This window comes from Streptomyces sp. NBC_00433 (genome assembly GCA_036015235.1).
Lineage (GTDB): Bacteria > Actinomycetota > Actinomycetes > Streptomycetales > Streptomycetaceae > Actinacidiphila.
Genome location: CP107926.1, coordinates 6366254 through 6423924 on the forward strand (window position 1 = coordinate 6366254; position 57671 = coordinate 6423924).

Annotated in this window: 45 protein-coding genes and 1 tRNA gene (2 of these 46 running past the window's edge); 23 read left to right on the top strand and 23 right to left on the bottom strand. The window is 72.7% G+C overall.

The window, feature by feature from the left end; translation table 11 throughout:
• On the bottom strand, positions 1 to 1003 hold the 5' portion of the coding sequence (locus OG900_27145; GenBank protein WUH93424.1) for a methylcrotonoyl-CoA carboxylase. The gene continues 626 nt to the left of window position 1, outside the view; 1003 of the gene's 1629 nt are visible here — the first part of the coding sequence; its start codon is at positions 1001 to 1003; its stop codon lies beyond the left edge, outside the window.
• A gap of 97 nt (positions 1004 to 1100) precedes the next feature.
• Between OG900_27145 and OG900_27150 the strand changes: the two genes are divergently transcribed.
• From OG900_27150 to tesB, 3 genes are read left to right on the top strand one after another with little or no spacing between them, the layout of a single operon-like run.
• Complete coding sequence (locus tag OG900_27150) at positions 1101 to 1712, top strand: TetR/AcrR family transcriptional regulator (protein ID WUH93425.1); 612 nt, start codon at positions 1101 to 1103, stop codon at positions 1710 to 1712.
• 59 nt (positions 1713 to 1771) lie between these two features.
• Positions 1772 to 2929 (top strand): acyl-CoA dehydrogenase family protein, encoded by a 1158-nt coding sequence (locus OG900_27155; GenBank protein ID WUH93426.1) that lies wholly within the window; start codon positions 1772 to 1774, stop codon positions 2927 to 2929.
• A 5-nt stretch (positions 2930 to 2934) separates the two neighbouring features.
• Positions 2935 to 3810 carry an acyl-CoA thioesterase II gene (tesB, locus tag OG900_27160; GenBank protein WUH95945.1) on the top strand — a complete coding sequence of 292 codons (876 nt, stop codon included), beginning with the start codon at positions 2935 to 2937 and terminating at the stop codon, positions 3808 to 3810.
• A 61-nt stretch (positions 3811 to 3871) separates the two neighbouring features.
• Here the strand turns inward: tesB and OG900_27165 are convergent, their stop codons facing one another.
• Both OG900_27165 and OG900_27170 read right to left on the bottom strand, forming a co-directional pair.
• Positions 3872 to 4504 carry a histidine kinase gene (locus tag OG900_27165; GenBank protein WUH93427.1) on the bottom strand — a complete coding sequence of 211 codons (633 nt, stop codon included), beginning with the start codon at positions 4502 to 4504 and terminating at the stop codon, positions 3872 to 3874.
• A gap of 86 nt (positions 4505 to 4590) precedes the next feature.
• Positions 4591 to 5394 (bottom strand): phosphatase, encoded by an 804-nt coding sequence (locus tag OG900_27170; GenBank protein WUH93428.1) that lies wholly within the window; start codon positions 5392 to 5394, stop codon positions 4591 to 4593.
• 242 nt (positions 5395 to 5636) lie between these two features.
• On the opposite strand from OG900_27170, the gene speB reads away from it, so the two are divergent.
• The gene (gene speB / locus OG900_27175; GenBank protein WUH93429.1) at positions 5637 to 6596 is read left to right on the top strand and encodes an agmatinase; all 960 of its coding nucleotides are present in this window, start codon (positions 5637 to 5639) and stop codon (positions 6594 to 6596) included.
• 204 nt (positions 6597 to 6800) lie between these two features.
• Positions 6801 to 10634 (top strand): ABC transporter ATP-binding protein/permease, encoded by a 3834-nt coding sequence (locus OG900_27180; protein WUH93430.1) that lies wholly within the window; start codon positions 6801 to 6803, stop codon positions 10632 to 10634.
• Positions 10635 to 10668: 34 nt separating this feature from the next.
• Here the strand turns inward: OG900_27180 and OG900_27185 are convergent, their stop codons facing one another.
• From OG900_27185 to OG900_27210, 6 genes are all read right to left on the bottom strand, one after another.
• Complete coding sequence (locus OG900_27185) at positions 10669 to 12495, bottom strand: glycoside hydrolase family 3 protein (GenBank protein WUH93431.1); 1827 nt, start codon at positions 12493 to 12495, stop codon at positions 10669 to 10671.
• A gap of 167 nt (positions 12496 to 12662) precedes the next feature.
• Positions 12663 to 13328 (bottom strand): hypothetical protein, encoded by a 666-nt coding sequence (locus tag OG900_27190; GenBank protein WUH93432.1) that lies wholly within the window; start codon positions 13326 to 13328, stop codon positions 12663 to 12665.
• Between the two features lie 28 nt (positions 13329 to 13356).
• A complete protein-coding gene (locus OG900_27195; protein ID WUH93433.1) occupies positions 13357 to 14259 on the bottom strand; it encodes a LysR family transcriptional regulator in 903 nt (300 codons plus the stop codon).
• An 80-nt stretch (positions 14260 to 14339) separates the two neighbouring features.
• Positions 14340 to 15137, bottom strand: coding sequence for a sugar phosphate isomerase/epimerase (locus OG900_27200; GenBank protein WUH93434.1), 798 nt, complete (start codon positions 15135 to 15137; stop codon positions 14340 to 14342).
• 90 nt (positions 15138 to 15227) lie between these two features.
• Positions 15228 to 16151, bottom strand: a complete 924-nt coding sequence (locus tag OG900_27205; GenBank protein ID WUH93435.1) for a bifunctional helix-turn-helix transcriptional regulator/GNAT family N-acetyltransferase — start codon at positions 16149 to 16151, stop codon at positions 15228 to 15230.
• A 101-nt stretch (positions 16152 to 16252) separates the two neighbouring features.
• Positions 16253 to 17338 carry a LacI family transcriptional regulator gene (locus tag OG900_27210; GenBank protein WUH93436.1) on the bottom strand — a complete coding sequence of 362 codons (1086 nt, stop codon included), beginning with the start codon at positions 17336 to 17338 and terminating at the stop codon, positions 16253 to 16255.
• 272 nt (positions 17339 to 17610) lie between these two features.
• On the opposite strand from OG900_27210, the gene OG900_27215 reads away from it, so the two are divergent.
• The 7 genes from OG900_27215 (at position 17611) to OG900_27245 (ending at position 26907) form a co-directional block, all read left to right on the top strand.
• The gene (locus tag OG900_27215; protein ID WUH93437.1) at positions 17611 to 18762 is read left to right on the top strand and encodes a Gfo/Idh/MocA family oxidoreductase; all 1152 of its coding nucleotides are present in this window, start codon (positions 17611 to 17613) and stop codon (positions 18760 to 18762) included.
• Positions 18759 to 19913, top strand: a complete 1155-nt coding sequence (locus tag OG900_27220; protein WUH93438.1) for a dihydrodipicolinate synthase family protein — start codon at positions 18759 to 18761, stop codon at positions 19911 to 19913. Before OG900_27215 ends, OG900_27220 begins: the two co-directional genes overlap by 4 nt.
• Positions 19910 to 20755 (top strand): sugar phosphate isomerase/epimerase, encoded by an 846-nt coding sequence (locus tag OG900_27225; GenBank protein ID WUH93439.1) that lies wholly within the window; start codon positions 19910 to 19912, stop codon positions 20753 to 20755. Before OG900_27220 ends, OG900_27225 begins: the two co-directional genes overlap by 4 nt.
• A 313-nt stretch (positions 20756 to 21068) precedes the next feature.
• The gene (locus OG900_27230) at positions 21069 to 23288 is read left to right on the top strand and encodes an ATP-dependent RecD-like DNA helicase (protein WUH93440.1); all 2220 of its coding nucleotides are present in this window, start codon (positions 21069 to 21071) and stop codon (positions 23286 to 23288) included.
• 124 nt (positions 23289 to 23412) lie between these two features.
• Positions 23413 to 24702: a citrate synthase gene (locus OG900_27235; protein ID WUH93441.1), complete on the top strand. Its 1290-nt coding sequence runs from the start codon at positions 23413 to 23415 to the stop codon at positions 24700 to 24702.
• 445 nt (positions 24703 to 25147) lie between these two features.
• Positions 25148 to 25897 carry an SDR family oxidoreductase gene (locus OG900_27240; GenBank protein ID WUH93442.1) on the top strand — a complete coding sequence of 250 codons (750 nt, stop codon included), beginning with the start codon at positions 25148 to 25150 and terminating at the stop codon, positions 25895 to 25897.
• Between the two features lie 203 nt (positions 25898 to 26100).
• The gene (locus OG900_27245) at positions 26101 to 26907 is read left to right on the top strand and encodes a VTT domain-containing protein (protein WUH93443.1); all 807 of its coding nucleotides are present in this window, start codon (positions 26101 to 26103) and stop codon (positions 26905 to 26907) included.
• A gap of 1 nt (position 26908) precedes the next feature.
• Here OG900_27245 and OG900_27250 read toward each other — a convergent pair whose 3' ends face one another.
• On the bottom strand, positions 26909 to 27571 hold the full coding sequence (locus tag OG900_27250) for a TetR/AcrR family transcriptional regulator (GenBank protein ID WUH93444.1): 663 nt from the start codon (positions 27569 to 27571) through the stop codon (positions 26909 to 26911).
• A 114-nt stretch (positions 27572 to 27685) separates the two neighbouring features.
• Here OG900_27250 and OG900_27255 point away from each other — a divergent pair, with 114 nt between their 5' ends.
• Positions 27686 to 29926 carry an MMPL family transporter gene (locus OG900_27255; GenBank protein WUH93445.1) on the top strand — a complete coding sequence of 747 codons (2241 nt, stop codon included), beginning with the start codon at positions 27686 to 27688 and terminating at the stop codon, positions 29924 to 29926.
• Between the two features lie 3 nt (positions 29927 to 29929).
• Here the strand turns inward: OG900_27255 and OG900_27260 are convergent, their stop codons facing one another.
• The 3 genes from OG900_27260 to OG900_27270 form a co-directional block, all read right to left on the bottom strand.
• Entirely contained in the window at positions 29930 to 30133 is a 204-nt protein-coding gene (locus OG900_27260; GenBank protein WUH93446.1) for a MarR family transcriptional regulator, read from the bottom strand.
• Positions 30134 to 30280: 147 nt separating this feature from the next.
• Positions 30281 to 31132, bottom strand: coding sequence for a class II fructose-bisphosphate aldolase (locus tag OG900_27265; protein ID WUH93447.1), 852 nt, complete (start codon positions 31130 to 31132; stop codon positions 30281 to 30283).
• Positions 31133 to 31169: 37 nt separating this feature from the next.
• Positions 31170 to 32060, bottom strand: a complete 891-nt coding sequence (locus tag OG900_27270; GenBank protein ID WUH93448.1) for an SIS domain-containing protein — start codon at positions 32058 to 32060, stop codon at positions 31170 to 31172.
• Between the two features lie 321 nt (positions 32061 to 32381).
• Here OG900_27270 and OG900_27275 point away from each other — a divergent pair, with 321 nt between their 5' ends.
• Complete coding sequence (locus OG900_27275; GenBank protein WUH93449.1) at positions 32382 to 33197, top strand: dienelactone hydrolase family protein; 816 nt, start codon at positions 32382 to 32384, stop codon at positions 33195 to 33197.
• Between the two features lie 25 nt (positions 33198 to 33222).
• On the opposite strand, the gene OG900_27280 is transcribed toward OG900_27275, so the two are convergent.
• From OG900_27280 to OG900_27295, 4 genes are all read right to left on the bottom strand, one after another.
• Positions 33223 to 34200 carry a nuclear transport factor 2 family protein gene (locus OG900_27280; GenBank protein ID WUH93450.1) on the bottom strand — a complete coding sequence of 326 codons (978 nt, stop codon included), beginning with the start codon at positions 34198 to 34200 and terminating at the stop codon, positions 33223 to 33225.
• A gap of 88 nt (positions 34201 to 34288) precedes the next feature.
• A complete protein-coding gene (locus OG900_27285) occupies positions 34289 to 34789 on the bottom strand; it encodes a MarR family transcriptional regulator (protein ID WUH93451.1) in 501 nt (166 codons plus the stop codon).
• 248 nt (positions 34790 to 35037) lie between these two features.
• Entirely contained in the window at positions 35038 to 36213 is a 1176-nt protein-coding gene (locus OG900_27290; protein WUH93452.1) for a lactonase family protein, read from the bottom strand.
• A 415-nt stretch (positions 36214 to 36628) separates the two neighbouring features.
• Positions 36629 to 36701 (bottom strand) — tRNA-Arg (locus OG900_27295).
• A gap of 453 nt (positions 36702 to 37154) precedes the next feature.
• Here OG900_27295 and OG900_27300 point away from each other — a divergent pair.
• The 5 genes from OG900_27300 to OG900_27320 all read left to right on the top strand — a co-directional run bounded on the left by OG900_27300 (position 37155) and on the right by OG900_27320 (position 44248).
• On the top strand, positions 37155 to 38771 hold the full coding sequence (locus OG900_27300) for a dynamin family protein (protein ID WUH95946.1): 1617 nt from the start codon (positions 37155 to 37157) through the stop codon (positions 38769 to 38771).
• 5 nt (positions 38772 to 38776) lie between these two features.
• Positions 38777 to 40858, top strand: a complete 2082-nt coding sequence (locus OG900_27305; protein WUH93453.1) for a 50S ribosome-binding GTPase — start codon at positions 38777 to 38779, stop codon at positions 40856 to 40858.
• A 126-nt stretch (positions 40859 to 40984) separates the two neighbouring features.
• Positions 40985 to 41407, top strand: coding sequence for a single-stranded DNA-binding protein (gene ssb, locus OG900_27310; protein ID WUH93454.1), 423 nt, complete (start codon positions 40985 to 40987; stop codon positions 41405 to 41407).
• A 244-nt stretch (positions 41408 to 41651) separates the two neighbouring features.
• Positions 41652 to 43049, top strand: a complete 1398-nt coding sequence (locus OG900_27315) for a Cys-Gln thioester bond-forming surface protein (GenBank protein WUH93455.1) — start codon at positions 41652 to 41654, stop codon at positions 43047 to 43049.
• A gap of 134 nt (positions 43050 to 43183) precedes the next feature.
• Positions 43184 to 44248 (top strand): site-specific DNA-methyltransferase, encoded by a 1065-nt coding sequence (locus OG900_27320; GenBank protein ID WUH93456.1) that lies wholly within the window; start codon positions 43184 to 43186, stop codon positions 44246 to 44248.
• 49 nt (positions 44249 to 44297) lie between these two features.
• On the opposite strand, the gene OG900_27325 is transcribed toward OG900_27320, so the two are convergent.
• Positions 44298 to 44999, bottom strand: a complete 702-nt coding sequence (locus tag OG900_27325; protein WUH93457.1) for a hypothetical protein — start codon at positions 44997 to 44999, stop codon at positions 44298 to 44300.
• A 129-nt stretch (positions 45000 to 45128) separates the two neighbouring features.
• Positions 45129 to 46097 (bottom strand): hypothetical protein, encoded by a 969-nt coding sequence (locus tag OG900_27330; protein WUH93458.1) that lies wholly within the window; start codon positions 46095 to 46097, stop codon positions 45129 to 45131.
• A gap of 269 nt (positions 46098 to 46366) precedes the next feature.
• Here OG900_27330 and ettA point away from each other — a divergent pair, with 269 nt between their 5' ends.
• The 3 genes from ettA to OG900_27345 are packed head-to-tail and all read left to right on the top strand — an operon-like array spanning position 46367 to position 49145.
• Positions 46367 to 48031, top strand: coding sequence for an energy-dependent translational throttle protein EttA (gene ettA / locus OG900_27335; protein WUH93459.1), 1665 nt, complete (start codon positions 46367 to 46369; stop codon positions 48029 to 48031).
• Positions 48031 to 48456 (top strand): acyl-CoA thioesterase, encoded by a 426-nt coding sequence (locus OG900_27340; GenBank protein WUH93460.1) that lies wholly within the window; start codon positions 48031 to 48033, stop codon positions 48454 to 48456. The genes ettA and OG900_27340 overlap by 1 nt, the downstream gene beginning before the upstream one ends.
• Positions 48453 to 49145, top strand: a complete 693-nt coding sequence (locus tag OG900_27345; GenBank protein WUH93461.1) for a hypothetical protein — start codon at positions 48453 to 48455, stop codon at positions 49143 to 49145. The genes OG900_27340 and OG900_27345 overlap by 4 nt, the downstream gene beginning before the upstream one ends.
• Positions 49146 to 49203: 58 nt before the next feature.
• Here OG900_27345 and OG900_27350 read toward each other — a convergent pair whose 3' ends face one another.
• From OG900_27350 to OG900_27365, 4 genes are all read right to left on the bottom strand, one after another.
• Positions 49204 to 50250, bottom strand: a complete 1047-nt coding sequence (locus tag OG900_27350) for an ABC transporter ATP-binding protein (GenBank protein ID WUH93462.1) — start codon at positions 50248 to 50250, stop codon at positions 49204 to 49206.
• On the bottom strand, positions 50247 to 53030 hold the full coding sequence (locus OG900_27355; protein WUH93463.1) for a hypothetical protein: 2784 nt from the start codon (positions 53028 to 53030) through the stop codon (positions 50247 to 50249). The genes OG900_27350 and OG900_27355 overlap by 4 nt, the downstream gene beginning before the upstream one ends.
• Position 53031: 1 nt before the next feature.
• A complete protein-coding gene (locus OG900_27360; protein ID WUH93464.1) occupies positions 53032 to 56331 on the bottom strand; it encodes an ABC transporter permease in 3300 nt (1099 codons plus the stop codon).
• Positions 56332 to 56443: 112 nt separating this feature from the next.
• Positions 56444 to 56848, bottom strand: coding sequence for a globin (locus OG900_27365; GenBank protein ID WUH93465.1), 405 nt, complete (start codon positions 56846 to 56848; stop codon positions 56444 to 56446).
• A 73-nt stretch (positions 56849 to 56921) separates the two neighbouring features.
• Between OG900_27365 and OG900_27370 the strand changes: the two genes are divergently transcribed.
• Positions 56922 to 57671, top strand: the 5' portion of a protein-coding gene (locus OG900_27370) for a methyltransferase domain-containing protein (protein ID WUH93466.1). Its footprint extends 171 nt past the window's final position; the window shows 750 of its 921 coding nt (coding positions 1–750); its start codon is at positions 56922 to 56924; its stop codon lies beyond the right edge, outside the window.

The following is a 57671-nucleotide window of genomic DNA, read 5'->3' on the forward strand; positions in this document are numbered from 1 at the left end:
GGGCGAACCCGGTGACCAGGGTCGTGCCGTACTCCGCCTTGAACTCGGCGAACCGGCTGCCGTCGACCAGCCGGGCGATCACCTCGCGCACGTCGTAGGGGGTGCGGGAGTCGACCGGCACCGCTCCGTACAGCCCCGCGGGGTCCACCGCGGGCTCTTCCGCCGGCCGCAGCGTCCAGGGCGGGGCGCCGCGGGCGGGCAGCGTCGCGACGATGTCCCGGACGATGCTCAGGGCGTGCGCGTCGTCCTCGGCGAGATGGTCGGTGACCCCGGAGATCCGGGAGTGCACCTCGCCGCCGCCCAGCTCCTCGGCGGTGACCACCTCTCCGGTGGCGGCCTTCACCAGCGGCGGCCCGCCGAGGAAGATCGTGCCCTGGTTGCGCACGATGACCGCCTCGTCGCTCATCGCCGGGACGTAGGCGCCGCCCGCGGTGCACGAGCCGAGCACGGCGGCGATCTGCGGGATGCCGCGGGCCGACATCGTCGCCTGGTTGTAGAAGATCCGCCCGAAGTGGTCGCGGTCGGGGAAGACCTCGTCCTGCCGGGGGAGGAAGGCGCCGCCGGAATCCACCAGGTAGACGCACGGCAGCCGGTTGTCGAGGGCGACCTCCTGCGCGCGCAGATGCTTTTTCACCGTGATGGGGTAATAGGTGCCGCCCTTGACGGTGGCGTCGTTGGCGACCACGACGACCTCGCGCCCGGCGACCCGGCCGATCCCGGCGATGACCCCGGCGGCCGGCGCCTGCCCGTCGTACATCCCGTCCGCGGCCAGCGGCGCCAGCTCCAGGAAGGGGGAGCCGGGGTCGAGCAGCCCGTCCACCCGGTCCCTGGGCAGCAGCTTCCCGCGTGCGGTGTGGCGGGCTCTGGCCTTCTCGCCGCCGCCTAGGCGTGCGGCGGCCAGCTTGTCGCGCAGGCCCGCGCTGAGCGCGGTGTGTGCCTGCGTGTTGACGCGAAACGCCTCCGACGCCGGATCCGCGGCGCTGGACAGGGCGGGTGCTGCCATGGTTCGGCCCCCCGGTGGTGCGAATGAGGATGTTAGCGAGCGTTAACTGATGACACCACGTTAACGCTCGCTAACAGGATTGTCTAGACTCGATCCCATGAACTCGACGAACACGGCGGTCAGCCGCCGCGACCAGATCCTCAGGGAGGCCGCGCGGCTGTTCGCCGAGCGCGGCTTCCACGGTGTGGGGGTGGACGAGATAGGTGCCGCGGTCGGCATCAGCGGCCCGGGGCTCTACCGGCACTTCGCGGGCAAGGACGCCATGCTCGCCGAGTTGCTGGTCGGGATCAGCGGCCGGCTGCTGACCGCGGGCAAGCGGCGGGTGGCGGAGGCGGCGGATCCCGAGGCGGCGCTCGACGCGCTGATCCGCGGCCACATCGAGTTCGCGATCGACGACCGCCCGCTGATCACCCTGCACGACCGGGAGCTCGACCGGCTGCGCGAGTCCGACCGCAAGCTGGTCCGCCAGCTCCAGCGCCAGTATGTGGAGGAGTGGGTGGCCGTGGTCGCCCGCGTCCATCCCGGCGCGACGGAGCGCGAGGCGCGGGCCGCCGTCCACGCGGTCTTCGGCCTGCTGAATTCGACGCCCCACCTGGGGGCCCAGTCCAGCCTCCCGGGCCGCAGGGAGATGTCGGAGCTGCTGCGCAGGCTGGCGCTGGGCGCCCTGGGTGCCCTGGACAGCACCGCGGACTGGCGGGTAACTTACTGAGCGCTTGCTTATCACCAGAGAGCAGCGGTCAGTCACCACTCGCCGACGGGAGGCGCGCTGTGCGTCGTACGGTGTTCAACGAGGACCACGAAGCATTCCGCGGGACGATACGCGCCTTCATCGAGGCCGAGGTCGTCCCCGTGTACGACGAGTGGCTGGCCGCGGGGCAGGCTCCGCGTGACTTCTACTACAAGCTCGGTGAGCTGGGCGTCTTCGGTATCGAGGTGCCCGAGGAATTCGGCGGCGCCGGCGAGGAGAGCTTCAAGTTCCAGGCCGTCCTCAGCGAGGAGTGCGCCCGCGCCGGAGTCAGCTTCGGCGGCAGCAGCGTGCACACCGGGCTGTGCCTGCCGTATGTGACGGCCTACGCCACCGACGAGCAGAAGAAGCGCTGGTTGCCCGGCTTCGCCACCGGCGAGACGATGTTCGCCATCGCGATGACCGAGCCGGGCACCGGCTCGGACCTGGCAGGGATGAAGACCACCGCCAAGCTCTCCGCCGACGGCACCCACTACGTGCTCAACGGCGCCAAGACCTTCATCACCGGCGGTGTCCACGCCGACCGCGTCATCGTCTGCGCCCGCACCGCGCCGGCCACCGCGGAGGACCGCAGGGCGGGCATCTCCCTCTTCGTGGTCGACACGAAGTCCGCGGGCTACGTGATCGGCCGCAAACTCGACAAGCTCGGCCTGAAGGCCTCCGACACCGCGGAGCTGTCCTTCTCCGACGTCAAGGTGCCGCTGGACGACCTGCTCGGCGAGGAGGGCAAGGGCTTCTCCTACCTCGGCCAGAACCTCCCCCAGGAGCGGCTGGCCATCGCGGTCGGCGCCTACGCGCAGGCCGCCGCGGCGATCCGCTTCGCCCAGGCTTACGTCCAGGACCGGACCGTCTTCGGCAAGACCGTCGCGTCCTTCCAGAACACCAAGTTCGAGCTGGCCGCATGCAAGGCCGAGGTGGACGCCGCCGAGGCCGTCGTCGACCGCGCGCTGGACGCCCACGACCGGCGCGAGCTGACGGCCGCGGACGCCGCGTCCGCGAAGCTGTTCTGCACCGAGGTCGCCGCCCGGGTGATCGACCGCTGCCTGCAGCTGCACGGTGGGTACGGTTACATGAACGAGTACCCGATCGCGCGCCTGTACGCCGACAACCGCGTGAACCGCATCTACGGCGGCACCAGCGAGGTCATGAAGTCGATCATCGCCAAGTCGATGGGCCTGTGAGCGAACTGAACGAGCCTCTTGAAGCCCTGCTCGACCTGCTCGACCTGGAGCGGATCGAGCAGGACATCTTCCGCGGGGTCAGCCGCACGGCTGTCGTGCCGCGGGTCTTCGGCGGCCAGGTGGCCGCGCAGGCCCTGGTCGCGGCCGGCCGCACCGTCCCCGAGGAGCGCGGCGCGCACTCGCTGCACGCGTATTTCCTGCGCCCGGGCGATCCAGGGGCGCCGATCGTCTACCAGGTCGACCGCATCCGCGACGGCCGCTCCTTCACCACCCGGCGGGTGGTGGCGGTCCAGCACGGCCAGCCGATCTTCCACCTCTCCGCCTCCTTCCAGACCGCCGAGGAGGGTCTGGAGCACCAGGAGCCGATGCCGCAAGCGCCCGACCCCGAGACGCTGCCCGAGGCGGCTGAGCTGCTGCCGGCCCACGCCGACAAATTCCCCGACCCCAGCGTGATCGACCGGCTGCTCGAAGCCCGCGCCGCCGTCGACCTCCGCTATGTCGAGGACCCGCCGTTCCTGACCGCGGGCACCGCCCGCGAACCGCGCTCGCAGGTCTGGTTCCGCACCCGCGGCAAGCTGGCCGACGACCCGCTGCTGCACGTCTGCCTGGCCACGTATGTCTCGGACATGACGCTGCTGGACTCGGTGCTGCTCGCCCACGGCCGCGGCGGTTGGGCGGTCGGCGACGTGGTCGGCGCCAGCCTGGACCATGCCATGTGGTTCCACCGGCCCTTCCGCGCCGACGAGTGGCTGCTCTACGACCAGCAGAGCCCGTCCGCCTCCGGCGGGCGGGGCCTGGCCTCGGCCCGTATCTACACCCAGGACGGCAGGCTGGCCGTCTCGGTGATCCAGGAGGGCCTGGTCCGCATTCCGCGCGCCTGAGGGCGCGGATCGAGGCGCGGGCGGATGCGATCGCGGGGGCGGAGCCGGCGGGGCGCCCGGGTCAGGCCGCCTCGGCGGCCGGGCCGACCGGCAGCGCGGCGAAGTCCCCGCCGAGCTGGACCGCACACTCGCGCAGCCCCTCCAACCCGTGGCCGCCCGACGGCAGCGCGCACGGCGGCGCCTGCGCGCCGGGGCCGTTGCGCACCTCGACCAGCAGGTCCCCGTCGGCCCGCCGGACCAGCACCCGGGTCCTGGCGCCGGGTGCGTGCTTGCGCACATTGGTGAGCGCTTCCTGCACGATGCGGTAGGCGGCGTGCTGCACCTCGGCGGGCGGCGCGCCGCCGTCGTCGTCCGTGCCGTCCGCCACCCCGTCCAGCTCGCCGTGCGTCCGCGGCCCCGCCGCGGCGACCAGCGCCGGGATACCTGCCAGCTCAGGGCCTGCGGCCAGTTCCCGCCCCGACGTCGCCGACAGCCGCAGCAGGCCGACCATCCGCCGCAGCTCCTCCAGCGCGTCCCGGCTCAGCTCCCTCACGGCCCCGGCCGCGGCGCGCGCCTGCGGGCCCTCGGCCGTCACTTCGAGCGCGCCGGACTGCACGGCGATCAGGCTGAGGCGGTGGGCCACCGTGTCGTGCATCCGGCGGGCCAGCCTGGTCCGCTCCCTGACGACCGCCTGCTCCGCCGCCAGCTGAACCACGGCTCCGCCTGCCTTCCTCGACCTCCTTCACTGATCGTAACGAGGGATCGGGGGCACGTCAGGTCCGCGCGGACCTCGACGCAGCGTCAGGCGGGCTGCGGGAGGCCCGCCGCGGCCAGCAGGTAGGCGGTCATCGGCGCGTAGTGGTGCGGCGGCACGTTGTCGTCCAGCGGTACCGTCACCAGCAGGCTGCCCTCGGCCTCGCCGACGAAGAGCGCCGGGTCGTTGCAGTCGGCGAAGCCGACCGTGTCGATGCCGCGGCCGCCGGCGCAGCCGGCCCAGCCGTGGTCGGCGACCACCAGGTCGGGCGGCGCCTGGCCGTCCCGCTCCAGCGCCGCGAGGATCTCCCGCATCGGGTCGGGCGAGTGGGTGTGCACCAGCCCGCCGGCCCGGTGCAGCATGGAGACCGCGGCAAGGTGCCGGATCTCGCCGCCGTCCGCGTAGAGGTGCTCGGCCGGCGTGACCAGGGTGCAGCCCGCCGCCCGCAGCGCGGCGGCCAGCTCGTGGTGCACCGCGTAGAGGCCCGCCGGGTGCCCGGTGGCCAGCAGCACCCGGGAGCGGTTCTCCACCGCCTTGTGCAGCACCACGGCCATCCGGTCCAGCGCGTCCACCGTCAGCTCGGGGTCTATCGTGTCCTGCCCGCTGCGGTACCCCGCGTCGGGCACCACCCCGCAGCGCTCCGCCATCAGGTCGAGAACGGCGTCCCGGTCCGTCCACCGGCTGCCGAGGTCGAGCCCGAACCAGTAGTAGCGGTTGCCCTCCGCCAGCTCCCGGTAGTGGTCGAGGTTGTTCTCCCGGCTGGTGGCGACGTCCCCGGCGATCCGGGTGCGTATCAGGTGGGAGACGAGGGCGCGGCGGGTGGGCGCGGCAGCGGCGGGATCCTTGGGCATGGGGACATTGTCCCGCCCCGACGCGCCCGTGAGCGACCTCCCGCGGATCGACGCCGAGGCGTAATAGACCAGGCCGATGTGCGGAAACGTACATTTCGGGGACTTCCGGCGACGGCGTACGGTCGGCCGGACCCGCACCGCACGCGGACCGCGCGACCAGCGCACGCGGCGGGACGGCCGTGCCCCGCGGAAACCACCGCGGCAGGCGGCCACCGCACAAGCCACGCAGAAAGGCAGCCACCATGAGCAGCGCACAGCCGCGCGGCCCCGTCGACTCCTCGCGCGTCCCGCGCTACGCGGGCCCCGCGACCTTCGCCCGCCTGCCCCGTCTGGACGAGGTCGGCGCCGCCGACGTCGCCGTGGTCGGCGTCCCCTTCGACAGCGGGGTGTCCTACCGCCCCGGCGCCCGTTTCGGCGGCAACGCGATCCGCGAGGCCTCCCGGCTGCTGCGGCCGTACAACCCCGCCCAGGACGCCTCGCCCTTCGCCCTCGCCCAGGTCGCGGACGCCGGCGACATCGCGGTGAACCCGTTCGACATCGGCGAGGCCGTGGAGACCGTGCAGGCGGCGGCCGACGACCTGCTCGGCACCGGGGCCCGGCTGATGACCCTCGGCGGCGACCACACGATCGCGCTGCCCCTGCTGCGGGCCGTCGCCCGCAGGCACGGCCCGGTGGCGCTGCTGCACTTCGACGCCCACCTGGACACCTGGGACACCTACTTCGGCGCCGCCTACACCCACGGCACGCCCTTCCGCCGGGCGGTCGAGGAGGGCATCCTCGACACCTCGGCGCTGTCCCACGTCGGCACCCGCGGCCCGCTGTACGGGCGCAAGGACCTGGACGACGACGAGCGGATGGGCTTCGGGATCGTGACCTCCGCCGACGTCATGCGCCGCGGCGTGGACGAGGTCGCCCAGCAGCTCAGGGAGCGCATCGGCGACCGGCCGCTCTACATCTCGGTCGACATCGACGTCCTCGACCCCGCCCACGCGCCCGGCACCGGCACCCCCGAGGCGGGCGGCCTCACCTCGCGCGAGCTGCTGGAGATCCTGCGCGGCCTGGCCGGCTGCCGGCTGGTCTCCGCCGACGTGGTCGAGGTCGCCCCGGCCTACGACCACGCCGAGATCACCTCGGTCGCGGCCTCCCACACCGCCTACGAGCTGACCACGATCATGGCCCGGCAGATCGCCGCCGCCCGCTGAGTCCGCCGCCCGTCGCCCCCGGGGCCCCTGCCCGCCGCACCGGATCACCCGAAGGGATTAGGACCAATGTCGCACTCGCTTGCGACCTTGGTCGTTGGATTGTTGCAGGAGGATGAAACGTGCAGCCGGGCGCGTTGCATCCTCGGAGCGGCAGGCCGACAGGCCGACAGGGGACGGACGGCAGACGATGGGGTGGAGGACCGCGTGACGAGGTCGAAGCCGGTGACGGCGGCGAAGGACGGCCCGGAGCAGGGGTGGCTCCGGCGGCTGGCGGCGTACAGCTGGCGCTACAGGAGCGCCGTGCTGCTGTCGCTCGGCGCCTCGCTGGCGGGCATGGCGGTCACCGCCCTGGTGCCGCTGGTGCCCAAGCTGATCATCGACGACGTGATCGTCAAGCACGACAAGCCGCTCACTCCCTGGGCGGTCGCCCTGGTCGCCGCCGCCGTCGTGGTCTACGGGCTGACGTATGTGCGCCGGTATTACGGCGGACGGCTCGCCCTCGACGTGCAGTACGACCTGCGCAACGAGATGTTCGGCACGATCATGCGGCTCGACGGCCGCAGGCAGGACGAGCTGAGCACCGGACAGGTCGTCGGCCGCGCCACCAGCGACCTGCAGCTGATCCAGGGGCTGCTGTTCATGCTGCCCATGGTCATCGGCAATCTGCTGCTCTTCCTGCTCTCGCTCGTCGTCATGCTGCTGCTCTCGCCGCTGCTCACCCTGGTCGCGCTGGCCGTCGCGCCCGCGCTGTGGTTCATCGCCAACCGCTCCCGCCGGCGGCTCTTCCCCGCGACCTGGTATGCCCAGGGGCAGGCGGGCGCCGTCGCCGGCATCGTCGACGGGTCCGTCACCGGCGTGCGGGTCGTCAAGGGCTTCGGCCAGGAGCAGCAGGAGATGGGCAAGCTGGCCAAGGTCAGCCGCAGGCTCTTCGCCGGGCGGCTGCGTACGGTCCGGCTCAGCGCCCGCTACACCCCCGCGCTCCAGGCGGTGCCCTCGCTCGGCCAGATCGGCATGCTGGCGCTCGGCGGCTGGATGGCCGCCCGCGGCCAGATCACCCTGGGCACCTTCGTCGCCTTCTCCACCTACCTGGCCCAGCTCACCGGCCCGGTGCGGATGCTCACCATGGTGCTGACCGTCGGCCAGCAGGCCAGGGCCGGCGTGGAGCGGGTCTTCGAGCTGATCGACACCGAACCGACCCTGGAGGAGGGCACCAAGGCGCTTCCCGCCGACGCCGCCGCCACCGTCGAGTTCGACCACGTCACCTTCGGCTACAGCGAGGACCGCCCCGTCCTCGACGGCTTCGACCTGACCGTCGCCCCCGGCGAGACGGTCGCCGTCGTCGGCGCCTCCGGCTCGGGCAAGTCGACCGTCTCGCTGCTGCTTCCCCGCCTCTACGACGTCACCGGCGGCGCCGTCCTGGTCGGCGGCACCGATGTGCGCGAGCTGACCTTCGACTCGCTGCGGTCGGTCATCGGCATGGTGCCCGAGGACAGCTTCCTGTTCTCCGACACGGTGCGCGCCAACATCGCCTACGGACACCCCGACGCGACCGAGGAGCAGATCCTCGCCGCCACCCGCGCCGCCCAGGCGCACGGCTTCATCGCCGACCTCCCGGACGGCTACGACACGGTGGTCGGCGAGCAGGGCCTCACCCTGTCCGGCGGCCAGCGGCAGCGCGTCGCGCTCGCCCGCGCCATCCTCACCGACCCCCGGCTGCTGCTGCTCGATGACGCGACGTCCGCGGTCGACGCCCGGGTGGAGGCCGAGATATTCGACGCGCTGCGCGAGGTCATGCGCGGCCGTACGACACTGCTCATCGCCCACCGCCGCTCCACGCTGGCGCTCGCCGACCGGATCGCGGTGCTCGACGCCGGACGGCTGTCCGACATCGGCACGCACGACGAGCTGCAGGAGCGCAGCGCCCTCTACCGCGCCCTGCTGACCGACCCGGACGCGCTGGGCGCCGACGTGGTCGAGATCGACCCCGCAGGGGCCCTGGGCCGCGCCGGCGAGCCACCCGCGATCGCCGACCCGGGAGAGGGCGACCGGGCTTTCGCCGGCGGCATCACCCCCGAGCTGTGGCCGGCCGACCGCCGTGCCGCCGACGAGGACGACCCGGCCGGCGCCCCGCAGGGCGGAGCGGCGGCGCCGCGGCCCGGCGGCGGTCCCGGCGCGATGGCCGGCGCGCTCGCGGGCATGCCCGCCACCCCGGAGCTGCTCGCCAAGGTGGCCGCGCTGCCGCCCGCCCTCGACACCCCGCAGATCGACGAGGAGCGGGCGCAGCAGGCGGACCACGCCTTCGGCCTGCGCAGCCTGCTGCGCGGCTTCCGCACCCCGCTACTGCTCAGCTTGCTGCTGGTCGCGGTCGACGCCCTCGCCGGACTGCTGCTCCCGGTGCTCATCCGGCACGGCATCGACGCCGGTGTCCGGCGCCAGGCGCTCGGCGCGGTCTGGGTGGCGTCGCTGCTCGGCCTGGGCCTGGTGCTGCTGCAATGGGCGGTGGAGTGGGGCTCCACCCTGCTCACCGGGCGCACCGGCGAGCGGGTGCTGTACACGCTGCGGGTCAAGATCTTCGCGCACCTGCACCGCCTCGGCCTCGACTACTACGAGCGCGAGCTGACCGGCCGCATCATGACCCGGATGACCACCGACGTGGACGCGCTGTCCACGTTCCTGCAGACCGGCCTGGTCACGGCGCTGGTCAGCGTGCTCACCTTCGGCGGCATCCTGGTCGCGCTGCTGGCCATCGACGTCGAGCTGGCACTGGTGGTCTTCGCGACCCTGCCGATCCTCGTGGTCGGCACCTGGTTCTTCCGCCGCAAGTCGGTGCGGGCGTACGAACTGGCCAGGGAGAAGGTCGCCGTCGTCAATGCCGACCTCCAGGAGCATGTCGCCGGGCTGCGCGTCGTCCAGGCCTTCCGCGGCCAGCGGCGCGGCGCCGAGCGCTTCGCCGAGCGCGGCGACGAATACCGCAAGGCACGGGTGCGCGGCCAGTTCCTGATCTCGGTCTACTTCCCGTTCGTGCAGCTGCTGTCCAGCGTGGCGGCCGCGCTGGTGCTGATCATCGGCGCCCACCGGGTCAGTGCGGGCACGCTGACCGCCGGCGCGCTGGTGGCGTATCTGCTGTACATCGACCTGTTCTTCTCACCCGTACAGCAGCTCTCGCAGGTCTTCGACGGCTACCAGCAGGCGTCCGTCTCGCTCGGCCGGATCCGGGAGCTGCTGCGCGAGCCCACCACCACTCCGGCCGCCCCCGAGGCCCGGCCGGTCGGCCCGCTGCGCGGCGAGATCGCCTTCCGCGACCTGCGCTTCCGCTACGGCGGCCCGCAGTCCGAGGGCGCCGAGGCCCTCGGCGGCATCTCCCTGCGGATACCGGCGGGCCAGACCGTGGCCTTCGTCGGCGAGACCGGCGCGGGCAAGTCCACCCTGGTGAAGATGGTCGCGCGGTTCTACGACCCGACCGACGGCGCGGTGCTGGTCGACGGCGACGACATCCGCGAACTCGACCTGACCGCCTACCGGCAGCGGCTCGGCGTCGTCCCGCAGGAGCCGTACCTCTTCGCCGGCACCGTGCGCGACGCCATCGCCTACGGCAGGGCGGAGGCGAGTGACGCCGAAGTGGAGGCCGCGGCCCGGGCGGTCGGCGCGCACGCGATGATCGCGACCCTGGACGGCGGCTATCTGCACCAGGTCGCCGAGCGCGGCCGCAATCTGTCCGCGGGCCAGCGGCAGCTGATAGCGCTCGCCCGCGCCGAACTGGTGGACCCCGCGATCCTGCTGCTGGACGAGGCGACCGCGGCGCTGGACCTGGCCACCGAGGCACTGGTCAACCAGGCCGCAGACCGGCTCGCGACCCGCCGTACGACGCTCGTGGTCGCCCACCGGCTGAGCACCGCGGCCCGCGCCGACCGGGTGGTCGTCCTCGACCACGGGAAGGTGATCGAGGACGGTACGCACGAGGCGCTGCTGGCTCGTGACGGGCGCTATGCCGACCTGTGGCGCACCTTCACCGGCGAGGTGCGGGCGGCGGCCGCCTGAGGCGCCGTCCGCCCGCACCCCGCCGTCCGCGGTCCTAGTAGTCCAGGCCGTAGCCGATCGGGTAGAGCGCCGTCGCCGGATCGTCGGCGCGCGGCACCGCGACGGGCAGCCGGCCGGCCGGTGCCGCCTTTCCGGCGATCACCCGGGCCGCGGCGCGCATCGACACGTCGGTCCAGCCGTAGGTGGCCAGTGACGCGGCCACCGGCGGCAGATAGGCGATGTCGTACGGGTTGCGGATGGCGACGGTGACGACCGGCACCGACGCGGCGGTGAGCGCGGCGACCAGCGCGATCTGCGCGGGCGCGGCGGACGTCACGTTGTAGGTGCAGACGATCACCGCGTCCTTGCCCGCGGCGGCCGCCACCGCCCGGTCGATCACCGCTTGAGCCGGCGCGGTGCCGGTGGACAGCGCCTGCGCCGGATGGCCGAGGTCGGTGAGCGCCTTGGCCAGCACCGCGGTCGGCGGACCGCCGGTCCCGGACGGCGCCGCCGGATCGGCGCCGACCACCAGCAGATCGCGGTGCGAGCGGCGCGGCAGCGGCAGCGCGGCCCCGTCGTTGGCGAGCAGGGTGATGCCGCGGTCGGTGATCCGGTCGGCGGTCGCCAGATGCGCGCGCGTGCCGACGGCCCGGTCCACCCCGGCGTGTGTGACATAGGGGTTGCGGAAGAGGCCCTTGCGGAATTTGAGCGCGAGGATGCGCTCCAGCGAGACCTCGATGCGCTCCTCGGTCAGCTCGCCCGACGCCACGGCGTCCATGACGCCCTGGTAGGCGACGCCGAGCAGCGGCGGGTTGAGCAGCTGGTCGACGCCCGCCTTGAGGGCGAGCACCGGCACCCGGTCGTCGCCGTACTTCTCCCGCACCCCCGCCATGTCGAGCGCGTCCGTGACCACGACACCGTCGTAGCCCAGCTGCTCGCGCAGCACACCGGTGAGGATCGGGTGGGACAGCGTGGCCGGGTCGCCCGAGTCGTCCAGGGCCGGCACCAGGAGGTGCGCGGTCATGATCGAGTCGATGCCGGCCGCGATCGCCGCGCGGAAGGGCGGGGCGTCGATCGTCTGCCACTGCTCCAGCGAATGGGTGATGACCGGCAGCGAGAAGTGGCTGTCGGTGCCGGTGTCGCCGTGCCCGGGGAAGTGCTTGGCGGTGGAGGCGATTCCGGCGCTCTGATAGCCCTTGACCTGCGCCGCGGCCAGTGCGGCGACCGCGGTGGGGTCGCCGCCGAAGGAGCGCACCCCGATCACCGGATTCGCCGGGTTGATGTTGACGTCGGAGACGGGGGAGTAGTTCTGGTTGACGCCCATGGCGGCCAGTTCGGTGCCGATCACCCGGGCGGCCGTCCGTGCGTCCGCGGGGCTGCCGTCGGCGCCGAGCGCCATGCCGCCGCCGAAGAGGGTGGCCGGTGCGCCGATCCTGGCGACCGCGCCCTGTTCCTGGTCGGTGGAGATCAGCAGCGGCACGGGGGTGCCGTGCGAGAGCGCGGCCCGCTGGATGCCGTTGGACAGGTCGGCGACCTGGTGCGGGTTCTGCGTGTTGTGGGCCCACGCGAAGTAGATGATGCCGCCGACGTGGTAGGTCGCGAGCAGCTCCGCGGCGTTCGAGACGCCGATCTCGCTCTGGTTGGCGGCCACGTCCGCGGGGTCGGGGTCGGTCGCCGACGCCCCGTAGATCCGCATGACGAACAGCTGGCCGACCTTCTCCTCCAGGCTCATCCGCTGGATGATCGCGCGGATTCTGCGGCGGTCCGCGGCGCTGGGCCTGGAGCCGGCGCCGGCCGCGGCGGAAGGCGCCGCTCCGGCCATGACGACGGAGCCGGCCGCGGCTGCGGTGAGGACACTGCGGCGGGATGGGTGGTGGTGCAAGACGGACTCCTTCTGGACGGAGGAGAGTGCACACGGCGAAAGCACGGTGAAAGTAATTTCCAGATGTACACGGATAGCGTGGAAGTTTTCGCCAGTCAATGGCCTGGTCGAACCTTCGCGCGCCCATGTCGCGGTACCGGTCGTTCCGGTCGGGAGCCGACGGACTGTCAGCCGAAGACAGGCTGCGCCGGGATGCGCTCCCTCGCCACCTGGAAGACCACCGACACCCGGAAGGCCACCAGGCACTCCGGCGGCGGCTCCGGCTGGCTGACCCGCAGTTCGAGCCGGTTGCCCGACACGCTGAGCGCCGCCGCGGTGGCCGCGCTGCAGCCCGTCGTCGCCGTCCAGCCGACCAGCACCTGCCGGCCGAAGTCGGTGGTACGCCCCGCGGCCACGATGCGCGTACGCGCCTGCGGGTCCTGCGCTCCGAACGCCGCGGCATACCGCTCGACCTCGGCCCGGTCGTGCAGCACCTGGTGACCGTCCGTCGGGCCCTTCGGCGCCGCGGAGAAGAAGACCACCCGGTCCGCTTCCGCCCCGCCTCCCGGCTCCGCGGTGCGTGATGCGCTCGCCGGACCCGGTGAGGAACCGGGCGCCCCGTCCGACCAGCCGCTGCCGGACCGCTCACCGCACCCCGCGCCCAGCACCGCGAGCGACACGGCCAGCAGCGCGACCGGGACCACCCTGCGCACCGTCATCGTCAATGCCATGCCGATGGGACGGTCGCCGGGCCCGACCGGTTCCGCGGCGCCGCCGGACGGCGGGCGGTACGTGTTGCGATCCGGCGGCCGGCGGTCCGCGCTGTCGCCGGTGCTGCGGTGTGGTGAGGGCATGCCCCGATCATCGACCGCCGGGGCCCCTTCAGCGCGCAGCCGGCCAGTGTGCCCGCAGCGTGTCCACCGCCACCTCGATCGACGGCCTGCGCGAAGCGCCCGCCCGCCACAGCGCGTACAGCCGCCGCACGGGAGCCGGCTCCAACCGCAGCACCCGCACCCCCGCCGGTATCTCCCCGCGCCCGAGCCTGGGCACCAGCGCGATACCGAGACCGGCCTCCACCAGCGCCACCTGCGTGCGGTATTCGCCGACCTGGTAGGCCATGTCCGGCTCGGTCCCGGCCTCCCGCAGCGTCCTGACCAGCCAGTCGTGGCAGACCGAGCCGGGCGGCTGGCAGATCCACCGCTCCCGCGCCACGTCGGAGCGCCGCAGGCCGTCCCGGTCCGCCAGCCGGTGGCCGGCCGGCACCAGCACATCGCACCGGTCGTCGCCGACGACCGCCCGCTCCACGCCCTCGGGCGCCGGAAGCGGGGCGATGTCCCAGTCGTGCGCCACCGCCAGATCCACCACCCCGCGCGCCACCAGGTCCACCGACAGGTGGGCGTCCACCTCGACGAGCCGCAGGTCCAGCGCCGGGTGCTTCGCCGCCAACTCCGCCAGGACCGGCGGCAGCAGCCCGCAGGCCGCGGTCGGGAAGGCGGCCAGTGTCAGCCGCCCTGACGGCCTGCCCCGCTGCTCCTCCAGCGCGACCTCCGCCTCCTCCACGATCGACAGCAGCCGCTCGGCAGTGGAGACCAGCAGATGCGCGGCGTCGGTCAGCGCCACCCCGCGGCCCTGGCGCTCCAGCAGCACCGTGTGCGTCTCCCGCTCCAGCTTCGAGATCTGCTGCGACACCGCCGAGGGCGTGTAGCCGAGCGCGGTGGCCGCGGCACCGATGGAGCCGTGCGTGTGCACTGCGTGCAGCGCCTTCAGGCGCCCCAGATCGAGCATGCGTCCCTCCTTCCGCCCTCCCGCGCCCTGCCCGTCCCTCCCGCTCGCTGCCCGCCTGCCGCCGCCCGGCCCGCGTCGGGTCAGGCGGACTCGGTGAGCAGCCGGGTCAGGTGCTCCCGGGCGGGCCCCAGCAGCGCCGGCAACTCCGCGGCCTGCGGATACCACCGCTTCTCGTACTCCCAGCACAGCCAGCCGTCCCACTCGGCGCGGCTGAGCACCTCGACGGTCTCCGCCAGCGGCAGCACCCCGGCACCCAGCGGCAGCGGGGTCGTGTCGGCGGCCGAGGCGATGTCCTTGACCTGGAGGTAGCCGAGATAGGGCGCCAGCACCGGGTAGGTCGCCGACGGCTGCTCGCCCGCCAGCCAGGTGTGCATGACGTCCCACAGGCCGCCGGCGCCGATGTGCCCCACCCTGCCGAGCACCCGCGCCACGTCCGCGCCGGTGCGGTGCGAGTCGTGGGTCTCCAGCAGCACGCGCACCCCCAGGTCCTCCGCCACCGGCGCCGCCGCGGCGAGCCGCCGTGCCGCCAGCGCGTCGGCCTCGTCCATCCCGAGGTCGCCGCCGCCGGGGAAGACCCGGACGAACGAGGCCCCCAGGTCGTGAGCCAGCGTCATGGCGGCGCCGATCTCTTCGAGCACCGGGCCGTCGTCCCCGGCGGCAGCCACCTCGGCGTAGGCGGCCACCGTCAGGATCTCGACCCCTGCCTTGCCGAACTGTGCCGCCACGTCGGCGCGTTCATCCGCGGACAGCCCGGTGTGCACCGGGCCCTCCGGGCTCGCGCGCAGCTCGACTCCGTGGAAGCCGTTGTCCGCCGCGAGCCGGGCCACCTGCTCGACGGGCAGATCGGGAACACCGAGGGTGGAGAAGGCGAGTTTCATTCGCCGGACACTAGGCACCCGATCGGACCAGGTCAACCGTGATCCACCCGCCGCCGCACCCCGCGCCGGCCCCGGCACCCGGCCCGCCGGCTACAGCGCCAGCCGCCAGTCCTGCCCCACCAGGTCCTTGCCGAAGCTGTGGTGTGGGCGGCTGCCTACGAGTTCGAATCCCGCCCGCTGGTAGATCGACCGGGCGTCGGCGAGCACGTCGTTGGTCCACAGTACGAGTTCGGTGTAGTCCGCCGATCGGGCGAAGGATATGCACTCCTCGACCAGCCGCCCGCCTATGCCGTGCCCGCGTGCGGCCGGGTCTACCAGCAGCAGCCGCAGCCGCGCGGTCCCCGGCGCCTCGTCGCGCACGCAGAAGACGCAGCCGGCCCGGCGCCCGTCGAATTCCGCTATCCACAGGGCCTCGCGCTCCGGATCACGGGTGGCGGCGAAATCCGCCACGATCCGCGCGACCAGTGCCTCGTACTCCTCGTTCCACCCGAATTCCGCCGCGTAGACCGCCGCGTTGCGCTCCACGGCCCAGCCCAGATCGCCCGGGCGCGGTCCGCGCAGGGTAAGGCGGTCGGCGGTGGGACCGCCCCGCCTGCCGTCGCGCAGTATGTCCCGCACGGTCCGCATGGCGGCGGTCAGCCGCGGCCGGTCGTCCGGCGCTATCCGCCCCACGAGCGAACCCACGGCCTCCTCCGACCGCTCCTCCAGCAGGCTCGCGGCCTCCCGCCCGCGCGGGGTCAGCTCTATCCGCTGCCGCCGCGCGTCCCGCTCCGAGGGTCCCCGGGTGACGAGCTGCTGCTCCTCGAATCCGGCGAGCATCCGGCTGAGGTGCCCGGCGTCGAGCGACAACTCGACCCGCAGGTCCGCCGCGTCCGTACGGCGGCCGTGCGCCAGCTCGTACAGCACCCGCGCCTCGGTGAGCGTGAACGGTGTGTGCAGGTGGCGGCTGTAGTCGAGCGCCCCGATGAGGTTGGTGTAAAAGCGGTTGAACTCGCGGATCTCCTTGACGGCCATGGTCCGTCCCCCGTTCTGCCCCGTGTCGACCCTTGACTGAGTCAAAGGTAGATCGGCGGCGGTCCCGGGCGGAAGAGGGGTGTTCCAGCCTGTGGATAACTTCAGGAACGTGCGGTCGCGGGCGGCGCCGTGGACCCCCGGACCATCAGCTCCGTCGTGATCGTGGCCACCCCGCCGGGTGGCGGGGCGATCCGCCCCATCACCAGCCGGCCGGCCCGAGCGCCCGCCTCCTGCAAGGGGATGCGGACCGTGGTGAGCGCCGGGGAGGCGTCCGCACTGAACGGCAGGTCGTCGAAGCCGGCCACCGACACGTCGCCAGGGATGCTCAGGCCGCGGTCGCGCAGCGCGGCGCACACGCCGAGGGCGACGGTGTCGTTGGCGGCCACGATCGCCGTCACCCCCACGTCCCTGCGCAGCAGTTCGAGCGTCGCGTCGAAGCCGGCGCCGCGGTCGTAGCCGCCGTGCACGATCAACTGGTCCGCGTCCGCCCCCGCGTCGGTGCCCGGACCCATGCCGTGTCCGGCGAGCGCCGCCCGGTGGCCGGCCAACCGGTGCCCGGTGGTGCTGCGTTCCTGGGGACCGGTCACGTAGCCGATCCTGCGGTGGCCGAGCGAGAGCAGATGCTCCGTCAGCCGTCGGGCGCCGCCGTGGTTGTCGAAGGCCAGCGTGGTCAGCGGGCCGCTGTCGCCCGGCAGGGTCAGCGCCGGCCGGCCGCACAGCACGATCCGGGTGCCGGAGGCGGCCAGCCGGGCGAGCCGGGCGAGGACGGCCGCGCTGTGCGCGGGGCTGTCGACGGCGCCGCCGGTCAGCACCACTCCGGCGGCCCGCTGGCGCTCCAGCAGGGTGAGGTAGGTGAGTTCGGCCTCGGGCGACCCGCCGGTGTTGCAGACCACGGTGAGCTTTCCGCCGGGTTCGGCCGCGCCCACGCCGACCTCGGCCTGCAGCGCGCTCGCGATGAGGCCGAAGAAGGGGTCGGCGACGTCGTTCACCAGCACCCCGACCAGGTCCGAGGTTGCCGCGGCGAGCGCCCGTGCCTGGCCGTTGACGACGTAGTCCAGCTCCGCCACCGCGCGCTGGACGCGCTCGCGGGTGCTGCCCGCCACCGGGTAGTTGCCGTTGAGCACCCGGGAGACCGTGGCGGACGACACCCCGGCGCGTGCCGCGACATCGGCCAGTGTCACTGCCATCTCGCTGCGGTCCTCCTCCGTTATCCGCGGGTCCTGTGGATTCCGCGGTCATGCTCTCATCCCGGCCGTTCGGCGTCATCGCGAGCGTGCGCCCCACTGACAGCAAGCGCTTTCCTCCGCATCGGTCGACCCTTGCCCGAAGCAAGACCGGCGGGTTAGCGTGAAACCGAAAGAAAGCGCTTGCTGTACGCCTTTCTGCGGCGCTCGCCATCGGTCTGCCGCCACGGGCTCCGCATGCCGGGCCCGCCGAACCACCGAGAAGAGGACCCCACGTGACACGAAGGACTGTGCGGATCGCCATGAACGGCGTCACCGGACGCATGGGATACCGGCAGCACTTGGTCCGCTCGATCCTCAGCCTGCAACAGCAGGGCGGGCTCGACCTGGGCGACGGCACCACGCTGTGGCCCGAACCGGTCCTGGTGGGCAGGCGGGAGCACGCGCTGAAGGCCATCGCCGAGCAGCACGGCATCGAGCACTGGTCGACCGACCTCGACGCGGTGCTCGCCGACCGGTCGGTCGACATCTACTTCGACGCCCAGGTCACCTCGGCCCGCGAGTCCGCGGTGCGCCAGGCGATCGCGGCGGGCAAGCACATCTACTGCGAGAAGCCCACCGCCACCTCGCTGGACGGCGCCCTGGAGCTCGCGCGGCTCGCCGTCGCCGCGGGCGTCAAGCACGGCGTGGTGCAGGACAAGCTCTTCCTGCCGGGCCTGCAGAAGCTCAAGCGGCTGGTCGACGGCGGCTTCTTCGGCCGCATCCTGTCCATCCGCGGCGAGTTCGGCTACTGGGTCTTCGAGGGCGACTGGCAGAGCGCGCAGCGGCCGTCGTGGAATTACCGGTCCGAGGACGGCGGCGGCATCGTCGCTGACATGTTCCCGCACTGGGATTACGTCCTGCATGAGACCTTCGGCCGGGTGCGTACGGTGCAGGCCCTGGCCACCACCCATGTGCCGCAGCGCTGGGACGAGCGCGGCAAGCCTTACGACGCCACCGCGGACGACGCCGCCTACGGCATCTTCGAGCTGGACGGGGGCGCGGTCGCACAGATCAACTCCTCCTGGACGGTCCGCGTCAACCGGGACGAGCTGGTCGAATTCCAGGTGGACGGCACCCATGGCTCAGCGGTGGCCGGGCTGCGCAATTGCCGCGTCCAGCACCGGTCGGCCACGCCGAAGCCGGTGTGGAATCCGGATCTGCCCGCCACGGAGTCCTTCCGCGACCAGTGGCAGGAAGTCCCCGACAACACCGAGTTCGACAACGGCTTCAAGGCCCAGTGGGAGCTCTTCCTGCGCCATGTCGTCCTGGACGAGCCCTGGCGCTGGGACCTGACCGCCGGCGCGCGCGGTGTCCAGCTCGCCGAACTCGGCCTGAGGTCCTCCGCCGAGGGCCGCCGCTTCGACGTCCCGGAGCTGTCGCTGTGACCATCCGGCTGCCCGACGCGTCGGGCGTTCTCCGCGGCTATGCGCCGCGCTCGCGACCCGTGGACCTGGCGACGGATCTGCCGCTGCGCAGCCGCGTGGTGTATTCCGCCGCCCATGTGGTCGCCGACCCGCTGCGGACCGCCGCCGACGAACCGGCCGCTGTGGACTGGGACGCCACGCTGGCCTTCCGCCGCCACCTGTGGGCCCACGGACTCGGCGTCGCCGAGGCCATGGACACCGCCCAGCGCGGCATGGGCCTGGACTGGCCGGTGGCTGCCGAGCTGATCCGCAGGTCGTCCGCGGAAGCGCGGTCCGCCGGCGGACGGATCGCCTGCGGGGTCGGCACCGACCAGCTGACCGGGCCCGCGGCCACCCTCGCCGAAGTGACCGCCGCTTACGAGGAGCAGCTCGCGGTGGTCGAGTCGGCCGGCTCCCAGGCCGTGCTGATGGCCTCACGGGCGCTTGCGGCGATCGCCAAGGGCCCCGAGGACTACCTCGACGTCTACGGGCACCTGCTGCGGCAGTCATCCGATCGGGTGATCCTGCACTGGCTCGGCCCGATGTTCGACTCCGCCCTCGCGGGGTATTGGGGCAGCGACGATCTCGACGCGGCTACCGAGGCCTTCCTCGACGTGATCGCGGCCCACCCCGACAAGGTGGACGGCGTGAAGATCTCGCTGCTCGACGCCCGGCGCGAGGTGGAGCTGCGGCGCCGCCTGCCCGAGGGGGTGCGCTGCTACACCGGCGACGACTTCAACTACCCCGAACTGATCGCCGGTGACGCGGAGGGCTTCAGCCACGCCCTGCTCGGCATCTTCGACCCGCTCGCACCGCTGGCCGCGGCGGCGGTCAGCACTCTGGACACCGGGGACACCGACGGCTTCCGGCAGCTCCTCGACCCGACGGTGGAGCTGTCCCGGCACCTTTTCTGCGCCCCGACGCGCTTCTACAAGACCGGTGTCGTGCTGCTCGCCTGGCTGGCCGGCCACCAGCGGCACTTCACCATGGTCGGCGGGCTCCAGTCGGCGCGCTCGCTGCCGCACCTGGCGCGGGCGTACGAACTGGCCGACCAGGTGGGGCTCTTCCCCGACCCCGGGCTCGCCGAGGCCCGGATGCGCGGGCTGCTGGCTCTGCACGGGGTGGACGCATGACCGACACCGCGCCGCGGGACCTCACGCGGCTGAGCATCAACCAGGAGACCGTCAAGCAGTGGTCGCTGCCCGAACTGGCCGTGGGATGCGCCGCCGCCGGGATCGGCTCGGTCGGCCTGTGGCGGGCGCCCGTCCAGGAATACGGCGTGGACCGCACCGCCCGCCTGATGCGGGAGCACGGGCTCACCGTGACGTCGTTGTGCCGCGGCGGCTTCTTCACCGCGCGGGACCCGCGGGAGCGGGCCAGGGCGCTCGACGACAACCGCGCGGCGATCGACGAGGCGGCGGCCCTGCACACCGGCACCCTCGTCCTGGTGTCCGGCGGACTGCCGGACGGCGACCGGGACATCGCCGCGGCCAGGGAGCGGGTCGCCGACGCGCTCGCGGTTCTGGCGCCCTATGCCGCCGAGCGGGGGGTGAGGCTGGCTCTGGAGCCGCTGCACCCGATGTACGCGTCCGACCGGTGCGTGATCTCCACCCTCGGCCAGGCGCTGGACATTGCCGAGCGTTTTCCCGCAGAGCAGGTCGGTGTCGTCGTGGACACCTACCACCTGTGGTGGGACGACCTGGCGCCCGCGCACACCGTCCGCGCGGGCGAGGGCGCCAGGATCGCCTGCTTCCAGCTGGCCGACTGGGTCACCCCGCTGCCCGAGGGCGTGCTGCTGGGCCGGGGCCAGCTCGGCGACGGCTGCGTCGACCTGCGCGGATGGCGCCGGCGGGTGGACGCGGCCGGCTACGACGGAGCCGTCGAGGTGGAGATTTTCAACCCCGCCCTGTGGGCGCGGGACGGCGCGGAGGTCCTCGCGGAGGTAGCCGAGCGGTACGTCCTGCACGTCAGCTGAAAAAATCTTGAGAAATTTGGGGGTCGTAGGACAACCATGACGGCAGGTGGCCTGTCGTATATGGCATCACGGCTCCCGGGAGGGGTTTCAGGGAGCCGTAGGGGATACGCCCGAGGGGGGCTTCGGGGGTAGCAGGGGGAACGAGAGAGGGGCCCGGCGACTGCCGGGCCCCTCTCCCGCGTTCCCGCCCGCTCCCACCGGCCGCCGAGCGCTTCGCCTGCCGCGGCGACGGGAGTTGTCCACAGGCCCGGGACACGGTGTCCGTGGCGGCCGGTACCTTCGGACCAGATCGACTCGGGGAGGGAGGCCGGGCATGACGGACACGGGACTCGCGGTGCTCGAAGGCGTCCTGGAGCGGATCACCTACGCCAACGAGGACAGCGGATACACGGTCGCGCGGGTGGACACCGGGCGCGGTTCCGACGACCTGCTGACGGTCGTCGGGGCGCTGCTGGGCGCGCAGCCCGGCGAGTCCCTGCGGATGCACGGCCGCTGGGGTTCGCATCCGCAGTACGGCAAGCAGTTCACCGTGGAGAATTACACGACCGTCCTGCCGGCCACCATCCAGGGCATACGCCGCTATCTGGGCTCGGGGCTGATCAAGGGCATCGGGCCGCGCATCGCCGAGCGCATCGTGGACCACTTCGGCACCGGCACCCTGGACGTCATCGAGGGTGAGCCGAAGCGCCTGGTCGAGGTGCCGGGCCTCGGGCCGAAGCGCACCAAGCTGATCGCCGCCGCCTGGGAGGAGCAGAAGGCGATCAAGGAGGTGATGGTCTTCCTGCAGGGCGTGGGGGTGTCCACATCCATCGCGGTGCGGATCTACAAGGGCTACGGCGACGCGTCGATCTCGGTCGTGAAGAACCAGCCGTACCGCCTGGCCGCCGAGGTGTGGGGCATCGGCTTCCTGACCGCGGACCGGATCGCCCAGGCCGTCGGGATACCGCACGACAGCCCCGAGCGGGCGAAGGCCGGGCTGCAGTATGCGCTGTCGCAGGCGACCGACAGCGGAAACTGCTTCCTGCCGCAGGAGCGGCTGATCGCCGACGCGGTCAAGCTGCTCCAGGTGGACACCGGCCTGGTGATCGACTGCCTGGGCGAGCTGGCCGAGGAGGAGGGCGTGGTCCGGGAGAGCGTGCCCGCCCCCGACGGGGACGGCGAGCCGGTCACCGCGGTCTATCTGGTGCCCTTCCACCGCGCCGAGATATCGCTCGCGGCGCAGGTGAAGCGGCTGCTGCACGGCCCCGAGGACCGGCTGCCGGCCTTCAGGGACGTCGAGTGGGACAAGGCGCTGAGCTGGCTGGCCGGCCGGACCGGCGCCGATCTCGCCCCCGAGCAGCAGCAGGCGGTCCGGCTGGCGCTGACCGAGAAGGTCGCCGTCCTCACCGGCGGCCCCGGCTGCGGCAAGTCCTTCACGGTGCGCTCCGTGGTCACGCTGGCCCGAGCGAAGAAGGCCAAGGTGGTGCTTGCGGCACCCACCGGGCGGGCTGCGAAAAGGCTGTCGGAGCTGACCGGCGCCGAGGCGTCCACGGTGCACCGGCTGCTGGAACTGAAGCCCGGCGGGGACGCCGCGTACGACAGGGACCGACCGCTCGACGCGGACCTGGTGGTGGTCGACGAGGCCTCCATGCTGGACCTGCTGCTGGCGAACAAGCTGGTCAAGGCGGTGCCGCCGGGCGCTCACCTGCTGTTCGTGGGGGACGTGGACCAGTTGCCGAGCGTCGGGGCCGGCGAGGTGCTGCGCGACCTGCTGGCGGCGGACAGCCCGGTGCCCGCGGTGCGGCTGACCCGGATCTTCCGCCAGGCGCAGCAGTCCGGGGTGGTCACCAACGCCCACCGGATCAATTCCGGGCTGCCGCCGGTCACCCAGGGCCTGCCCGACTTCTTCCTCTTCGCCGAGGAGGACTCCGAGGAGGCGGGCCGGCTCACCGTGGACGTGGTCGCCCGACGTATCCCCGCCAAATTCGGCCTCGACCCCAGGCGGGACGTCCAGGTGCTGACCCCCATGCACCGCGGCCCCGCAGGCGCCGGTGCGCTCAACGGCCTGCTCCAGCAGGCCGTCACCCCGGCGCGCCCCGATCTGCCGGAGCGCAGATTCGGCGGCCGGACGTTCCGGGTGGGCGACAAGGTCACGCAGATCCGGAACAACTATGACAAGGGCGCCAACGGCGTCTTCAACGGCACCGTGGGTGTGGTCACCGCCCTGGACGCCGTCGAGCAGCGGCTCACCGTGCACACCGACGAGGACGAGGAGATCGGGTACGACTTCGACGAGCTGGACGAGCTGGCCCACGCCTACGCGGTGACCATCCACCGCTCGCAGGGCAGCGAGTATCCGGCGGTGGTGATCCCCGTCACCACAGGGGCGTGGATGATGCTCCAGCGCAACCTGCTCTATACGGCTGTGACCAGGGCGAAGCGCCTGGTGGTCCTGGTCGGCTCGCGGCGGGCGATCGGGCAGGCGGTGCGCACCGTGTCGGCCGGCCGGCGCTTCACAGCCCTCGACCACCGGCTCTCCGGAGGCGCAAAATAGGCACTGCGTGCCACTTTTCGGCCCGATGGCCGACCCCGAGTGCACGCGTGCGTGCCAAATGGGGGACAGTGGACGTAGTCAGGGCACCTCGAAGAAGAGGCAAAACCGTCGGTGAGGGAATGACGTGAGCGACAACTCTGTAGTACTGCGGTATGGGGACAGCGAGCACAGTTACCCGGTGGTTGACAGCACGGTCGGCGACAAGGGCTTCGACATCGGCAGGCTGCGCGCCGATACGGGCCTGGTGACGCTCGACAGCGGTTACGGCAACACCGCGGCCTACAAGTCCGCGATCACGTTCCTCGATGGCGAAGAGGGCATCCTTCGCTACCGCGGTTATCCGATCGAGCAGGTCGCCGAGCGCGGCACCTTCCTTGAGACCGCCTACCTGCTGATCAACGGCGAACTGCCGACGGTCGACGAGCTGGCGGAATTCAAGGGCGAGATCACCCAGCACACCCTTCTGCACGAAGACGTCAAACGGTTCTACGACGGCTTCCCGCGCGACGCCCACCCGATGGCGATGCTGTCGTCCGTGGTCAGCGCGCTGTCGACGTTCTACCAGGACAGCCACAACCCGTTCGACCCCGAGCAGCGCCACCTGTCCACGATCCGGCTGCTCGCCAAGCTGCCGACGATCGCGGCGTACGCGTACAAGAAGTCCGTCGGCCAGCCGGTGGTCTACCCGCGCAACGACCTCGGCTATGTCGAGAACTTCCTGCGGATGACCTTCTCCGTGCCGGCCGAGGAGTACCAGCTCGACCCGGTCGTGGTCAGCGCGCTGGACAAGCTGTTCATCCTGCACGCGGACCACGAGCAGAACTGCTCGACCTCCACGGTCCGCCTGGTGGGCTCCTCGCAGGCGAACCAGTTCGCCTCGATCTCGGCCGGCATCAGCGCGCTGTGGGGCCCGCTGCACGGCGGGGCCAACCAGTCGGTGCTCGAGATGCTCGAAGGCATCCAGGCGAGCGGCGGCGACGTGGACTCCTTCATCCGCAAGGTGAAGAACAAGGAGGACGGCGTCAAGCTGATGGGCTTCGGGCACCGCGTCTACAAGAACTTCGACCCCCGGGCGAAGATCATCAAGGCCGCGGCGCACGATGTCCTCTCCGCGCTGGGCAAGTCCGACGAGCTGCTGGACATCGCCCTGAAGCTGGAGGAGCACGCGCTCAGCGACGACTACTTCGTCTCCCGCAAGCTCTACCCGAACGTGGACTTCTACACAGGTCTGATCTACCGCGCGATGGGCTTCCCGACCAGCATGTTCACCGTGCTGTTCGCCATCGGCCGGCTGCCCGGCTGGATCGCCCAGTGGCACGAGATGATCAAGGAGCCCGGCTCCCGGATCGGCCGCCCGCGGCAGATCTACACGGGTGTCGAGATCCGCGACTACGTCTCGGTCGAGGCCCGCTGACAGAGCCGGTCGCCTGCGCGCCGCCCCGGCCCGCAGGCGACCGGCAGCACATAAGGAAGCGCCCCGCGCTGGATCCCCCCACGGGTCCGGCACGGGGCGCTCCCCGTTCCCCGGAACGGATCCCCCCACGGGTCCGCCCGGGCGCTTGTGGCGACTGCGCCGTTGCCGGGACGAAAACGGCCCGGGAGGGCCGCTCAAGCTCCCCGGGTATCGCCCCGGCGACGCCTTCCGGACCGTCCCCCAAGACGGTCCGTCCTACAGCCCCCCACCGGCTCCACCGGGAGCGCGGCGCTCAAGACATAAGACCCGCCAACCACTGTAATGGTTACGTTCCCCGCTATGTGATCTACGTCTCTTCGCGAAGGCTGTTTCCGCAGGCTACCCCGCTCGCGGCCGGTTCGGGGGGATCCCGTAGCGTGCTGTCTCTTCTTGAGGGGCGGAGCAGATGGCACAGAGCGCGGCAGCGGTGCGCAATATCGTCGTGACCGGTGGCGGCACGGGCATCGGGCGGGCCGTCTCGCTGCGCTTCGCCGCGGACGGTCACCGGGTCACGATCGTCGGCCGCCGCCGCGAGGTGCTGCACGCGACCGTCGAGGAGATCCGGGCGGAGCACGGGCTGGACATCACACCGGTGGTCTGCGACCTGGCGGACCCCGACGACGTCGAGGCCGCGCTGTCGCAGCTGCCCGACCGGGTGGACGTGCTGGTGAACAACGCGGGCAGCCGCGAGCTGGCGGTCGGTGCGGGCCCGCACGGGATGCTGGCGCGCTGGCGCGGGGACTTCGAGCGCAATGTGCTCACCGCGGTCCTGATCACCGAGTCGCTCCGTGACCGCTTCAGCACCGACAGCGGCCGGGTCGTGACGGTGACCTCGGTGGCCGCGCTGCGCGGCGGCGGCTCGTACGGCGCCTCGAAGGCCGCCCTGCACGCCTGGAACCACTCGCTCGCCGCACAACTCGGCCCGCAGGGGGTGACCTGCAACATCGTGGCGCCCGGCACGGTCGCCGGCACCGAATTCTTCGGCTCGCGGCTCAATGACGCGGAGCTGACCCGGCGGGCGGGCCGGACCCTCGTCGGGCGGGTCGGCCGCCCTGCGGACGTCGCCGCCGCGGTGCTCTTCCTCGCCTCGCCGGAGGCGGGCTTCATCACCGGCGAGATCCTGCAGTGCAACGGCGGCGAACTCCTCGGCCGCTGACGCCCCGGCCGCCGGGAGCACCGTCCGGCACGGTGCATCCCCCGGGCGGTGGCCCGCAGTTGGCCGTACTACCTGAGGAGTAGCCCCGCTGGGCCCTCAGGATGAGCTTTCCGGTGAATCGGCTGAAGCGCGGTTAACCCGCTTGCCGTCCCTGCCCGCCGCTGTCAGCGTTGGATAAAGGGGAGGGGAAGAGGGGCGGTGGGATGGACGTTGCACTGAGTGTGTCGTCACTTGACTTCACCTCCGGGCTCGCCGAGTACCTGAGAGGTGGCCACGTCGTCTGGGCGTACGCGCTGCTGGGCGCGACCACGGCCCCGCCGCTCGTACCCAACTCAGTGCTGCTCGTGACCGGCGGCGTCATGGCCGCAGAAGGGCATCTGAACCTCGCGCTGGTGCTGCTCGTCGTGGCCGGCAGCGCGGTCTTCGGCGACCTCGTGATCCGCCGGATAGGGCAGGCGCTCAGCTCCCGCGTGCTGAACCGCATGCACCGCAGGCCGCGCCGCGAGGCACTGCTGAGGTGGACCGCGCTGCGCATCCAGCGCCACGGTGTGCCCTTCATCATCGGAGTGCGGTTCCTGCCGAGCGGCCGGATCATCGGCGGTCTCGCGGCGGGCATCATGCGCTATCCAGCGCGCCGCTACGCGGTCGGCGCGGGCGTGGCCGAGGCGGTCTGGGCCTCGTACTCGGTCGGAGCCGGCTACATCAGCGGCCGTGCCGCGTCGAATTCGTTCTACGCGCTGTCCCTGGGGCTCGGCATCTCCCTGCTGGTCGCCGCGATCGGCACCCTGGCCCAATGGGCCTCACGGGCCAGGGAGCGCCGTCAGGGCGGCGGTGCGGCGCGACCCTCGGCCGTGGTGGCGGCCTCCTTCGCCGGTGAGAGCAGGCCGTCGGCCGTCCGCTCGACCGCACCGCCGGGGAAGGGCGGCCGACCGGCGATCGGACCGCCCGCGCGGTCCAGGGACGGCCACGACGAGCCGTTCAGCTGCCCCTCGGCAGGGCGCGAGAAGTAGCTCAGGCCGCCCCCGCGGGGGCGGCCGTCCCGTCGGCCGTGACCGGCCCGGTGCCGACGTAGGGCGCGAGATAGCGGAAGAGCATGCCCTTCATCTCGCCGGCGTAGGCGGTGCGCTCCTCACCGTCGCTCTGCACGATCAGGTCGAGCGCGGCCTTGAACATCGCGAAGGACATCTCGGCGATCAGCGTGCGCTCGACGGTCGACAGCGACGGCTGCCGCAGGGCCAGCAGCCCGGACACGCCGTCGAGGAGTGTGGCGTGGAGCGTGTCGTGCTCCTCGGCGACCTTGCCCGGTGCGTCGGGCCCCTTGATCAGGGCGAGGAAGGCGGGGTTGGCGCAGTTGAACTCGACGAAGGGGTCGGCGACCGCGTCGATGAGCTGGTCGAGTGGCAGCCGGGCGTTCTCCGCGGTGAAGACGCGCCCGTGCGCCTCCTCCATCTGCTTGATCAGCTGGCCGCCGAGCTCCACGGCGATGGCTTCCTTGTTCGGGAAGAACTGGTAGAGCGTGCCCGGTGACACGCCGGCCTCGCGCGCGATCGCGTTGGTGCTTGAGGCCGTGTAGCCCAGCTTGCAGAACACGCTGGCGGCGGCCTGGAGCAGCTGGTTGATACGCCGCTCGCCGCGCGCCTGGCGCCGCCTCGGCCTCTCGTCCGCCTCGGACACGTGTACTCCCAGGGGGGATTGACAAACGCGAGTGCCCGCTCGCATTCTTGAAATGCGAGCGGTCGTTCGTGTTTGTGATTTTATGTCGTTCTAGGGGGAGAGGACACCTCTGTCATGTCCGATGTCAACCGCACAGGTGCGGTCGGGGGATGGACGCGGGCCGTGACCGCCAGGCCGCGACTGACTCTGCTGCTGGCGCTGCTCTTCACCGCACTCACCGTCGCGGCCGGAAGCGGCGTCGGCGACCGGCTGTCCAGCGGCGGCTTCGCGGCCCCCGGATCCCAGTCCTCCTACGCCACCGCGGCACTCGCCGAGCGCTTCCCCGGCTCCCAGCCCAATCTCGTCCTGCTGGTCGACACCCGGGGCGCGGACCCCGACAGCCCCGCCGTCGCGGCCCAGGGGCGGCAGCTGGCCCGCAGGCTCGCCGCCGATCCCGACGTCACCGGTGTGAGTTCGTACTGGGACGCCGGCGCGCCGGTGCTGCGCGCCAAGGACGGCGGCTCGGCGATGATCACCGCCCGGCTGCGCGGGGACGACGACGCCGTGGCCGACGAGGTCAAGCGCATAGCCCCCGCCTACCGCGGCACCCACGGACCGGTCCGGGTGACCGTCGGCGGCACCGCCGAGGTGCTGCACGAGATGCAGACCACCATCCAGCAGGATCTGGTGCGGGCCGAGATGGTCGCCCTGCCGATCACCCTGGTGCTGCTGGTCATGGTGTTCGGCAGTGCGGTCGCCGCGCTGCTGCCGCTGGGCATCGGCGTCATCGCGATCCTCGGCACCAGCGCGGTGCTGCGCGGCATCACCGGATTCACCGACGTGTCGGTCTTCGCGGAGAATCTGACCACCGCGCTCGGCCTCGGTCTGGCGATCGACTACGCCCTCTTCATCGTGCGCCGGTTCCGCGAGGAGCTGGCGGCCGGCGCGGCACCCCGACCGGCGGTGGCGACGACACTGCGGACGGCCGGCCGCACGGTGCTCTTCTCCGCGCTGACCGTGGCGGCCGCCCTGTCGGCCATGCTGGTCTTCCCGCAGTATTTCCTGCGCTCCTTCGCTTATGCGGGCGTCGCGGTGGTGCTGCTGGCCGCCGGCGCGGCACTGATCGTGCTGCCGGCCGCCCTGGTGCTGCTCGGCAACCGGGTCAATGCGCTGGATCTGCGGGCGCTGCTGCGCCGCCGGGGCCGGCCGGCAGGCGGGACCGTCGCGGAGCCCGGCGCGCGCTATGCCGCGCTGGCCCGGCTGGTGATGCGCCGGGCGCCGGCCTTCGCGATCGCAGCGGTGGCCGCGCTGCTGCTGCTCGGCCTGCCGTTCCTGCGGGTGCAGTTCGGGACGGCGGACGACCGGCAGCTGCCGGTCGCAGCCGAGGCCCATGCGGTGCAGCAGCAGGTCAGGCAGGACTACGCCGGCACTCCGGTCGGCGCGATCACCGTGCTCGCCGAGGGCGCCGACGCCTCCCGGCTGGCCGACTACCGGCGCCAGGTGGCGGCCCTGCCCGGGGTGGTCCGGGTGGAGGGTCCCGTCGTCGGCAGGGATGCCGGCAGCGCCTATCTGACGGTCGTGCCCGACGGTTCTCCGGTGGACTCCGGTCCGCAGCGCGTGGTCGGCGAGATCCGTGCGGTGCCCGCGGACTTCCGCACCTCGGTCACCGGGCAGGCCGCGGTGCTGGTCGACACCAAGCACGCCATAGCGCGGCGACTGCCCTGGGCGGCCGGCATCGTCGGCCTAGTCACGCTGCTGCTGGTGTTCCTGCTGACCGGCAGCGTGGTGGTCCCGGTGCAGGCGGTGCTGCTCAATGCCCTCAGCCTGACGGCGATGTTCGGCGCGGTGGTCTGGGTCTTCCAGGACGGCCATCTGTCCGGACTGCTGGGCTTCACCGCGACCGGCAGCATCGAGACGACACTGCCGGTGCTGATGTTCTGCGTGGCCTTCGGCCTGTCCATGGACTACGGGGTCTTCCTGCTGTCCCGGATCAAGGAGGAGTACGACAGGACCGGTGACCACCAGGGGTCCATCGTCTTCGGGCTGCGCAGAACGGGGGGCCTGATCACGGCCGCCGCGATCATCCTGGCCGTGGTGATGGTCGGCGTCGGGATGTCCCGGGTGGCCAACACCAAGATGCTGGGACTGGGGATCGCCCTGGCGGTGCTGATGGACGCGATGGTGATCCGCACGCTCCTGGTGCCTGCGGTGATGCGGCTGACGGGCGGGGCCACCTGGTGGGCGCCGCCGGTGCTGCGCCGATTCCACGACCGGTTCGGCATATCCGAGGGCGGCGGCCCGCGGATGCCCGGGACGGCAGTCGGGGCCCCGCGCTCCGGTGAGCGGCGGGACCCCGAGCCCGCGAGCAGGAACTGACGGTCAGTCCGGGTCCCGGCGGCCGCGGTTCCCCGGCCGCCTGGCACTCCAGGTCCTGATCGTGTCCGCGTACCAGTAGGGCTTGCCCCCTTCCACACGGTCGGGATCGGGCAAGTGCCCGTGCTTGCGGTAGGAGCGCACAGTGTCGACCTGCACGCGGATATGTGCCGCGATCTCCGCGTACGACCACAGGGTCCGGTCCGTCATGTCGGATACCTCCGAGCGTTTGTGACTGTCCGTCAGCACACTCGTCCGGTCAACGACGTGTCAGGGAAAGCCGCATGGGCCTGTTGATCTTCTGTGACACGGCACCTGCGTAACGGTGACAAAAGTAGCGAACGGGTGACAGTGCGGTCAGGCAGCGGAGGTGCCGTGGGAGACGACCTGGAGGAGGTGCCGGGCGGTGGCGGTCATGGCGTCCCGTGCCGGTCGCAGATAGCGGCGCGGATCGACCACGACCGGGTCGGCGGAGAGGTGGCCGCGGACGGCGGAGGTGAAGGCGATATTGAGCGCGGTGCCTATGTTGATCTTCACCATGCCGGCCGTGACCGCCTGCCGCAGTTCGTCGTCGGGCACGCCCGAGGAGCCGTGCAGCACCAGCGGTACGGCGACGGATGCCCGCAGTCGGGCGATCAGGGCGTGGTCGAGACGGGCGGTGCGCAGGGTCATCGCATGCGAACTGCCGACCGCGACCGCGAGCGCGTCCACGCCGGTCGCGGCGGTGAAGGCGGCGGCCTGGTCCGGGTCGGTGCGCACACCCGGGGCGTGGGCGCCGTCCTTGCCGCCGACCGTGCCCAGTTCGGCCTCCACCCACACCCCGTGGGAGTGCGCCCAGGCGGCGATCCGGGCCGTGGCGCGTACGTTCTGGTCATAGGCCAGCGTCGAGGCGTCGTACATGACGGAGGACACCCCGGCGGCGACGCCGGCCCGCAGCAGGTCCTCGTCCTGGACGTGGTCCAGGTGCACGGCGACGGGTACGGCGGCGGCACCGGCGAGGGCGACCGCGGCGGCGATCACCGGCGCCGGCCGGCCGCTGTGGAAGGCCACCGCGTTCTCGCTGATCTGCAGGATCACCGGCAGCCCGGCGGCCTCGGCGGCGGCGGTGATCGCCTCCGCGTGCTCCAGGGTGATGACGTTGAAGGCGGCGACTCCGTGGCCGGCCGTGCGGGCCGCGGTGACGAGGTCGGCGGTGGTGGTGGCGGTCATGCGGTCCCTCGGATTCGTGGGAGGCGGCGGGGCCGGGTCAGCCCAGGACGACCGAGCGGGTCAGATTGCGCGGGCGGTCCGGGTCCAGGCCGCCGCGCTCGGCGACGGCGACGGCGAGCCGCTGGGCGCGCACCAGATCGGCCAGCGGGTCCAGGTCCGGACGGGACTCCAGGGTGCCGCCGACCGCGGCGACATCGTCCGCCAGCCCGGCCGGCAGCGGGCCGAAGGCCCAGACCGTACGGCCGGGCCCGGTGATGCTGATCGGGCCGTGGCGGTATTCCATCGCCGGATAGCTCTCGGTCCAGGCGCCCGCGGCCTCGCGCATCTTGAGCGCCGCCTCCTGGGCGAGCCCGTAGGTCCAGCCGGTGCCGAGGAAGGTGGTCTGCTCGGCGGCCGGCAGCGCCTCGGGCAGGTCGGCGGTCACGGCGGTGCGGGCGTCGGCGACGGCGGCGGTGAGGTCGTGGCCCAGATGGGCGCGGAGCAGCGCGAGCGCCGTGGTGGCGAATCTGGTCTGCACGACGGAGCGTTCGTCCGCGAAGTCCAGCACGACCAGGGCGTCGGCGGCGTCCCGGACCGGCGTGTCCGGGTCGGCGGTGACCGCGACGACCGGGACGCCGGCGGAGCGCAGGCGGGTGCCGGCCCGCAGCACCTCGGTGGTGGTGCCCGAGCGGGTGATCGCCAGCACGCGGTCGTAGTCGCGGCCGAAGGGGAATTCGGACGCGGCGAAGGCGTCCGTGGTGCCGTGCCCGGCCTGCTCGCGCAGCGCCGCGTAGGACTGGGCCATGAACCAGGACGTGCCGCAGCCGATGACCGCCACGCGCTCGCCCTGCCGCGGCAGCCGGTCGGCGGCCTTGGCGGCCATGCCGGCCGCGCGCAGCCAGCAGTCGGGCTGGGAGGTGATCTCGGCGGTGGTCAACGAGACGGGCATGCGGTGCTCCTCGATACGGGAGAGGCGGTGCCGACCGGCCCCGGGACGGGGCGTCCCGTGCAGTGTAGGTGAGCAGTAATGCGCGAAACCAGCCTTGAATGAGCAGAATCGCTCATGACGTCAGGTGCCCTCGCGGTGCCGGCGCCGGACATCCGTTCGGGGGACGAATCGCGGTTGCGCGGGCGTGGCCTTCCGCCGGATGGGAAGGATGGAGGCGCGCGCACGACCCCGGCGCACCCGGCGGGCACGGCGTCTCGCAGCCGTCCGGGGCCTCCACCGTGCTCGCACCGCGGGCGACCCGACCACCGAGGAGATCCTCAGATGACCGGCTCGGCACCCACCTCCGATCTGACCGGTTGGCGCAGCAGCCCCTTCACCGGCGCCGGCTTAACCCACGACGTCTATGAGAAGGGCGAGGGGCCCGGGGTGGTGGTCGTCCCCGAGATCCCCGGCATGACGCCCGAGGTGCTGGGCCTGGCGGACCATCTGGTCGAGAAGGGCTTCACCGTCGTGATCCCGTCGCCCTTCGGTGTGGCCGGCCGCAAGTCGACCGCCGGGTACACCCTCTCCACCGTCGCCAAGCTGTGCGTGTCCGCCGAATTCCGGGCCTTCGCCACCGGTGCGCAGCGCCCCTTCGCCGACTACCTCAGGGCGCTGGCCCGGGATGTCGCGGCCCGCACCCCGGGTCCCGGTGTCGGCGTCATCGGGATGTGCTTCACCGGCGGCTTCGCCCTGGCCGCCGCCGTGGACGACGTGGTGCTCGCCCCGGTGCTCAGCCAGCCCGCGCTGCCTTTCCCGGTCGGCGGCAGGCGGGCCGCGGACCCGGGCGTGTCCCCCAAGGAACTGGCCACGGTGGTGGCCCGGACCCGGGAGTCCGGCCTGTGCCTGCTCGGCCTGCGGTTCAGCGAGGACAAGGGCGCCACCCGCAGCCGTTTCGAGACCCTGCGCCGCAGCCTCGGCGACGCCTTCGAAGTGATCGAGCTGGACTCGGCCAAGGGGAATGCGGGCGACTTCAAGAGCTCCGCGCACTCCGTACTGACCGCCGAGGTCAGGGAGACCCCCGGGCATCCCGCGCTCGCCGCCCGCGAGCGGGTGGTGGAATTCCTGCGCGAGCGGCTGGCCCCCGCGACCGGCTGAAGGCCCGCCCCGCCGTCCCGCACGGTCAGCGGCGGTCCTCGCGGGGACCCGGCTGCCGGGCGACCCGGGACAGCTTGTCGGGGTTGGTGACCAGGTGGATGCCGGTGACCTGGTCACCCGGGGCGCTGAGGTCCATCACCAGTACGGCGTAGGGCGAGTCGCCGGAGAAGACGACGGCGGACGGGTCGCCGTTGACGGCCCGGTGGCGTACGTCCAGGCCGTGCGGCGGGTGCGACGCCGCGTAGCCGCCGAGGAACCTGGCGACGCGCTCCCGGCCGGTCACCGGCCGCAGAGCGGAGCGGGCCCTGCCGCCGCCGTCGGTCCACATCGTCACCTCCGGTGCGAGCAGTTCCAGCAGCGCCGCCTGGTCGCCGGCCATCGCGGCGGCGATGAAGCGCTCGGTCAGCAGTTGCCGGATCCGCGGATCCGCCGGATAGCGCGGGCGCCGCGCCTGCACGTGCTCGCGGGCCCGGTGCGCGAGCTGCCGGACCGTGCCGGGGTGGCGGTCGAGGATCCGGGCGATCTCGGTGTGCGGATAGCCGAAGACCTCGTTCAGTACGAAGACGGCCCGCTCCAGCGGCGGCAGCGTCTCCATCACCACCAGCAGCGCCATCGAGGCGGACTCGGACGGCGGGCTGTCCGCCGCCTGGGGCCCCGGGTCGGTCGCCACCGGCTCGGGCAGCCAGGGGCCGGCATAGGCCGCGCGGCTGAGGCTGATGCCGGACTGCCGGGCCAGCGCGCGCCCGACGGCGATCCGCAGCAGATACCCGCAGGGGTGGCCGCCGCCCTGCCGGCCGTCGCCGTTCTCGCCGCCGCCGTCCCCGTCCGCCGCCTGATGACGACGGCCGCCGCGTACCCAGGCCAGCCAGGTGTCCTGGAGTACGTCCTCGGTGTCCGAGACGCTGCCGGTCATGCTGTAGACCACGGAGAACAGCACTTCACGGTGTCTCGCGAAAACCGAGGTGGCCGTGTCGTCGGGCAGCTCGGCGGGGTCGTCGGACATCCATGGCCTCCTCGTTGACGCAACTGTCAACTGAGATGGCGGCCCACGGCGAAATGTGACATCAGCGCCGACCGCGGGGCTTGGTGCGTCAGCTGTCGGCCAGCTCGTCGGTGGCGATCCGTCCGGCACGTGCTGTGCGCAGCAGGAAGTCGGCGATCAGCACCAGTTCGTCGTCGTCGTATTCCGCGCAGATCCCGTCGACCGCGGTGTTCAGCCCGGACAGGAGATAGGTGACCTCGGCCGCTCGCTCCTTGACGACCTGCACCAGCACGGCGCGCCGGTCGGTCGGATTCGGCGTGCGCACCACCCAGTTGCCGCGCTCCAGCCGGTCGAGGACGCCGGTCAGGGTCGCCGGGTGCATTCCGGCGCGCTTGGCGAGCGCCGTCGGGCCGATCGGGCCGTAGCGGCTGATCAGGTCCAGGCATTCGAGATCGGCGTCGCGCAAATCGAGATGCATACCGATCTGGTGGTTCAGCAGTGCCAACTGGACGCTCAGATCACGCAACCCGTCCCTGATCCTGTGGGTCAGCCGCCTGCGCCGCCGCGCCGCCGACGCGGCCGACGTGGCCCCGGGGAGTGTGGAATCCATACGCAAACGATCCTCGCATCGATAGCACGCGGAGAGAGCAAACTACCCCATGGCCGCGGCACGACTGCCGGGCGGCCGTCTCTTTTCAGGCCGCCTTACCTGCGGTCCGGCAGAGGTGACTACGGCGCACACCATCTCACAACCCCATAAGAGACTCGTACGACTTCCGCAAAACCTCGCCCCCCTCATCGACCAGTGTGGCGGGCGGGAGTGGCGAGGCTGCGGGTGCATTACAACTTTCCCGTCCGTCAGCCGGCGGCGATGCCTTCGCCGCCGACCGCGCCGGGTACGGTGACCGATCCGATCAGGGTGAGCGAGCCGTCGCGGCCGACGCGGAATTCGTCCACGATGCCCTGGGCGCCGGTCTGCACGTAGATGTCGCGGCCGTCGGAGGAGGCTGCGGCGTCCACCGTGCCGTCGTGGGTCGGGGTGTTGCCGAGCGGGGTGAGCGGGCCACGCGGCTCCACCCGGTAGCCGGACAGGGTGGCGCTGCCCGCGTTGGACGCGTAGAGGTGGTCGCCGGTCGCGACCACCCAGCAGGTCGCCATCTGCCCCGTTTCCACCTGGCCGACCTGGCGCAGGGTGCCGTCGCGGCGGACCGTGAAGGTGGCCACCGCGTTCGGCCCCGCTTCGGTGACCTGGAGCCGACCCGCGCGGTCGAAGGTGAAGCCGAACGGGACCGCGTCGGGGGTCGAGGTGACCACGGCGTGGGCGGCAGGGGCGCCGGACGCGCTCAGCGGGAAGACGTCGATGGTGTTCGCCCCGGCCTTGGTGGTGACGATCAGCTTCGAGCCGTCCGGCGTGAAGCCGACCTGGCCGGGGGTGTGGGTGAATTCCGGCGAGGCGGCGGCGAGGTGGAGGTCGCGGTGCCGGCCGGGGGCCGGGACCAGCCGCCGGCCGTCGCGCACAAAGCCCTGGACCGAGCCGCCGCCGCGGGCGTTCAGTACGTACACCTGGTCGCCGTGCGCGGCGACGCCGACCGGGAAGTCGCCGCCGGAGGGGAGCACCTGGAGGCGCTGCAGGCGGTCGCCGTGCACCGCGAAGACGGTGACGGTGTCACTTCCGGCGTTGACCGCGTAGAGCAACTGGTGCTCGCAGTCGTAGCTGAGCGAGCCCTGCGAGGCGAGGTGGTCCACGACCGAGCCGTCGAGGACGCCGCCCCGGCCGCCGGTGGGGTAGGCCTCGTGGCGGCCGAGTGAACCGTCGGCGTTGCGGTGGTAGGCCACCACCGTGTTCGCGGTGGGGTTGTCGCTCTGGACGAAGACGGGGGCGCTGTCCCGCGCGGTCGCCTGCCGCGGTGTGGCCGCGCCCGCCGCGGGGGCGGCGACGGCGGCGGCCGCTGCGATCGCGACGGCACCGACGGCGGCTGCGCGGGCCGCGCGGGCGGTACGGCCCGGGCGGGTGTTGCGGGTGTTGGACGACATGCTGTTCTCCTCTTGCGGGTCAGGAGGCTTCTCGGAGGCGCCCGGCATGCCGAGGAGACCGCCAACTTCCCTATAGAAAAGGGGAGTTGGCGGCGTGGAAGGTGAAGCCGGACTGATCGCCACGCTAACTCGCGCATCATGCCACTGTCGGTGCAAAACGGGCTTATCGCCTCACCGTCCCGGCTCCGTAAGAAATGCCGGGTGGGGCGTACGGAGAGTGCCGGCCGGGGGTGAGCGGTCCTTACACGGTCGCTACGCGGACCCCGCTACATTCCAGGCCATCCGTCTTTCGGCGGCCCGCGGCGAAGCGGTACGGCCGGGGGTCGGCGGATCGGGGGGCGCTTGGCCGATACGCCCCGCGCCTGCGCGGGCTCCACCTGCTCCGGAGGAATGCTGGCAGGTGGGAGGGTGTGTGCGCCCCCGGCAGGACTCGAACCTGCGGCCAAGCGCTTAGAAGGCGCCTGCTCTATCCGCTGAGCTACGGGGGCCGGACAGTGGCCGCGGCTGTCTTCGCCCCTGGCTGGTTCCGTGACCTGTACCGAGGTCAAGGATAGGGCGCCGCGTCCGTGCTGCCGTCTGCTTCAGCCGCGTGACACGTTGTGTAGGTTCGGTGAAGCGGTCCGATAATCGCAGGCAGGCGCGGAAGTCGCATCGCTTTTGACGGGTCGCAACACTGCTGTTGTGCACTCGTTATGCCGGTGGCTCGTTCTGGCCCCTGAGCATCATCCGACACTGTCGGCGGGCGGTTTCCCGGCCTCGCGTTGTCCATCTTGTGACCATTGCGCGACCGTTCCGTAGGCCTTGCGCGGCGGTCGCCGACCCGGCCGCCGGGACCCGGCCGGCCGCCGCCGGTCGGGCGTTATCCGGGCTGAATGGGGCCAATTACCCGAAATGCGCTTCGTAAATGCTCCAATATGGGGCATTCTGCCGACGTGGCGATCTTGGACGTACGGCCAGAGTTGATCGACGCGCTGTCCGCGCTGCGTGACCGCGTCGAGGCCGCGTGCTTTCCCTTCCCCTTGCCCGGAGCCGACCGGGCCCGCCGCACCCGCCAGGAACTGCTGACCCAGCTGGACGACTACCTCGTACCCCGGCTGACCGCCCCCGAGGCGCCGCTGCTCGCGGTGGTCGGCGGATCAACAGGTGCGGGCAAGTCGACGCTTGTCAACTCACTTATCAGCCGTCGTGTCAGCGAATCCGGTGTCCTTCGGCCTACCACCCGCACTCCGGTGCTGGTCTGCCACCCGGAGGACCGCGCCTGGTTCGCCGATCCGCGGGTGCTGCCCGGCCTGACCCGCGCCTGGGCCGTACGCCAGCGGGTCAGGGGCGACGACGACGCCCCCGACCGCAGCGAGCCCGCCCGTGCCGAACTCCGGCTGGAGTGCGACGACTCCCTCCCGCGCGGCCTCGCCCTCCTCGACGCCCCCGACATCGACTCCCTCGTCACCCGCAACCGCGAACTCGCCGCCGAACTGATCTGCGCGGCCGACATCTGGATCCTGGTCACCACCGCCTCCCGCTACGCCGACGCGCTGCCCTGGCACCTGCTGCGGACCGCCAAGGAATACGACGTCACCCTCGCGACCGTCCTGGACCGCGTCCCGCACCAGATCGCCGACGACGTCAGCAGGCACTATGCCGCCCTGCTGACCAAGGCGGGCTTGGGGGACGTGCCCCGCTTCACCATTCCCGAACTGCCCGAGTCCGCCGGTGGCGGGGGCCTGTTGCCGCAGACCACCGTCGCCGGGCTGCGCGAGTGGCTCACGCACTGCGCCCAGGACCCGGCCGCCCGCCAGCACGCAGCCCGGCGTACGGCCACGGGCGTCCTCGACTCGCTGCGCAGCCGCCTGCCCGCCCTCGCCTCCGCCTCCGCCGCCCAGCACGCCGCGGCCCTGCGGCTGGCCCGCGCCGCGGAGGACGCCTACGAACTGGCCGCCGGGCACATCGAAGCGGCCGTCCGCGCCGGCACCCCCCTCGCAGGCGAGGCACTGGCCCACTGGCAGGGCTATCCCGCCTGCGGCCCCGACACCCTGCAGCACGCGCTGGCCGAGGAGCTGGCCGCGCTGCTGCGCACCGAGACCGACGCCGCGGACGAGCGGATCGCCGACAGCTGGCAGCGCGACCCGGCAGGCGCCGCCCTGCTCGACGACGGCGCATCCCGCCCCGACCGCGACCGGGTGGCCGTCGCCGCCCGTATCGACAAGGGCGTACGCCGCTGGCGCCGCGCCCTGGCCGACCTCACCCACGCCCGGCTGCGGGCGGCCCACGACACCGAACGCCCCGCCGCCGACCCGGAGGACGTCGCCGCCCTGCTGGCCACCGCGCTGCTCGGCGGCCGGCGCGGGCGCACCGCGGGGGAGCGGCTGGCCGAGACCGTCGGTGCCCAGGCGGCCCTGGGGATGCGCGACGCGGCGCGCGACCGGCTCGCCGACGCCGTCGCCGGGCTGCTCGACGGCGAACGCGACCGCAGGCTCTCCCCGGTCGACGCCCTCGACGTCACAGCCGGGCAGCAGGCCTCGCTGATCTCCGCGCTGTCCCTACTGCAGAAGGAGCGGTGACCCCGGTGCGCTCGACCACCACCGACCCGTCGGCCAAGTCCCAGCAGGCGGGCGGCGGCCGCCCCGCCACCGCCTTCACCGGCCCGGCCCCCGCACCTGCCTCCGGGCCCGGGACCGCGGGGCAGCCGGGAGTCCCGGTCGGCGCCGCCGCCTCGGCTGATCCGCTGAGCGCGCGGGTGGACGCGCTCGGCGAACTGCTCGGCCTGTCCAGGACCCGGATCAGCCCCGACGCCCTCGCCGAGACCGGCCGGCTGCTCGAACGCCTCGGCGAGCGGCGGCGGCTCTCCCTCGACCACACCGTCGTGGCCCTGGCCGGCGCGACGGGCAGCGGAAAGTCGGCGCTCTTCAACGCCCTGGCCGGACTTCCGCTGTCCGAGACCGGTATGCGCCGGCCCACCACGGCCCGCCCGATCGCCTGCGCCTGGCACCCCGACGGTGCCGCCGGACTGCTGGACCGCCTCGGCATCGCCCCGCAGGACCGCTACGCCCGGCGGAGCGCGCGGATCCCCGCCCCGGCCGAGGGTGCGAGTCGCGTGGACACCGGCGCGGGGGGCACGGACCCCGGCACCGGGGGATTCCGGGACTCCTCCGTCGCCGGGGCTGCCCCCGGCGAGGGCGGCCAGGGCCTTTTGGACGATACGGATCCGCGGAGCGCGGCAGCGGCGGCCGATGGCTTCGGCGGCGCTGCCGGTATCCCGGTCGATGACCACTGCTGTCCGGCTGGTTCAAGGCTTGACGATTTCGGCGGTGACTGCTGCGAAGGGGCTCCAGCCGATGGGGCGAGCCTGGACGGGCTCGTGCTGATCGACCTGCCCGACCACGACTCCGCCGCCCCCGGCCACCGCGCGCAGGTGGACCGGCTGCTGGAACTGGTCGATGTCGTCGTCTGGGTGCTCGACCCCGAGAAATACGCCGACGCGGCGCTGCACGAACGCTATCTGCGCCCCCTTTCCGGGCATGCCGATGTGACGGTGCTGGTGCTCAACCAGGTCGACAGGCTGCCGGGGGACTCGGCGGACCTGGTGCTCGACGACCTGCGCAGGCTGCTGGACGAGGACGGCCTCGCGGTGGGCGAGCACGGCGACGCAGGCGCCGTGGTGCTGGCCGCCTCGGCGCTCACCGGGCACGGCGTGCCCGACCTGCGCGCTGTGCTGGTCCAGATCGTCGCCGAAGGCACCGCGGCCGGCCGCCGGCTGGCTGCCGACATGGACCGCACGGCGAGCCGGCTGCACCCGCTCTATGTCGGAGAGGGCGGCGCCGGGCTCACCGATCCGGCGCGGGAGGAATTCGTCGACCGGCTGGCGGACGCGGTGGGAGCGGCCGGAGCGGGTCAGTCGGCGGAACGGGACTGGGCGGGTGCCGCCCGTGCGGCGTGCGGCACACCGTGGGGGCGGCTGAGGGGAGAACGGACCGCCGCGGGCCCGGGTTCCCCCGGATCGCGCGAGACGCCGACTTCACCCGTACGGCGGAACGGCCCAGGTGGCCCGGCCGGCTCCACCGGGCCGGTGGCATCCCGGCCGCTGGTCGGGGAGGCGGTACGCGGCCTGTCCGCCGACGCCGCCCGCGGCCTGCCGGCGCCCTGGGCACAGGCGGTGCGTGACGCGGCCCGGCGCGGCGGTGAGGGCCTGCCGTCGGCCCTGGACGTCGCCGCCGGGCGCGCCGGGCCCGGGTCGCCCGAGCGGCCCGGCTGGTGGTCGGCCGCGCACGTGGTGCAGTGGCTGCTGATGGCGCTGGCGGTCGCGGGCGCGGTGTGCCTGAGCGCGATCGCGTTCGGCTCTATCCAGCTCACCTGGTGGGTGCCGGTCGTGATGGCCGTGGCCGGCGGGCTGGGCGGCCCGCTGGTCTCCGCCGGCTGCCGGATCGCCGCCCGCGGCCCGGCCCGCCGGTACGGCCAGGCCGCCGAGCGCCGGCTGCGGGACGCGGCCGCGGACTGCGGCCGGGCCAGGGTGCTCGAACCGGTCGCGGCCGAGCTGATGCGCTACCGCGAGGTGCGCGAGCAGTTCGCCGTGGTGGCAGGTACCTCCCCGCGCGCGCCGCACGCGCGCGATTCCCGCCCGGTGAATTCCCATTCCCACTCGTCCGGGTGACGGGTTATCCACAGTCGGAAGGTTATCCACAGATTCGAGATGGTCTTTCCTTGACCGTCCGAATATGGGGCACGATGTCCTCAGTGCGTCCCACCCCGGGGCGCCGTGGAAAGCGAGGACTGTGCGATGAACGAGACCCTGGTGACCGTCGTCGGAAATGTGGCGACGGAGCCCGAGATGTACACCACCGCCACCGGTGTGGGGGTCACCCGCTTCCGGCTGGCGACCACCGCGCGCCGCTGGGACTCCGAGCGCGGGGCGTGGACGGACGGCGCGACCAGCTTCTACACGGTGCGTGCCTGGCGCACGCTCGCGGGCCACGTCAAGGAATCGGTGGGGCTGGGCGAACCGCTGCTGGTCCAGGGTCGGCTGAAGATCCGTGAGGACGAGCGGGACGGGCGCCGGTATACGGCGGCGGAGATCGAGGCGGTGGCCGTCGGGCACGACCTGGCGCGCGGTGTCGCGCGGTTCAGCCGGACGTCGGCACCGTCGGCGAACCTGCCGGAACCGGCGGCTCCGCCGCCGGTCGCAGCGGTGGCCGTGCCCTGATTCCGTGGAGTATCCGTATTCAACGGTATTTCCACGGACCAAATGAGCCGGGGGACTTGTCGACAATCACGGAAACAAGCGCGCACACGAGTAACGATTGGGATGCGAAAAGGGTGGGCGGTGACCCTTTCGGTGCTCGTGTTGCGCGTGGTTCCTATGATTCCGGCACTGACACACGGGGGCTCGGAGCTGCAGGCGAGGCGACCCTCTTTCCACCGACCCGCCTCGCCCGGAGGGGAAATCCATGTTCGACACCTACAGGCGGAGCGCTGCCCGCCTCGCGGCGGCCGGTATCGCCACCGGCCTGCTCGCGGCGAGCGCCTTCGCCGGCGCGGGAAGCGCGGCCGCGGACGACACGACCGGGTCGGCCAGCGGTGCGACGGCCGTTCTCGACGGCATCCAGAGTGATCTCGCGGATGTCGCCACGGTCGCCACCAAGGACGGCAAGACCAACGGCAACGAGACCGCCGGCCTGTTCAAGATGGACCTCGGCGGCGGCAAGAGCATTTACACCTACTGCATCGACCTCTTCAACTCGACGAAGCCGAAAGCGCGTTATCAGGAGGTGCCCTGGAGCGCGACGTCGCTTTACCAGCAGGGCAAGGACCGTGCCAAGGCGGGGAAGATCGCGTGGATACTGAACCACTCCTTCCCGCAGGTCGACGACCTCGACGCGCTCGCGAAGACGGCCGGGGCCGGGCCGCTGAGCAAGGGGACCGCCGCGGCGGGCACCCAGGTCGCCATCTGGCGCCTCTCGGACGACCCGACGGCCAAGGCGAACGACCCGGCGGCCGAGCAGCTGGCCGACTACCTGTCCGACACGGCGGTCGCCGTCGCCGAGCCCGACGCGTCGCTGACCCTGGACCCGCCCTCGGTCTCGGGCAAGTCCGGTGACCGCATCGGCCCGGTGACCGTGCACACCAACGCGACCTCCGCCGCGGCGGAGATCGCCCCCGACGCCGCCGGCGTCAAGCTGGTGGACGCCGACGGCAAGCCGGTGACCACCGCGAAGGACGGCAGCAAGCTCTACTTCCACGTCCCCGCGGGCGCCAAGGACGGCAGCGCCGCCGTGAAGGTGACCGCTACCACCACGGTGCCGGTCGGCCGCGCCTTCACCGGCTTCGGCGATGACAACGTGGCGAGCCAGACCCAGATCCTGGCCGGCTCCGACAGCACCCCGCTGACCGCGCAGGCCACGGCCACGTGGGCGAAGAAGGGCCCGATACCCGCGGTGAGCGCCGCGGTGGACTGCGCGAAGGGCGGCGTGGACGTCACGGCGGCCGACAAGGGCGACGAGGACCTGACCTTCACCCTGGGCGGCAAGGACTACACCGTCGCCCCCGGCGCGTCGCGGACGGTCACCGTCCCGGTCGCCGAGGACCAGCACTACAAGATCGACGTCACGCTGCCCGACAAGTCCGTGAAGTCGTTCGAGGGCGTGCTGGACTGCAGGAGCGCCACCGCCCCGCCGACCGCTCCGGCGAACCAGCCGAGCCCGGCCGGCAGCAGTGACAACCTGGCGGCGACCGGCAGCAGCAATGCGACGCCGATGATCGCCGGGATAGCCATCGCCCTGGTCGTCCTCGGCGGCGGTGCGGTGTTCTTCCTCCGCCGCAAGAAGAACACCACTTCCGCGGAGTGATCCCGCCCGGTCCCGGCGCCCAGCACCAGGCGCCGGGACCGGCCGGCCATCGCGTGGTCCTTCGGCTTAGCCTCGACGCCCCCGCCTACACTGTGGCGATCAGGGAAGCAGCCATTGGCGAAGGATGACGATCCGTGGACGACGGAACCGCACCCGTAGCGACGTTGGACCAGATCCACCTTGGCGACTGCTTCGAGTGGCTGCGCACACTCCCTGACAAGAGCGTCGACACGATCATTTCCTCGCCGCCTTACAACATCGGGAAGTCCTACGAGTCGCGGGCCGAGCTTTCCGCGTACCTGGACATACAAAAGCTGGTCCTCGGCGAGTGCGCGCGCGTACTCAAGGACACCGGCTCGATCTTCTGGCAGGTGGGCGTCTACGCGGACCGGGGGGTGCACATCCCGCTGGATGTGCGTTTCTTCCCCATCCTGGAGGATTTCGGCCTGATCCCGCGCAATCGCATTGTCTGGGTGCGCCCCCACGGCCTGCACGCCAAGAACAAGTTCTCCGCGCGGCACGAGACGATCCTGTGGTTCTCCAGGGGGGAGGAGTACAAGTTCAACCTCGACGAGATCCGGGTGCCGCAGAAATACCAGAACAAGAAGTCGTGGCGCGGTGAGAACAAGGGGGAGCTCACCTGCAATCCGCTCGGGAAGAACCCGGGCGACATCTGGCTCTTCCAGAACGTGAAGCACAACCACGAGGAGCAGACCGTCCATCCGGCTCAGTTCCCCGAGGACATGGTGTCCCGGATGCTGCTGGCCACGACGAAGCCGGGCGACGTGGTGCTCGACCCCTACATGGGTACGGGGACGGTGGCGGTCGTGGCGCGCGATCACGACCGGAACTACCTGGGCGCGGAGCTCGATCCCGGCTACCACGCGATCGCGCTTCAGCGGCTGTCCGGTATGCCGGACGAGGACGGTGTCTTCCCGAACCTGAAGACGCTGCGGGACTACGCGCAGCGGACCGGGGAGTCAGTGGAGGGTTTTCGCTTCCAGGTGCAGGTCGGGAAGTCGGCGACGCCTCGTGAGAGGTCGAAGCGGTTTGACGAGCAGCACCACCTGGAAGCACTGGAAAGCCGGCTGACGATCGAGGAAGGCGCTTTCGGGGAGCGCGTTCGCGGCCTGTCCGACGGGCTGCCCAGCCTGCCCGAGCAGGGCAGCGCGGTCGTTGCCCCGAGCCTGTTCGACTAGCCGGCAAGCCCGGCAGCCGGGGGCGCCGCGGCAGCCGGGGCGGCGCGGCTCAGAGTCCGGGGAGCGCATCCGCGGTGGCGACGTGGATTTTGGCGACCGGCTGACCGCTCCTGGAACGGTGGCTCCACGTCACATCGAGATCCCGCGGGGTGCTCGTCGGCACCTTCCTGGCCGTGCGGCCGGGGTAGGTGTTCCAGTCCGCGTCCACGGTGGCGCAGCCGGCGGGAATCGTCAGTCCGACCAGGCGGACCGCGATGTCCAGGTCGAGGGCCTCCGCCGCCATTCCCAACTGGGCCTTCGCCTGCTCGAAATACAGCGTGCTCCGCGAGGCCGGGGGACACCCGCTCTTCGTGACGACGACGAGCGCCTGGGGGACGGAGTCCATTCCCTGCAGCAGGAGCGACCTGTGGACGGCCACCTGGCTCCGGATGATGTTGTTCCAGAGGAACGGGTAGTTGGAGAACTGCCACTCCACCAGCACGGCACCCCTGCCCGCGTCCCAGTCGAGGCCGAAGGCGGCCTTCGGACTGTCCGGTACGGGGATCTTCTCCCACCCGAGAAGAGCCGCCTGCTCGGTCAGGATCCGATTCGTCGCCTTGGGGCCGAAGTTGGGATTCCCCGTCATGCCGTCCTCGCCGCTCGGTTGGAGACGCAGATGGCCGATGACGTATGCCAGGTCCGACCAGTAGGCGCTGCCGGGGCCCGCGAAGTATTCGGTGGCGCCGGAGAAGTCTGCTGTCTCGAAGTCCATCGGGCCCCACCCTCAGGTAGATCATCGGTGGGTGGTGTTATAAGAAGCACGTCAGCGGCCTGGTGGTCGGCCTCCAGGGCCTCCGGGCCTCCAGCCGCACCGCGGCCCTCCCGCCGTCAGCGGGGACGCCTACTGCTGAATGCCGCCGGCGGTGTCCCCTTGGCCGAGGGCCTTCGGTGCCTTCCACCCGAGGACCTTGCCGAAGTCGAGGGTGAATACCAGCCCGTTGGCTTCGGCACCGGTACCCATGATCTTGACGGAGAGACCCGGGAGCTTTACGCCCCTCACGGAGTCGGGTACGGGGACAGGGAAGTCCTTGCCGAATATCTGGGGGTTGAGCGTCCTGCGCATGTCGGGACTGCTTTCGACTCCGACGACGACGCCGGCTGCGATCATCACGCTGATGGGTATGGAAACCGACAGGGCGACGGGATCGTTGACCAGCATCTTCCAGTCGGTCAGCGCCATGTGCTTGACCTGCGCGAGTCCCAGCTTGAGCTGAGGAAAGACCTCGGGCAGTGAGGAGACGGCCTTCAGCACGTCGCCCGTGCCGCCCGGCTTCGTCTGCTTCTGGGCGGGGTCGATGTTCGCCGGCGGGTCCCGCTGAAGCGACAGGGCCTGGGCGGTGGGCGCCGAGTCCTGACCGTCGGTCGTCCGGGGCGTGTCGGGCACCAGGTCGGCTGCGCCCAGATCGGAGTCGTCGGCGTCGGCGATCTCCTGGGCGAGGGTGTCGGGGTCGAACATCCCCTCGAAGAGGTCCGGCGTCATCCCTTCACCGGCGTCGGCGGACTCCTGCTCGGCGTCGGGCGGGCTGCCCGACCATGTGTCGACGACGGCGCTGTCGTCGTCGCGCTGCACCACGTGGCCGTCGAGCCGCCGACCGCTCCCCGGACCGGCGGCGGAAAGCCACCTCGTCACCGCGGCGTTGCCGGCCATGCGCTGCATGGAGAGCACGGTGCCCGCGCCGGCAGCCGAGCGGGAAGGAACCTCCAGCACACCGGCGGCCGGCAGGCTGCCCGGGTGCGGCCGAGCCGAGGGGTCCGGCACGCGCTCTGCCGCGTTGGCCTGCTCCTGACCGAGTCCCTCGTGCTCCAACACGTCGTCCTCCCGGTCAAGGCCGTCTCACAGGTTGCGGCACTCCAGCTTGCCGTACCGGTCCCGAGCACGGGCCCCGGTTCGTCCAGGTCATCGCCCGGACGGCAGGCGGGCGCGGGCAGCGCGGAGGGGGAGCGCAGGTCAGAGGGCCGGGCGGGGGCGGAGGGCAACGCATTCGCCCGCAAGGGTGGACGGCTGGCAAGATGGGGTGTATCTGCCCTCACGCGGCGGAGCCGCACATTGGCCCTTCTCGATCTGCCGGACGGTTTCTCTTGGCTGAGTACATCTACACGATGCGCAAGACGCGCAAGGCGCACGGCGACAAGGTCATCCTCGATGACGTGACGCTGAGCTTCCTGCCGGGCGCGAAGATCGGTGTGGTCGGTCCCAACGGTGCCGGCAAGTCCACCGTGCTCAAGATCATGGCGGGGCTTGAGCAGCCGTCCAACGGTGACGCCTTCCTGTCGCCCGGTTTCAGCGTCGGCATGCTGCTGCAGGAGCCGACGCTGGACGAGTCCAAGACGGTCCTGGAGAACGTGCAGGACGGCGTCGCCGAGGTCAAGGCGCAGCTGGACCGGTTCAACGAGATCGCGGAACTGATGGCGACGGACTACTCCGACGCGCTGCTCGACGAGATGGGCAAGCTCCAGGAGAAGCTCGACCACTCCAACGCCTGGGACCTGGACGCGCAGCTCGAGCAGGCGATGGACGCGCTGGGCTGCCCGCCCGGCGACTGGCAGGTGACCACGCTGTCCGGCGGCGAGAAGCGCCGGGTGGCGCTGTGCAAGCTGCTGCTCGAAGCGCCCGACCTGCTGCTGCTCGACGAGCCCACCAACCACCTGGACGCCGAGTCCGTGCAGTGGCTGGAGCAGCACCTGGCCAAATACGCCGGCACCGTCGTCGCCGTCACCCACGACAGGTACTTCCTGGACAATGTGGCGCAGTGGATCCTGGAGCTGGACCGCGGCCGCGCGATCCCGTACGAGGGCAACTACTCCACCTACCTGGAGAACAAGGCCTCCCGGCTCAAGGTCGAGGGCCAGAAGGACGCCAAGCGGCAGAAGCGGCTCAAGGAAGAGCTGGAGTGGGTCCGCTCCAACGCCAAGGGCCGGCAGGCCAAGTCCAAGGCGCGGCTCGCCCGCTACGAGGAGATGGCGGCCGAGGCCGACAAGATGCGGAAGCTGGACTTCGAGGAGATCCAGATCCCGCCGGGCCCGCGACTGGGCGCCATCGTGGTCGAGGTCGAGCACCTGTCCAAGGCGTTCGGCGACAAGGTGCTGATCGACGACCTGTCCTTCACCCTGCCGCGCAACGGCATCGTCGGCGTCATCGGCCCCAACGGCGCCGGCAAGACCACGCTGTTCAAGATGCTCCAGGGCCTGGAGGAGGCCGACTCCGGCGTCATCAAGGTCGGCGAGACGGTGAAGATCTCCTACGTCGACCAGAACCGCGCCAACATCGACCCGAAGAAGACGCTGTGGGAGGTCGTCTCCGACGGCCTGGACTACATCAACGTCGGCCAGGTCGAGATGCCGTCGCGCGCGTATGTGTCGGCCTTCGGCTTCAAGGGCCCCGACCAGCAGAAGCCGTCGGGCGTGCTGTCCGGCGGTGAGCGCAACCGGCTGAACCTGGCCCTCACCCTCAAGCAGGGCGGCAACCTGCTGCTCCTCGACGAGCCGACCAACGACCTCGACGTCGAGACGCTGTCGTCGCTGGAGAACGCGCTGCTGGAATTCCCCGGCGCCGCTGTGGTCGTCTCCCACGACCGGTGGTTCCTGGACCGGGTGGCCACCCACATCCTGGCCTACGAGGGCAATTCGAAGTGGTTCTGGTTCGAGGGCAACTTCGAGTCCTACGAGAAGAACAAGGTCGAGCGGCTCGGCCCTGACGCGGCCCGCCCGCACCGTGCCACGTACAAGAAGCTGACGCGCGGCTGATGGCGCGGCATCTCTTCCGCTGCCCGCTGCGCTGGGCGGACATGGACGCCTTCGGGCACGTCAACAACGTGGTCTTCCTGCGGTATCTGGAGGAGGCCAGGATCGACTTCATGTTCCGCCTGGCGCCGGGTGAGGGAAGCGCGTCCTTCACCGGCGGCTCCGTGGTGGCACGGCACGAGATCGACTACCTGCGGCCGCTGGTGCACCGGCACGAGCCGGTGGACATCGAGACGTGGGTGACCGACATCTCGGCGGCGTCCATGACGGTCCGCTACGAGGTGAAGGACGAGGCGACGGTCTACGCGCGGGCCTCGACCGTCGTGGTGCCCTACAACCTGGCCCTGTCCCGGCCCCGGCGGATCACCGCAGAGGAGCGGGCCTTCCTGGAGAAATACCGCGACGAGGACGGGTCCTTCGCCGTATGACCGCAGTCCGGCTGGTCCTGGGGCACGGCGACCGCGGCGACACCGCGGGGGAGGCGGCCGACCTGGCCGCCTTCCTCGGGCGGCTGGTGCGCTGGGACAAGGCGGCCGTGGTCCGGTTGCGCTCGGCGGCCGGCGAACCGGCGCTCGGGGTCTTCGGGCACCCGCCCTTCGGCGGAGTGCTCGCCGTGCGCAGCACCGCGGTGCGCGGCGACGAGGCGGTGGCCGCTGCGGTGGACGCCACGGTGTCTGCCGGGCAGCTGCTCGAAGCGGTCTCCGCGGCGGCCGGGGGCTTCGAGCTGCCGCCGTCCGTGACCGGCCCTGCGTGGGCCGGGCTGCTGCCGCCGCGCGGCGGGTGGCGGCGGACGGCGGAGTTCGACCCGGGGCAGGTGCGGAAGGCGGCGGCCGAGGCGGTCGCGGAATTCCGGGCCCGCACCGAGGAGCTGCCGCAGCAGGAGCGGACCCGGGCGGCGCTCGACGCGCTCGCGGAGGAGCTGTGGACCCGGCCCTACCAGGGCACCACCTTGCGGGTGATCCACGCGGCCCATGCGCTGGGCTTCCTGCGCGGCGACGGTGACGACGCCGTGGCGTTGCTCGCGGCGGGACCGTGGACGCGGCTGCGCACCGGTTACGGCTCGGTGGCGGTACGGCGCGAGTCGCCTGCCGCGGGCCTGAGCTTCTCCCCGGCCTGAGCGGGACACCCCGGGGCCCTGACAGACCCGCCCCGGCCCGGGACGGCCGGGGCCTCGCTCAGTCCTGCCGCTGCTCGGGGTGGTCGTCCGGGCGCACGGTGATGTGGTCCTGCTGGAGTTCCAGCAGGACGCGGCGGCGGATCGCCAGGGCCTCCGCGTAGTCCCGGGGGAGCTGGAGCCGGCCGGCCCGGTCGACGGTGGCGTATTCGCGGGCCACCACCGACTCCTGGCCGTGCTCGTCGATCTCGGTGCGCCGGACGACCTCGGAGGCCGTACGGCCGTCCCTGATGGCGACCGTGCGGTGCACCGCGTCGGCGACGGACTGGTCGTGGGTCACGACCACGACGGTGGTGCCGAGCTGCTCGTTGGCGGTGCGGAAGGCACCGAAGACCTGCTCGGCGGTGACGGAGTCCAGCTCGCCGGTGGGCTCGTCGGCGAGGACCACGGCCGGGTCGTTGGCCAGGGCGACCGCGATGGCGGCCCGCTGCTGCTCGCCGCCGGACATCTGGCCCGGACGCCGGTCGTGGCAGTGGGAGACGCCGAGGATGCCGAGCAGTTCGGCGGCGCGGGCCGCGCGCTGCCGCTTGTGCCGCAGCCCGCCGCGGCCGGACAACTGCATGGGCAGCACGACGTTCTGCGCGGACGTCAGATACGGCAGCAGGTTGCGCGAGGTCTGCTGCCAGATGAAGCCGACGACTTCCCGGCGGTAGCGGAGCCGGGACTTGGCGTCCATGGCCAGCAGGTCGTAGCCGCCGACCGAGGCCGCGCCCGCGGTGGGGACGTCGAGCCCGGCCAGGATGTTGAGCAGGGTGGACTTGCCGCTGCCCGACGCCCCGACCAGCGCCATCAGCTCGCCCTTGCCGACGAGCAGGTCGAGGCCCTGCAGGGCCTGCACCTCCACGCCGTCGGCGGTGAAGATCCGCACCAACCGGTCGCAGCTGATCAGCGAGTCCTGGCCGTAAGCGGGCCCGTCGCGGAGTTCCGCGACCTGCCGTTCCAGCTCCGCGAGGCTCGCCGGGGCAGGGGCCCTGCCCGCAGCGGAACGCGCCGCAGCACCCGCCGGAGCGTCCGAGCCCGGCTCCTCCGTCGTCCCGTGTCCGCTCATGTCGTCCGGTCACCCGCTCTCAACTCGGTGCTTTCTCTGCGCCGCCCGCTCACCCAGGCCTGCCCCAGCAGCACCGCGCAGGCGAGGAGCAGCAGGGCGGCCGAGGGAAGGGCGAGGGACCAGGGGTCGGCGCGCAGGCCGATCCCGGTGGAAGGGGGCGGCATCCGCGTGGTCGCGGCGCTGCCGAAGGTGAGGGCGTGCAGGTCGATGCCGGGGCCGAGCAGCGGGACGACCGCGAGGCCCACCAGGACCCCGCCCACGGCGGCGAGCAGCACCTGCGGCAGCATTTCGAGCAGCACCAGCCGCCGGGACTGCCGCTGCGGCATCCCCAGGGTGCGCAGCCTGGCCAGCAGCGCCAGCCGGCCGGGCGCGGCGGCCATCAGCGACAGCAGCAGGGCCAGCACGCTGTAGCCGGCGCCGGCCGCGACCGCCGCCAGGTAGAGGGTGCGGGCGCCGCTCTGCAGTGGGCTGTCGGACAGCTCCGCCCGCTTCTCGCTGCGCAGCCGCACCGTGGCCGGGCTGCTGCTCCCCGCGGTGGCCTTGCGCAGCGCCGCCGCGTCGATGTGCGCCCCGGGCGCGGCGCCGGCCAGCAGCAGGGTGGGGCCGCCGTACTGCGGATACGCGGCGAGCCGGGGGTGCTGCGCGTGGAGCTGCCGCCCGGAGATGATCACGAAGTCGCCGTCGCCGACGGCGGGGGTGGCCGGCAGGGTCGCCGCCGGCCGGATGTCGCTGACGCCGACACCGGTGTCGACCGGCTTCTTGGCGCCGTCGAGAAGGTCGGCGATCCTCGGTGAGACGACGGCGGGCAGCGGGGCCTGCGAGCCCGCGGCGACCTTGGCGCCGAGCGCGTCCGCGGGGAAGGCGGGCATGCCCACCGAGCGGGTGATGCGCGCGTAGACGGCGGGGTCGTCGACGATCAGCAGGTCGAAATTCGCCTGGATGTCCTGGTTGGCGGTGTGCGGTTCGATCCGGACGGCGGCCACCTCGCCGACGCCCCGCACCTTCGCGACCTGGGCGGGCAGCTTGGCGTCCAGCGGGTAGATCGAGTCGACCCGGGCGTCGGCGCCGACCGCGGCCGCGGCGGCCCGGTCCCTGCCGTGGCTGATCCCGGCCAGCACCGAGCCGCCGAAGGACGCCACCGTCAGCGCCACCAGCAGCGCCAGCAGCGGCAGCTGCCCGCCGGAGGAGGCCCGCCCGGCCCTGGCGAGCCCGAGGTGCGTCACCGCGCCCCGCAGCCTTGCCGCGGGGCGTGCCAGCCGGCGCAGGGGCAGCGGGTAGAGCCGCAGCAGCACCAGCGCGGCGGCCACCGCGACCAGTACGGGCGCGGCGGCGAGGAAGGGGTCGGCGCCGTCGGCGGTCCCGCGCCGCCGCAGGGCGGCCACCGCGGCGGCCACCAGCACGGTCACGGTCAGTTCGAGCACCAGCCGCCGCCGGGAGGGCCGCAGCGCCACCAGGTCCTCGCGCTCGGCGGGCCGGGGCCGCCGTACGGCCAGGGTGGCCCGTAGCGGCATCGCCAGCGTCCCCGCGGCGGTGACCAGGGCGCCGAGCGCAAGCGCGGTCGCGGAGCGCCCTGTGGGCAGCACCAGCAGCGCGAGCATGGTGCCGGCGGCCCCGGCGGGCACCGCCGCCGCGGCGGTCTCGGCGACCAGCCGCAGGAGGATGCCGCGCAGCGAGCCGCCGCGGGAGCGCAGCAGCGAGATTTCGCCGCGCCTGCGGTCCGCGGCCAGGCCCGCCGCCATCAGCAGCACCGCGAGGGCCGTGGTGCCCACCCCGAAGGCCGCGATGAGCACCAGCGGCTGCGAGGCGGTGCGGTCGGCCGTGAAGGCGTAGAGGACCGAGCCGACCCCGGCCACGGTGTGCAGTGACGGTGAGTTGCTGGACGTGGCCAGCCGCGTCGCCAGCGGACCGTTGCCGAGTGCGGCCAATTCCGCGCTCAGGGCGGGCGCGTCGTGAGCGGTGAGCCGAGTGGTGTCCAGCGGGTGGTGCCAGTACATCGACGCGCCCGTGCCGAGCAGCGGGATGGAGCGGGCCGCGCTGGGGTCGATCAGGACGGTGAAGTGCCAGTACGTGCGGGGCGGCTCGATCGGCAGGTGCGGCGGGTAGCTGACCAGCGGGGCGAGCATGTCGTCGTCCATGGTCCAGTAGCCGGCCGCCGGGTCCCGCGGGGCCACGATGCCGCTGATCGTGACCGAGAGCGGGTTCGCGCCGAATTTCACCAGGTGGACGGTCTGGCCCACCTTCAGGTGCAGCACCCGCGCGGTCTTCTCGGCGACCACGCCCTCGAAGGCCAGGGCGGCGGGACCCGCGCGCTCGGGCCGGGGCAGCGCGCCCGCGACCACCTTCACATGGCCGGCCAGGCCCGCCTGCGCCACCAGGTCGGCGCCCGGCGCGTGGTCTGAGGTCCGGGGCAGCTCAGGGTCGGGGACCTCGGCCTCGGCGCCGGACCGCACGCCCTGCACGACCTCGGCGGGGGAGATGCGCAGCGGCGGGCTGAGCAGGCTGCGGAAGTCCCGCTCCACGCCGTCCAGGGCCGTGGGGTCGAGCTTGTCCTCGCCCGCCGGGTCGTCCGCGGTGGCGTAGTCGTCGGACAGCGACACGCCGCGGTCCCGGGGGGCGGCGTCCGTGACGGCCTGCCGCAGCGCCAGGTCCTCGTAGCGGTCGACGGCCCGCGGCAGGGCCGCGGTGAGGAAGGCGGTGACCAGGACCAGGGCGGCCAGCGCGAGCGCGCTCACGGGGGCGGCGCGCAGCCGGGTCCGCAGCCAGGAGTCGGTGATGGGCATTTCAGTCCTCCGCCTGGTGGCGCAGCGCCGCCGCGGGTTCGCCGTGCCGCGCCGCGGTGGCGACGAGGACCAGCAGCGGGGCGGCGAGGAGCACGGCGAGCAGTTCGGCGAGCCGGCCCAGCGGCAGCTCGATCACCAGCGGCGGGACGGGGCGGGTGGCCTGCCCGGTCAGCACGATCAGCGGGGTGATCAGCCGGGTCAGGAAGGTGCCGAGCGCCAGGCCCACGGCGAGCGAGACGACGACGAGCAGGCCCTGCTCGGCGGCCAGCATCCGGGCGAGTTTCCGGCGTGGTGCCCCCAGCGCCCGCAGCACCGCGAATTCGGTGCGGCGCTCGCGGGCCGCGCCCATCGCGCCGACCGCGAAGCCGACCGCGGCCAGTACCGCCGCCGCGATCACCGCGGCGGGCAGCGCCGACTGCGGGCCCGCGCCCAGCGGGTCGGCGCGCAGGCCCGCCGCCGTCTCGGCGCGGTCGAGCACGGTGTCCACGTCGGTACGGGCGCGCAGCGCGGCCGCGGCGCGGCTCGCGGCGCCCGGCGCGGTGCCCAGCCACCATTCCGTGGGCTGGACCGGCAGGGTGTCGGCGGCGGCCAGTACCCGGTTGACGGCCCGCAGGTCGAGCAGCAGCGCGCCCGCCTCGCCGGCCGGGTCGGTGCCCGGCAGGGCCCGCACCGCCGAGCTGACGACCACCGGCGCCGTCACATCGCCGAGTTGCACCTGGACGGTGTCGCCGACCTTGGCGCCGACCGCCCGCAGGTAGCCCTCGGTGGCCACTGCCTTGAGCCGTGGGGGCGCCGGGGCGTGGGGGCTCACCCGCACTGTTCCGCCGTTCTCCTGGAAAGCGTCGGTGGCGCCGGGGAGATTGCCGGTCCCGTAGCCGAAGGACAGCAGCGCGGCGCCGCCGACCCGGGCGTCGTCGGCGCTGGGGGGGACGGTGCCGGGGATGTCGCCGAGCGAGCTGTCGTCGAAGTCCGCCGTGGCGCCCCAGGCCCCGCCGTCCGGTGCCCGCAGTGCCGCCACCGTGCCGTCCGCCAGGGTGGCCTGGGCGGAGGCGAGGGTGAGGACCCGGCTCTCGGACGGGGCGGGCACCTGGTAGGAGGACTCGACCCTCACCAGCCGCAGCGGGCCCGCGGGGGTGCCCTTGCCCGCGGCGGTGGCCAGGTCGAGGGTCAGGGTGTGCGGGCGGCCGTCCGGCGGCAGGTCGCCGAGCGCGAAGTCGTACGGCACGCCCTCGGCGTCCACCACGGAGACGGTGATGTGGTCCGGCCGGTCGTCGGCGCCCGCGGGCCGGCCATGGGCCGCAATGGCCGTCAGGGTGGCCCGGAAGGCCACCTGGCGGGCTGCGGCGTCGATCGCGAGGCCCCGGTCGTCGGGTGCGGTACGCAGCGGTGCCAGCAGCGCGGGCAGCGGGCGGCCGTCGGTCAGGTCGGACCTGAGGCGCATCGCGCCCGCGGCCTTCGCGGTGTCCACGACCAGGACGGTGGCGTGCTGGTCGCCCGGCAGCAGCAGGCTCTCGCGGGCGGCGGGCGCGGCCGCGGTGACGCCGGGCACTGCGGTGAAGATGCCGGCCTGGCCGAAGGGCGGCGTCGTCATGCCGGTCACCCGCAGGTCGGCGCCCACGGCGAAGTCGGCCTGGTCGCGCTGCGAGCGGTCCCAACTGGCGCCCTGCCCGATGGAGAACATGCCCATCGCCACAGCCAGCACCAGCAGCAGCGCGGCCGCGGCGCCGCGCCGGGGGCGGCGGGCCAGCTGCCATCCGGCCAGCGCCAGGGCGAGGCCGCTGCCGCGGGCGGCGCGGCGCTCGCCGAGCCGGGCCGCGGGCGGCAGCAGCCGCAGCACCAGCACGGTGCCGGCCAGCAGGCACAGCGCGGGCGCGGCCACCAGCACGGGGTCGATGCCGAGGCCGCCCGACCTGTCGGAATTCAGCGCGCCGCTGCCCGAGGCCCGGCGCTGGAGCTGCCAGTACGCGACGCCGGCGATCACCAGCAGGGCGAGGTCGGCGCCGGCCTGCAGCACGCCCGGCAGGCCGCCGCGCCGGGTGCGCGCGGTGGTGGCGGTGGAGCGCAGCGCGGGCACGACCACCGCGAGCGCGCAGGCCAGCGCGGCGGCGCCGGCCACCAGCCAGGCGCCGCCCGCGCTGCCGCCGTCGAGGGTGATCCCGGTGCGGGCCATGGCGCCGGTGCCCGCCAGCAGCCGGGTGACCGGTCCTGCGAGCAGTGGCGCGACCACTGCCGCGGGCAGTGCCAGGAGCGCGGCCTCACCGGCGGCGAGCCGGGCCACCCGGCCGCGCGAGCCGCCGCGGGCGCGCAGCAGCGCCGTCTCGCCGGCCCTTTCCTCGGCGAGCAGTTGGGCGACCAGCAGCAGGGCGAAGGCGGCGAGGATGATCAGCTGGAAGGCGCCGATGAGCAGCGTGGAGCGGGTCACCAGCAGGCTGCGGCGCAGGCCGTCGAGCAGGTCGGGCAGTGCGGTGGTGGCCTGTGCCGCGCCGGTGGCCTTGTCGGCCTTCAGCCGCGCGGTGGTGTCCTGCACGGCCGCTTGGAGGGTGTCGATACGGCCGGCGCTCGCGCCGCGGAAGTCGCCGGTTGCCTGCCAGGACATCTCGTCGGCGGTGACCCGCCCGGAGGCGAAGGTGCCGGGGTCGGCGAGCAGCGGCCCGTAGGTGGTGAAGGCGAGGGTGTGGACGCCGCGCCCGGCGAGCGGGTCGAGCTGCCAGTAGGGCGAGTCGAGGTCGGCGGGGCGGTAGACACCGGTGACCACGATCCGCAGCGGCGGCCCGCCGAGCCGGTCGGCCAGCGTGATGCGCCGGCCCGCGGCAATGTGCAGCGCCCTTGAGACGGTCTCCGGCACTGCCACGTCGACGGTGTCCGCGCCCTTGGCGGCGGCGGCCGGCCAGCTCCCGCCGACGAGTTCCAGCCGCGCCCGGTCGAAGGTCTCCAGCAGGGTCAGATCAGGGGCGGTGTCCTTGGCCGGGCTCGCCGGACGCAGCGCCAGGGGCAGACCGTAGGGGCCGGACCTGGTGCTGGCGCTGACCTGCGAGGGCAGCGTGCCGAAGGCCCGGTCCAACTCGCCGCGTATCGCCTTGTCGAGAGCCGCCGGGTCCTTGCCGGTCAGGGACGCCTTGACGTCGAAGGTCGACTTGTCGGCAGCCTGGTGCTGGAGGGTGCGGCGCAGGGCGGCGTCGCCTATCGCGCCGGTGTAGGAGGCCAGGGTCGCCAGCACGCAGGTGGTCAGCACCACGGTGAGCAGGGCGGCAGCCAGCAGCAGCCGGTGGGCGCGGACGCGCAGCAGTACGAATCCGGTCACCCGTGCTGCCCCTGTCCTGTCATGATCGGATGCTCTCAACAAAAGGGGGCGGGCCGAAACATGTCGAGGATTGTCGCAATACGATCGTGACCGACCGCGAATGAGCGCCCGCTCAGCCGGGGGTGTTCACCATCGAGGCGGCGGCATACACCAGGTAGTCCCACAGTTGCCGCTCGTGTTCGGGCGCCAGGTCCAGCTCGTCGACCGCCGCGCGCATGTGGCGCAGCCAGGCGTCGTGTGCGCTTCTGTCGACCTGGAAGGGCGCGTGGCGCATCCGCAGCCGCGGGTGGCCGCGCTCGTCGCTGTACGTCCGCGGGCCGCCCCAGTACTGCGACAGGAACAGCCGCAGCCGCTCCTCCGCCGGGCCGAGGTCCTCCTCGGGATACATCGCGCGCAGGTCGGGGTCGTCCGCCACGCCCTGGTAGAAGCGGTGTACGAGCCGGCGGAAGGTGTCCTCGCCACCGACCAGCTCGTAGAACGTCTGCTGCTCGACCGTGCCGTGCGGGATGTCAGTCACACCACCATGGTCGCAGACGGCCCGGCCGAGGACCCGGGTCGTAGGACCCCTGCCGCGGGGGCAGGATGGAGGCATGGCCGGGTCGGGTCAGGACCAGCGCTTCCGGGTGGCGGCGACCGCGCTGCGGCACCGGATGGTGCGCCGCATCGTCTCCGGCGGCGGGCTCACCGACCCGGCATGGCGGGCCGCCTTCGCGGAGGTGCCGCGGCACCTGTTCGTGCCGGAGTACTACCGAGGCGTCGCCGACGCCGGATACGGGCGCTATACCGCGGACGACCCCGACGCGCGGCGGCGGCTGCGCTGGCTGACGGGCGCCTACTGCGACCAGCCGATCGCCACCCATGTCGCGGCCGGCGAGCTGGTCTCCTCAAGCAGCCAGCCGTCGCTGATGGCGCTGATGTGCGAGGCGCTCGACGTCCGCGAGGGCCAGCGGGTGCTGGAGATCGGCGCGGGCACCGGCTACAACGCGGCGCTGCTCGCACACCGGCTCGGCGGGACGGGCGCGGTGACGACCGTCGACCTGGACGCCGCGATCGCCGCCTCGGCACGCGAGCACCTGGCCGCCTACGGCACCGCCGAGGCCCTGTCGGTGACCGTCGTCACCGGCGACGGGGCGCTCGGCTTCCCGGCGGGGGCGCCGTACGACCGGGTGATCGCGACCTGCGAGCTGCCCGCGGTGCCGCCGGCCTGGATCGGGCAGTGCCGGCCGGGCGCGCGGATCCTGGCGCCCTTCGCGACCGGGCTGGTGCTGCTGACCGTGCTGGGGCACGGCAAGGCCGAGGGGCGCTTCCTTCCCACACCGGCGTATTTCGTGCCGCTGCGC

Coding starts and splice junctions, on each gene's coding strand:
- OG900_27150 (WUH93425.1), top strand. CDS start 1,101: ATGAACTCGACGAACACGGCGGTCAGCCGCCGCGACCAGATCCTCAGG.
- OG900_27170 (WUH93428.1), bottom strand. CDS start 5,394: ATGCCCAAGGATCCCGCCGCTGCCGCGCCCACCCGCCGCGCCCTCGTC.
- speB (WUH93429.1), top strand. CDS start 5,637: ATGAGCAGCGCACAGCCGCGCGGCCCCGTCGACTCCTCGCGCGTCCCG.
- OG900_27190 (WUH93432.1), bottom strand. CDS start 13,328: ATGCCCTCACCACACCGCAGCACCGGCGACAGCGCGGACCGCCGGCCG.
- OG900_27195 (WUH93433.1), bottom strand. CDS start 14,259: ATGCTCGATCTGGGGCGCCTGAAGGCGCTGCACGCAGTGCACACGCAC.
- OG900_27200 (WUH93434.1), bottom strand. CDS start 15,137: ATGAAACTCGCCTTCTCCACCCTCGGTGTTCCCGATCTGCCCGTCGAG.
- OG900_27205 (WUH93435.1), bottom strand. CDS start 16,151: ATGGCCGTCAAGGAGATCCGCGAGTTCAACCGCTTTTACACCAACCTC.
- OG900_27210 (WUH93436.1), bottom strand. CDS start 17,338: ATGGCAGTGACACTGGCCGATGTCGCGGCACGCGCCGGGGTGTCGTCC.
- OG900_27225 (WUH93439.1), top strand. CDS start 19,910: ATGACCGACACCGCGCCGCGGGACCTCACGCGGCTGAGCATCAACCAG.
- OG900_27230 (WUH93440.1), top strand. CDS start 21,069: ATGACGGACACGGGACTCGCGGTGCTCGAAGGCGTCCTGGAGCGGATC.
- OG900_27240 (WUH93442.1), top strand. CDS start 25,148: ATGGCACAGAGCGCGGCAGCGGTGCGCAATATCGTCGTGACCGGTGGC.
- OG900_27245 (WUH93443.1), top strand. CDS start 26,101: ATGGACGTTGCACTGAGTGTGTCGTCACTTGACTTCACCTCCGGGCTC.
- OG900_27255 (WUH93445.1), top strand. CDS start 27,686: ATGTCCGATGTCAACCGCACAGGTGCGGTCGGGGGATGGACGCGGGCC.
- OG900_27260 (WUH93446.1), bottom strand. CDS start 30,133: ATGACGGACCGGACCCTGTGGTCGTACGCGGAGATCGCGGCACATATC.
- OG900_27265 (WUH93447.1), bottom strand. CDS start 31,132: ATGACCGCCACCACCACCGCCGACCTCGTCACCGCGGCCCGCACGGCC.
- OG900_27270 (WUH93448.1), bottom strand. CDS start 32,060: ATGCCCGTCTCGTTGACCACCGCCGAGATCACCTCCCAGCCCGACTGC.
- OG900_27275 (WUH93449.1), top strand. CDS start 32,382: ATGACCGGCTCGGCACCCACCTCCGATCTGACCGGTTGGCGCAGCAGC.
- OG900_27280 (WUH93450.1), bottom strand. CDS start 34,200: ATGTCCGACGACCCCGCCGAGCTGCCCGACGACACGGCCACCTCGGTT.
- OG900_27285 (WUH93451.1), bottom strand. CDS start 34,789: ATGGATTCCACACTCCCCGGGGCCACGTCGGCCGCGTCGGCGGCGCGG.
- OG900_27290 (WUH93452.1), bottom strand. CDS start 36,213: ATGTCGTCCAACACCCGCAACACCCGCCCGGGCCGTACCGCCCGCGCG.
- ssb (WUH93454.1), top strand. CDS start 40,985: ATGAACGAGACCCTGGTGACCGTCGTCGGAAATGTGGCGACGGAGCCC.
- OG900_27315 (WUH93455.1), top strand. CDS start 41,652: ATGTTCGACACCTACAGGCGGAGCGCTGCCCGCCTCGCGGCGGCCGGT.
- OG900_27325 (WUH93457.1), bottom strand. CDS start 44,999: ATGGACTTCGAGACAGCAGACTTCTCCGGCGCCACCGAATACTTCGCG.
- OG900_27340 (WUH93460.1), top strand. CDS start 48,031: ATGGCGCGGCATCTCTTCCGCTGCCCGCTGCGCTGGGCGGACATGGAC.
- OG900_27345 (WUH93461.1), top strand. CDS start 48,453: ATGACCGCAGTCCGGCTGGTCCTGGGGCACGGCGACCGCGGCGACACC.
- OG900_27350 (WUH93462.1), bottom strand. CDS start 50,250: ATGAGCGGACACGGGACGACGGAGGAGCCGGGCTCGGACGCTCCGGCG.
- OG900_27355 (WUH93463.1), bottom strand. CDS start 53,030: ATGCCCATCACCGACTCCTGGCTGCGGACCCGGCTGCGCGCCGCCCCC.